This is a genomic window from Alicyclobacillus tolerans (assembly GCF_900142255.1).
GTDB lineage: Bacteria > Bacillota > Bacilli > Alicyclobacillales > Alicyclobacillaceae > Alicyclobacillus_I > Alicyclobacillus_I tolerans.
Genome location: NZ_FRAF01000012.1, coordinates 57672 through 106657, shown reverse-complemented (window position 1 = coordinate 106657; position 48986 = coordinate 57672). Strand labels below are relative to the sequence as shown.

At 42.9% G+C, this 48986-nt stretch carries 53 protein-coding genes, 2 rRNA genes and 1 riboswitch (1 of these 56 only partly in view); of the genes, 53 read left to right on the top strand and 2 right to left on the bottom strand.

Annotation, left to right across the window (positions count from 1 at the left end):
- The 4 genes from BUA75_RS08410 to BUA75_RS08395 form a co-directional block, all read left to right on the top strand.
- Nucleotides 1-173: ribosomal RNA gene (locus BUA75_RS08410) — 23S ribosomal RNA — on the top strand; the annotation flags it as partial.
- A 42-nt stretch (nucleotides 174-215) separates the two neighbouring features.
- Nucleotides 216-332: ribosomal RNA gene (rrf, locus tag BUA75_RS08405) — 5S ribosomal RNA — on the top strand.
- Between the two features lie 119 nt (nucleotides 333-451).
- Complete coding sequence (locus BUA75_RS08400; protein ID WP_072874148.1) at nucleotides 452-1084, top strand: MBL fold metallo-hydrolase; 633 nt, start codon at nucleotides 452-454, stop codon at nucleotides 1082-1084.
- Between the two features lie 22 nt (nucleotides 1085-1106).
- Nucleotides 1107-2087, top strand: coding sequence for an RluA family pseudouridine synthase (locus BUA75_RS08395; protein WP_083574209.1), 981 nt, complete (start codon nucleotides 1107-1109; stop codon nucleotides 2085-2087).
- On the opposite strand, the gene BUA75_RS08390 is transcribed toward BUA75_RS08395, so the two are convergent.
- Nucleotides 2084-2509, bottom strand: a complete 426-nt coding sequence (locus BUA75_RS08390) for an acyl-CoA thioesterase (protein WP_072874147.1) — start codon at nucleotides 2507-2509, stop codon at nucleotides 2084-2086. The two genes, BUA75_RS08395 and BUA75_RS08390, sit on opposite strands and share 4 nt — an antisense overlap.
- Before the next feature lie 180 nt (nucleotides 2510-2689).
- Here BUA75_RS08390 and BUA75_RS08385 point away from each other — a divergent pair, with 180 nt between their 5' ends.
- The 13 genes from BUA75_RS08385 (at nucleotide 2690) to BUA75_RS08330 (ending at nucleotide 13384) form a co-directional block, all read left to right on the top strand.
- Nucleotides 2690-3697, top strand: a complete 1008-nt coding sequence (locus tag BUA75_RS08385) for a M23 family metallopeptidase (RefSeq protein ID WP_083574208.1) — start codon at nucleotides 2690-2692, stop codon at nucleotides 3695-3697.
- A gap of 129 nt (nucleotides 3698-3826) precedes the next feature.
- Nucleotides 3827-4288: an acyl-CoA thioesterase gene (locus tag BUA75_RS08380; RefSeq protein WP_072874166.1), complete on the top strand. Its 462-nt coding sequence runs from the start codon at nucleotides 3827-3829 to the stop codon at nucleotides 4286-4288.
- Nucleotides 4269-5285 (top strand): asparaginase, encoded by a 1017-nt coding sequence (locus BUA75_RS08375; RefSeq protein WP_072874146.1) that lies wholly within the window; start codon nucleotides 4269-4271, stop codon nucleotides 5283-5285. The genes BUA75_RS08380 and BUA75_RS08375 overlap by 20 nt, the downstream gene beginning before the upstream one ends.
- A gap of 71 nt (nucleotides 5286-5356) precedes the next feature.
- Nucleotides 5357-6643 carry an O-antigen ligase family protein gene (locus BUA75_RS08370; protein ID WP_238413748.1) on the top strand — a complete coding sequence of 429 codons (1287 nt, stop codon included), beginning with the start codon at nucleotides 5357-5359 and terminating at the stop codon, nucleotides 6641-6643.
- Nucleotides 6621-8285: a hypothetical protein gene (locus tag BUA75_RS08365; protein ID WP_072874144.1), complete on the top strand. Its 1665-nt coding sequence runs from the start codon at nucleotides 6621-6623 to the stop codon at nucleotides 8283-8285. The genes BUA75_RS08370 and BUA75_RS08365 overlap by 23 nt, the downstream gene beginning before the upstream one ends.
- Nucleotides 8272-9024 carry a hypothetical protein gene (locus BUA75_RS08360; RefSeq protein ID WP_072874143.1) on the top strand — a complete coding sequence of 251 codons (753 nt, stop codon included), beginning with the start codon at nucleotides 8272-8274 and terminating at the stop codon, nucleotides 9022-9024. The genes BUA75_RS08365 and BUA75_RS08360 overlap by 14 nt, the downstream gene beginning before the upstream one ends.
- 61 nt (nucleotides 9025-9085) lie before the next feature.
- Nucleotides 9086-9219: riboswitch (cyclic di-AMP (ydaO/yuaA leader) on the top strand.
- A 93-nt stretch (nucleotides 9220-9312) separates the two neighbouring features.
- Nucleotides 9313-9477: a hypothetical protein gene (locus BUA75_RS15875; protein WP_165611979.1), complete on the top strand. Its 165-nt coding sequence runs from the start codon at nucleotides 9313-9315 to the stop codon at nucleotides 9475-9477.
- Nucleotides 9478-9657: 180 nt separating this feature from the next.
- The gene (gene rplS, locus BUA75_RS08355) at nucleotides 9658-9999 is read left to right on the top strand and encodes a 50S ribosomal protein L19 (protein ID WP_072874142.1); all 342 of its coding nucleotides are present in this window, start codon (nucleotides 9658-9660) and stop codon (nucleotides 9997-9999) included.
- 158 nt (nucleotides 10000-10157) lie between these two features.
- On the top strand, nucleotides 10158-11048 hold the full coding sequence (gene ylqF, locus BUA75_RS08350) for a ribosome biogenesis GTPase YlqF (protein WP_278247854.1): 891 nt from the start codon (nucleotides 10158-10160) through the stop codon (nucleotides 11046-11048).
- A 158-nt stretch (nucleotides 11049-11206) separates the two neighbouring features.
- Nucleotides 11207-11845, top strand: coding sequence for a ribonuclease HII (gene rnhB, locus BUA75_RS08345; protein WP_072874140.1), 639 nt, complete (start codon nucleotides 11207-11209; stop codon nucleotides 11843-11845).
- A gap of 6 nt (nucleotides 11846-11851) precedes the next feature.
- Nucleotides 11852-12769, top strand: coding sequence for a hypothetical protein (locus BUA75_RS08340; protein WP_072874139.1), 918 nt, complete (start codon nucleotides 11852-11854; stop codon nucleotides 12767-12769).
- Nucleotides 12766-13023: an EscU/YscU/HrcU family type III secretion system export apparatus switch protein gene (locus BUA75_RS08335; protein WP_072874138.1), complete on the top strand. Its 258-nt coding sequence runs from the start codon at nucleotides 12766-12768 to the stop codon at nucleotides 13021-13023. Before BUA75_RS08340 ends, BUA75_RS08335 begins: the two co-directional genes overlap by 4 nt.
- Nucleotides 13007-13384, top strand: a complete 378-nt coding sequence (locus BUA75_RS08330) for a YraN family protein (RefSeq protein ID WP_072874137.1) — start codon at nucleotides 13007-13009, stop codon at nucleotides 13382-13384. The genes BUA75_RS08335 and BUA75_RS08330 overlap by 17 nt, the downstream gene beginning before the upstream one ends.
- Before the next feature lie 51 nt (nucleotides 13385-13435).
- On the opposite strand, the gene BUA75_RS08325 is transcribed toward BUA75_RS08330, so the two are convergent.
- Entirely contained in the window at nucleotides 13436-14872 is a 1437-nt protein-coding gene (locus BUA75_RS08325; RefSeq protein WP_072874136.1) for a YifB family Mg chelatase-like AAA ATPase, read from the bottom strand.
- A gap of 197 nt (nucleotides 14873-15069) precedes the next feature.
- Between BUA75_RS08325 and BUA75_RS08320 the strand changes: the two genes are divergently transcribed.
- From BUA75_RS08320 to BUA75_RS08145, 36 genes are all read left to right on the top strand, one after another.
- The gene (locus BUA75_RS08320; protein ID WP_072874135.1) at nucleotides 15070-15453 is read left to right on the top strand and encodes a hypothetical protein; all 384 of its coding nucleotides are present in this window, start codon (nucleotides 15070-15072) and stop codon (nucleotides 15451-15453) included.
- Between the two features lie 240 nt (nucleotides 15454-15693).
- Nucleotides 15694-16848 carry an ADP-forming succinate--CoA ligase subunit beta gene (gene sucC / locus BUA75_RS08315; RefSeq protein ID WP_072874134.1) on the top strand — a complete coding sequence of 385 codons (1155 nt, stop codon included), beginning with the start codon at nucleotides 15694-15696 and terminating at the stop codon, nucleotides 16846-16848.
- A 12-nt stretch (nucleotides 16849-16860) separates the two neighbouring features.
- Nucleotides 16861-17766 (top strand): succinate--CoA ligase subunit alpha, encoded by a 906-nt coding sequence (sucD, locus tag BUA75_RS08310; protein WP_072874133.1) that lies wholly within the window; start codon nucleotides 16861-16863, stop codon nucleotides 17764-17766.
- A 121-nt stretch (nucleotides 17767-17887) separates the two neighbouring features.
- Nucleotides 17888-18955 carry a DNA-processing protein DprA gene (dprA, locus tag BUA75_RS08305; RefSeq protein ID WP_242650280.1) on the top strand — a complete coding sequence of 356 codons (1068 nt, stop codon included), beginning with the start codon at nucleotides 17888-17890 and terminating at the stop codon, nucleotides 18953-18955.
- 246 nt (nucleotides 18956-19201) lie between these two features.
- The gene (topA, locus tag BUA75_RS08300) at nucleotides 19202-21289 is read left to right on the top strand and encodes a type I DNA topoisomerase (protein ID WP_072874131.1); all 2088 of its coding nucleotides are present in this window, start codon (nucleotides 19202-19204) and stop codon (nucleotides 21287-21289) included.
- Between the two features lie 62 nt (nucleotides 21290-21351).
- Nucleotides 21352-22674, top strand: a complete 1323-nt coding sequence (gene trmFO / locus BUA75_RS08295; protein WP_072874130.1) for a methylenetetrahydrofolate--tRNA-(uracil(54)-C(5))-methyltransferase (FADH(2)-oxidizing) TrmFO — start codon at nucleotides 21352-21354, stop codon at nucleotides 22672-22674.
- A complete protein-coding gene (gene xerA / locus BUA75_RS08290; RefSeq protein ID WP_072874129.1) occupies nucleotides 22667-23590 on the top strand; it encodes a site-specific tyrosine recombinase/integron integrase in 924 nt (307 codons plus the stop codon). The genes trmFO and xerA overlap by 8 nt, the downstream gene beginning before the upstream one ends.
- 6 nt (nucleotides 23591-23596) lie before the next feature.
- Nucleotides 23597-24136: an ATP-dependent protease subunit HslV gene (gene hslV, locus BUA75_RS08285; protein WP_072874128.1), complete on the top strand. Its 540-nt coding sequence runs from the start codon at nucleotides 23597-23599 to the stop codon at nucleotides 24134-24136.
- On the top strand, nucleotides 24102-25547 hold the full coding sequence (gene hslU, locus BUA75_RS08280; RefSeq protein WP_083574206.1) for an ATP-dependent protease ATPase subunit HslU: 1446 nt from the start codon (nucleotides 24102-24104) through the stop codon (nucleotides 25545-25547). The genes hslV and hslU overlap by 35 nt, the downstream gene beginning before the upstream one ends.
- A 296-nt stretch (nucleotides 25548-25843) precedes the next feature.
- Nucleotides 25844-26239, top strand: a complete 396-nt coding sequence (flgB, locus tag BUA75_RS08275; protein ID WP_083574205.1) for a flagellar basal body rod protein FlgB — start codon at nucleotides 25844-25846, stop codon at nucleotides 26237-26239.
- 5 nt (nucleotides 26240-26244) lie between these two features.
- On the top strand, nucleotides 26245-26694 hold the full coding sequence (gene flgC / locus BUA75_RS08270) for a flagellar basal body rod protein FlgC (protein WP_129583569.1): 450 nt from the start codon (nucleotides 26245-26247) through the stop codon (nucleotides 26692-26694).
- 31 nt (nucleotides 26695-26725) lie between these two features.
- The gene (gene fliE / locus BUA75_RS08265; protein WP_072874127.1) at nucleotides 26726-27031 is read left to right on the top strand and encodes a flagellar hook-basal body complex protein FliE; all 306 of its coding nucleotides are present in this window, start codon (nucleotides 26726-26728) and stop codon (nucleotides 27029-27031) included.
- Between the two features lie 71 nt (nucleotides 27032-27102).
- Nucleotides 27103-28632, top strand: a complete 1530-nt coding sequence (gene fliF, locus BUA75_RS08260) for a flagellar basal-body MS-ring/collar protein FliF (protein ID WP_072874126.1) — start codon at nucleotides 27103-27105, stop codon at nucleotides 28630-28632.
- 21 nt (nucleotides 28633-28653) lie between these two features.
- Complete coding sequence (gene fliG, locus BUA75_RS08255; RefSeq protein WP_072874125.1) at nucleotides 28654-29664, top strand: flagellar motor switch protein FliG; 1011 nt, start codon at nucleotides 28654-28656, stop codon at nucleotides 29662-29664.
- The gene (locus BUA75_RS08250; RefSeq protein ID WP_072874124.1) at nucleotides 29657-30427 is read left to right on the top strand and encodes a FliH/SctL family protein; all 771 of its coding nucleotides are present in this window, start codon (nucleotides 29657-29659) and stop codon (nucleotides 30425-30427) included. Before fliG ends, BUA75_RS08250 begins: the two co-directional genes overlap by 8 nt.
- Nucleotides 30424-31743, top strand: a complete 1320-nt coding sequence (locus BUA75_RS08245; RefSeq protein ID WP_072874123.1) for a FliI/YscN family ATPase — start codon at nucleotides 30424-30426, stop codon at nucleotides 31741-31743. The genes BUA75_RS08250 and BUA75_RS08245 overlap by 4 nt, the downstream gene beginning before the upstream one ends.
- Nucleotides 31740-32183, top strand: a complete 444-nt coding sequence (locus BUA75_RS08240) for a flagellar FliJ family protein (protein ID WP_072874122.1) — start codon at nucleotides 31740-31742, stop codon at nucleotides 32181-32183. The genes BUA75_RS08245 and BUA75_RS08240 overlap by 4 nt, the downstream gene beginning before the upstream one ends.
- Complete coding sequence (locus BUA75_RS08235) at nucleotides 32176-32742, top strand: magnesium transporter MgtE N-terminal domain-containing protein (protein ID WP_072874121.1); 567 nt, start codon at nucleotides 32176-32178, stop codon at nucleotides 32740-32742. The genes BUA75_RS08240 and BUA75_RS08235 overlap by 8 nt, the downstream gene beginning before the upstream one ends.
- Nucleotides 32743-32817: 75 nt before the next feature.
- A complete protein-coding gene (locus tag BUA75_RS08230; protein ID WP_072874120.1) occupies nucleotides 32818-34263 on the top strand; it encodes a flagellar hook-length control protein FliK in 1446 nt (481 codons plus the stop codon).
- Nucleotides 34264-34275: 12 nt separating this feature from the next.
- On the top strand, nucleotides 34276-34668 hold the full coding sequence (locus BUA75_RS08225) for a flagellar hook assembly protein FlgD (protein WP_072874119.1): 393 nt from the start codon (nucleotides 34276-34278) through the stop codon (nucleotides 34666-34668).
- Nucleotides 34669-35121: a hypothetical protein gene (locus tag BUA75_RS15490; RefSeq protein WP_083574204.1), complete on the top strand. Its 453-nt coding sequence runs from the start codon at nucleotides 34669-34671 to the stop codon at nucleotides 35119-35121.
- A gap of 91 nt (nucleotides 35122-35212) precedes the next feature.
- Nucleotides 35213-36175: a flagellar hook-basal body complex protein gene (locus BUA75_RS08215; RefSeq protein ID WP_072874118.1), complete on the top strand. Its 963-nt coding sequence runs from the start codon at nucleotides 35213-35215 to the stop codon at nucleotides 36173-36175.
- 38 nt (nucleotides 36176-36213) lie between these two features.
- Nucleotides 36214-36444, top strand: coding sequence for a flagellar FlbD family protein (locus BUA75_RS08210; RefSeq protein ID WP_129583568.1), 231 nt, complete (start codon nucleotides 36214-36216; stop codon nucleotides 36442-36444).
- Nucleotides 36441-36872 carry a flagellar basal body-associated FliL family protein gene (locus BUA75_RS08205; protein ID WP_072874117.1) on the top strand — a complete coding sequence of 144 codons (432 nt, stop codon included), beginning with the start codon at nucleotides 36441-36443 and terminating at the stop codon, nucleotides 36870-36872. The genes BUA75_RS08210 and BUA75_RS08205 overlap by 4 nt, the downstream gene beginning before the upstream one ends.
- Nucleotides 36873-36897: 25 nt before the next feature.
- Nucleotides 36898-37914 carry a flagellar motor switch protein FliM gene (gene fliM, locus BUA75_RS08200; RefSeq protein ID WP_238413746.1) on the top strand — a complete coding sequence of 339 codons (1017 nt, stop codon included), beginning with the start codon at nucleotides 36898-36900 and terminating at the stop codon, nucleotides 37912-37914.
- The gene (gene fliY / locus BUA75_RS08195; protein WP_072874115.1) at nucleotides 37877-39013 is read left to right on the top strand and encodes a flagellar motor switch phosphatase FliY; all 1137 of its coding nucleotides are present in this window, start codon (nucleotides 37877-37879) and stop codon (nucleotides 39011-39013) included. The genes fliM and fliY overlap by 38 nt, the downstream gene beginning before the upstream one ends.
- Nucleotides 39014-39044: 31 nt before the next feature.
- Nucleotides 39045-39407 carry a response regulator gene (locus BUA75_RS08190; RefSeq protein ID WP_072874114.1) on the top strand — a complete coding sequence of 121 codons (363 nt, stop codon included), beginning with the start codon at nucleotides 39045-39047 and terminating at the stop codon, nucleotides 39405-39407.
- Complete coding sequence (locus tag BUA75_RS08185; protein WP_072874113.1) at nucleotides 39400-39897, top strand: FliO/MopB family protein; 498 nt, start codon at nucleotides 39400-39402, stop codon at nucleotides 39895-39897. The genes BUA75_RS08190 and BUA75_RS08185 overlap by 8 nt, the downstream gene beginning before the upstream one ends.
- On the top strand, nucleotides 39894-40679 hold the full coding sequence (gene fliP, locus BUA75_RS08180; RefSeq protein WP_072874112.1) for a flagellar type III secretion system pore protein FliP: 786 nt from the start codon (nucleotides 39894-39896) through the stop codon (nucleotides 40677-40679). Before BUA75_RS08185 ends, fliP begins: the two co-directional genes overlap by 4 nt.
- A gap of 52 nt (nucleotides 40680-40731) precedes the next feature.
- Nucleotides 40732-41001 (top strand): flagellar biosynthesis protein FliQ, encoded by a 270-nt coding sequence (fliQ, locus tag BUA75_RS08175; RefSeq protein WP_072874111.1) that lies wholly within the window; start codon nucleotides 40732-40734, stop codon nucleotides 40999-41001.
- A 4-nt stretch (nucleotides 41002-41005) separates the two neighbouring features.
- Nucleotides 41006-41779 (top strand): flagellar biosynthetic protein FliR, encoded by a 774-nt coding sequence (locus BUA75_RS08170; protein ID WP_083574203.1) that lies wholly within the window; start codon nucleotides 41006-41008, stop codon nucleotides 41777-41779.
- Nucleotides 41780-41874: 95 nt separating this feature from the next.
- Entirely contained in the window at nucleotides 41875-42990 is a 1116-nt protein-coding gene (gene flhB / locus BUA75_RS08165) for a flagellar biosynthesis protein FlhB (RefSeq protein WP_072874110.1), read from the top strand.
- 20 nt (nucleotides 42991-43010) lie between these two features.
- The gene (flhA, locus tag BUA75_RS08160) at nucleotides 43011-45020 is read left to right on the top strand and encodes a flagellar biosynthesis protein FlhA (protein WP_242650279.1); all 2010 of its coding nucleotides are present in this window, start codon (nucleotides 43011-43013) and stop codon (nucleotides 45018-45020) included.
- Nucleotides 45017-46285: a flagellar biosynthesis GTPase FlhF gene (gene flhF, locus BUA75_RS08155; RefSeq protein ID WP_072874108.1), complete on the top strand. Its 1269-nt coding sequence runs from the start codon at nucleotides 45017-45019 to the stop codon at nucleotides 46283-46285. The genes flhA and flhF overlap by 4 nt, the downstream gene beginning before the upstream one ends.
- Nucleotides 46282-47169, top strand: a complete 888-nt coding sequence (locus BUA75_RS08150) for a P-loop NTPase (RefSeq protein ID WP_072874107.1) — start codon at nucleotides 46282-46284, stop codon at nucleotides 47167-47169. The genes flhF and BUA75_RS08150 overlap by 4 nt, the downstream gene beginning before the upstream one ends.
- Nucleotides 47170-47214: 45 nt before the next feature.
- Nucleotides 47215-48986: the 5' portion of a chemotaxis protein CheA gene (locus tag BUA75_RS08145; RefSeq protein WP_072874106.1), read on the top strand. 271 nt of this gene lie beyond the right edge of the window; the window shows 1772 of its 2043 coding nt (coding positions 1-1772); it begins with the start codon at nucleotides 47215-47217; its stop codon lies off the right edge, out of view.

Sequence of the window (48986 nt, the reverse complement as noted above, 5' to 3'; positions counted from 1 at the left end):
TCGGGGAGGGATAAGCGCTGAAAGCATCTAAGCGCGAAGCCTGCCTCAAGATAACGTATCCCATTCCGTCAAGGAAGGAAGACCCCTTATAGACGATAAGGTAGATCGGTCTGGCGTGGAAGCGTCGTGAGGCGTGGAGCGGACGGATACGAATCGGTCGAGGCCTTCACCAAGGAAAATCCCTCTTGCTGAGACAGTTGGAAAGGAAAGAAGAGTCTGGTGACCATAGCGGAGGGGATACACGCGTACCCATCCCGAACACGACCGTGAAGACCTCCAGCGCCGAGCATACTTGGGGTGAAGACCCCTGGGAACCTAGGTCGTTGCCAGGCAACAGGAGTACAGGTGGCTGTTGGGAGAATGCTCTGTATAAACAGAGCTGAACTCCTGACAGTTTTTTTGTATGATACGAATTATAGTCCTATACATTTTTCTCTTTGTGGGTGATGAGATGGAAATTGCTCCTCATGTACATTTATTAACTTCTACTAAAGGTAGTTATGCTTATTTGGTTTTATCCGATGAACCTGTATTGATTGATACAAGTCTTTCATCCAAAAGAGATCAATTAAAAAAAGAATTGGCCAATTTAGGAATGACTCCAAAAGATATTGCGCATGTTCTGTTAACGCATATGGATGTTGATCATATTGGAAACGCAAAATGGCTTCAGGATCAATCATCAGCTATCATTTGGGCTCCCGAAATAGAGATTCCTTACATTCATGGACAAGCGAAGGCAAAGGGAGTAAGGGGTTTGATTCAAAGAACTATGAAAGTTGAGCGTCCACACATCACTCATTCTTACCATGCTGGGCAACAGTTAGGTGGCATTGAAATTATTCCATCTCCTGGTCATACCTTGGGACATGTTTCTTTACGATACAATGATATATTGTTTGCTGGGGACTTGGTGACAACGCGTCGTGGTCAATTAAAGCCATCTCCGGGGTTCTTAACTTGGGATAAACAAGCATTGCGTAAATCGATAAAAGAAGTCGGGAATTTGTCATTTAATTGGGTTTGTCCAGCTCATGGCGATCCGGTTCAAAGAGCTAACTTGTGGGAAACCTTAATGCTATAAAAGTTGGAAATGAGGATGTTATTTGATAGAACATGAAATTACCCAAATGCAAGCTGGTAAAAAGGTACACCGTGTGGTTCGGCAGATGCTTCCCGGTATTCCCTTATCAGGGATATATAAGATGATTCGTACAGGCCGCGTTAAACTCAATGGAAAAAAAGCGAAACCGGATCAAATTGTAGATACGGGTGATCGTTTAATTCTCTTTATTCATCGTGATGACTATGAGAATGTCAAAAAGTCGCCTCATAAATTTTCCGGCATCCGAACAGATATTGAAGTGTTAGAAGAAACTTCTGATTGGTTGGCTGTGCACAAACCAGCAGGTGTTTTAACACATGGTGCGGCGGGCGAGCACAAGCATACATTAGTCAATCAAGTTGCCGCATATCTCTATCAAAAAGGTGATGCAGATTCGGATACATACAGTCCGGCACCTCTTCACCGTTTGGATAGAAATACAAGCGGGATTGTTCTTTTTGCTAAAAATGGCTGGGCGGCTAAAGAAATTTCTCGCCAGATTCAAAATGGTCAGATTGAGAAGTATTATATAGCGTTAGTACACGGAGAGATTAAGCATCGCGGGTCTATTCAGTTGGCTATTTCACGTCGAGAAAACAATCGTACCGTTATATCTGATGCATCAGATGCTCGACCCGCTCGAACGGATTTTGAACCTATTGTAAGCAATGGTAAATCGACAGTTGTCTGCCTGCAACTCATTACTGGCAGGACACATCAAATACGCGCCCATATGAAACATATTGGACATGCTCTGGTTGACGATGTTAAATATCAGGGAGGCCGCGCCATTAGAGAATTGAATAATGAAAATGCGGATAAAGCACCCCATCAATGGCTGCACGCCTTTATGTTGCAAATGGCCGATGGACATATTGTGCGCGATCCGTTGCCTAAAGATTTTCGGAATAAATTACAGAAAATGGGATATTCATCTTTTGAAATTAACGAGATCGATAAATATAATCCTTTTTCTGATTAATTTATCACTAGCGCAGGTGATTCCAAAGCTATGTGTTTTCGGATTTCATCCGGTACGGCTATGGGTCTGCGCTCTTTGGCACTTACAGTTACTACTGTAGCCTTTGCTTCCGTGACCATTTCCCCATACTGGTTCAAAATCTTTTGTTCCATTTGCATACTGCTGCGACCGACGGCGCTTAACCAAGTATAGACGGTCATTGTATCGTTCTGCCTAGCTTCCCGACGATAGTCAACTTCCATACGAGCAAGAACTGTGATGAGGTTTTGTTTTTTTAATTCGTCGTATTTAAAACCGCGTTGTTCAAACCAATCTTCTCGTCCCCACTCCAAATACTCGAGAAACTTCGCATTATTCACATGCGCATTTACATCCAAATCTGTGGAACGAACGGGAAACTCAATTTTAGAAAAAGATTTCAATCTTCACTTCTCCTTAGTATCTGCTATTTACGTCCATGGATATTTTATCATGCGTTTTCCAGTCCACAAAAGAGCATATCCGCGTTGACTTGGGAAATGGTAAAGATGAGATGGTCGTGGAATGAATTCTAAACACTTCTGGAGTTTAAGAAGAGCAGGAAGGGAGGATATTTAAATCGCATGGGATTTCTAAATAAGCCCAAACTGCAAGTATTCTTGGCCACATTCTGTTCCTTCACGATTTTTGTTCCGTGGGGACAAACCACATCCATTGCTCAAGCAGCTACGAAAGCCGATATAAAATTACAGCCTATTTATGAACAGTACGGTAAGCGTTTTGATGTCCCTTGGGGGATTTTAGCAGGGATCGATCGATACGCTGAATTGTCCAAGACAAAGGCTGATCGCAATGAGCATCCGTTCTATGGATATGCTTTTGATGATGTAGCCTGGTCTGGTCTATCGAATCCAAATAGTCACGATATCGATCCGATGACCATTAGTTTATTCGGAGGTCTAGGTGTAGATGCCAATCGTGATCGGATTGCCAGTCAAATTGAAGCAGAAGATCGAATTGCTGCCCTTGCCTCTTGGATTGATTTGGAAAGCGGTGAGAGTGATTTGGATGAATGCGTGTGGGCATTGTTTCAAGATCCTGTGGCAATGGACAGAGTCTTTGCCTTCTCACGTATTTTTGAGACATTTGGTTTGCATCCAGAGGGTCACTGTTTTCCAGTAGATAAACGTTATAATTATACTGTCAAGCATACATTTGGTGCGGGAAGAAGTTTTGGCGGTAGAAGAATTCATGAAGGTGTCGATATTTTTGCCTCTTACGGTACACCCGTGCTGGCTTGCAGTTACGGATACGTAGAATTGATGGGTTGGAATCGTTTTGGCGGCTGGCGTGTAGGGATACGCGACGGAGATAACTACTACTATTATTACGCTCATTTATCTTCTTTTGCAAAAGGCGTGAAACAAGGCAGTTTAGTGCGTCCTGGTCAAGTGATTGGCTATGTTGGTTCAACAGGATACGGACCACCTGGTACGGCTGGAAAGTTTCCACCCCATTTGCATTTTGGAATATATCGAGAGATCGGACATCGTGAGTGGGCTTTTAGCCCTTCGTCCATGTTAGCTTCCTGGGAACGTCAAAAACAGACGGTCATGAGGGTAAAAAGTTGAAGCCAACGGCTCTTGGCACTACAATTGGGAAGGGACTTTTTGATGATGGATTTTGTCGAAAAGAGAACTTTCTTGAAGTGAGGGAGCCTAACAGTGAAAAGCAAGCCAGTATCTGCTTCAAGAACCGTTATGACGGACTTGGTGCTACCTCCAGATACCAATAATTATGGTACTATTTTCGGCGGGCGAGTGATGGCTTATGTGGATAAAATAGCAAGCATCGCCACAATGCGTCATGCCCGTATGCCAGTGGTTACAGCTTCTTCAGATAGCCTGGATTTTTTGGAACCTATTAAAGCTGGGGAAGCCATTCGATTGGAGGCGTTTGTGACATATACGCACAAAACTTCAATGGAAGTTTTTGTGCGTATAGAGTCCGAAAATTTGATGACTGGGCAAGTCAAACAAACCGGCGCTTCGTATTTGACGTTTGTTGCACTGGGGCCTGATGGAAGACCTGCTCCTGTACCTGGTGTGATTCCGGAAACGGAAGAGGAGAAATGGCATTATCAAACTGCGCCTGCTCGCTTTGAATATCGCAAGCAGCGTAAAATGGAAAGGTTGGCACAAAATGAGCGAACTTCTCGTTGAAGTCACACGTGGTGAAATTGTAGAAAGTGTACATCGCGGCGATTTAGTCGTGATAGATTTCAAGGGCAATTTGATTGCTTCAACTGGCGATCCTAATCGTGTTATGTTTGCTCGTTCTTCAGCCAAACCTTTGCAAGCATTGCCGCTTCTATTGACAGGAGCTGCTGACAGTTTTCAATTGTCCAGTGCTGAACTGGCTCTAGCCTGTGCTTCACATAGTGGTGAGCCAGAGCATACTGAACTTGTACAAAGTTTACTTGCTCGTCTGGGTCTTTCCGTCGATGATTTGCGTTGTGGTGTCCATGCTCCTTATCATCAAAAAACCTATGAGACGATGTTGAAAAATGGTCAAGTAGTCACCGCGTTGCATAACAATTGTTCTGGAAAGCACACCGGAATGCTTGCGCTAGCAAAATTTTTAAATGCTCCACTGGATACATATGACCAGCGCGATAACCCAGTTCAAGAGCATATTTTTCAAGTATTGCAAGCAGTTTGTGAAATAGAGTCTGACAAAGTGAAATGGGGAGTCGATGGATGCGGTGTACCAGTGTTTGCTATGCCCATTCATCGTTTTGCGCTGCTATATGCCAAGCTGGCAGAGAGTGTTAGACAGGAAAATCCGCAAGAAAAAATTGGCTGGGCTTTAAAACGTTTGGCAAGTGCTATGATGGATAATCCTAAACTTGTAGCTGGTAGCGAACGACTTTGTACAGATTTAATGATGTCAATGCCTGGCAGAGTAGTTGCAAAAGCCGGAGCAGAAGGCGTTTATTGTGTAGGATGGGTAGAAAAAGGAATAGGACTTTGTTTAAAGATTGACGATGGTAACAGCCGTGCGGTGGGACCAGTTGTAATTGAAGCGCTGAGTCAATTGCAGCTTTTAACCGCAGAAGAGAAAAATGCGTTAAACCGCTGGCATCGGCCGTCTCTCGTTAATCACAGCGGAACTTTGGTAGGAGAGATTCGTCCCGCTTTCGAACTTCAGATTCGCTGAACTTAATGGCTTTCGTGAAATAAGGGGCGGGGTTGTTCCTAATCAGTGAAACGGGAGTGAATTCTTTGTTAATGCAGGAGTCTGAGCGCGATCAATCACATCTTCCGCGCCATGCCAGGTTAGGTCTCAAGCATCACCGCGTTGCTAGATACGCCATGGTATTATACATGGCGTATCCCATTGTCGATTATGCATTGCGTCTACCGCATATCCATCCCATTGGTGTTATTTGGGATGTCGTAGTGCTACTCATATTAGCTGTTGTAGCATTGCGACGTTGGTTGGCAGGCGAAAAACCCAAATTATTTCTCTGGCAAAAATTTGCCGGCTGGTACATTCTATTCTGCTTCGCTATGATGTTTTCTAATATTGGACAACCTATTCTTGCTGTTCAAGGGTTGCGGGATGACATTTATTACATGCTCTATACTTTTTTAATGCCTTTTGTTGTCGATGAAGAAGATGTGCCAAAGTTACTTCATGTTCTTGCTTCTACCGCTGTTCTAATTGGAGCAAATGGAATTTATCAGTATGTCACCAAAGCTCCGGTCCCCCAAGCGTTTAATGACGTCAACGAACATGTTCGTACCCGTGTCTTTTCTGTATTACAGAGTCCGAATGAAATGGGCGCATTTACAGCTATGACTTCACCACTTTTAATCAGCTTAGCTATTCGTGAAACCAATCGCTGGAGAAAAATGTTTTATATTCTTGGCGCTGTCTTTTGTCTAGCTTCGTTACTCTTCAGCTATACACGAGGAGCTTGGTTAGCTTTTGCGTTGTCATTGTTGATTACCGCGCTCATTTTTGAGCGGAGATTGTTACTGATTCTTTTAGTCGTAGGTGTTGTGGCATTCTTTCTACCATCTATACATCATCGATTTGCTGATTTGTTCTCACCGGTCTATTTTCTTAAATCAGCTGAAGCAGGCCGCATTGCCCGTTGGTTAACGGCGTTTGATCATATGGCGGCAAATCCTCTTTTTGGCGCAGGCTTAGGCCATTACGGAGGACAAGTTGCTGCAACTTATCGAGGTGGAATCTACTCCGATAATTACTACGCAAAGACATTGGGCGAATCTGGATTGGTGGGGCTTGTTCTGTTTGCTGGTATGCAACTTTCCCTTCTTTATGAGCTGTATAAAAAAGTTGCCAAAGCAGCTTGGGGACGAGATAAGTTTTTAGCTATTGGAGGATTTGCAGGTATTTTAGCGGTTGTGATTCATAATTTCACAGAAAATGTATGGGAATACAATCCCATGACAGCTCTGTATTTTGCTTTTTCAACTCTCTTACTGATTTGGGGATATGGGCGGTTTGGCAAGGAGGTGCAAGATGGACAAAACATTGAAGCGTAGTCGTCGATGGCTTTGGATTGTCTATCTGCTTTGGGCGCTGTTTGTCAATGCTATGAATCTTTGGGTTGTTAAACCATTGGTTGAAGATTTTGCTTTGCTTGGCGTACTGGCTGTCATCGTGATTATTGTGCTCTGGCTGACAACTATTCGCATCCAATCGCGCAAAAAATGGATTACTTTCACGCTGTTTGCTCTTTTGCTTGGTCAAGGAATTTCAAGCGTATCCTTTTATCCTACAGGGTTGCGTGTGCTTTTTACTGTCATCATGCTTCTGGGATTGTGTATTTTGGCTATATGGTTTACGAAAGCAGGTTGGAAGACCGTACTGGTTTCTGCGGCTGCAATTTTGCTGGTGAATCTATGGCTTCCCTACAGTGAATGGCCGTTTTTGACACATTTTAAGATCGTAAAATATGGAAAAATGAGTTTGATTCCTGGAGATATTCCTGCATTGCCTTGGTCGACCATTTCAACTCCGCAAGGACCTGCACTTGTCACTTTCAATCGTGTATTACCTAGCAATGCAGAACTTAGTGATTTAGCTAGTCAAGCTACAAGTAAGCCTGACTCTCTGTATAATCTTTTACAGACCGCTCAACACGAGTATGAGTTAATGGAAATACTTTCGGATCACGGCAAAGCAGTAGTTAAACCGCTACCGTTGAGTGATTTAGCTCAAGTTTCACTTTGGAATTTGGTGGCGCCTACATTCCCCTTGTCAGTTTCACATTGGAAGATTGTCAATCAACATGCCATTATGTATTTGACGGCTCCAGTTTCACCTGCCAGCGCCGCAGCATTAGGTTTAGAACCAGCCAGTTATTCAGGCAATTTTCTGGCTTTGGCTGCACAAACCTGGGAGCAAGATCAAGAGCAATGGAATCAATTATTATCTGACGCCAATGTTACACCTGCAAATCCACCCTTGCAGATTCAAGGAGGACTTTTGACCGGAAGTTGGCAAGGTCATACAGTGCAAGTTCCAGTCAAAACGCAAATTATTCTTGGTGAAGGCTCATTTACTCGACCAGGTGCCAATCAGGTATTGCTCGAAGGAGCCAATTTACTGCAAATTGTCAGTTTAACTCAAAATAAAGTAGTAGCTAGCTTCCATGCTTCGTTGACACAATCACTACCGCATGATATTGTGATTGGTCCGCTTACCAAGGGTGGACCAGATGCTATTTTTGTCAACGCTCAAAGAGCCTATATTTTGTCGGTCAATAGTGCAGGACAGTTTCGTACAGTATATGAGGCTCCCCTTGGTTCCTCGTTGCGTTTTGAAGCTGTATTACCTTCTGTTGGAAATCGAGCACCTGAAATTATCACGGATGATCCAAGTGCGATGAGAGACGTGCCAACTCGATATTTCTCTTCTTATCTATATCGAGATCATCAACTTTATCGAAATTGGCGTGTATATCGAACCAACGTTGTCAATGTAGAGCCTGTTCATTGGCAACCAGGTAAGGTTGATTTAGCTCTTTCCATATACGGAACGGGTGAATATTTAATCATTCAACGTTCGTATACGCCAGTACTCCCAGTCTCTATTGGTATTTTTATAATCATTGGTCTCATTGGCTGGGGACTGCGCTTGAATGACAGAAGAAAGCGGGTGAAAGCAGATGAAGTCCAATAAGCTATGGATTGTAGCTGCATTGCTTGGTTGTTTTGGACTGGTTGGATGTTCGCCAAAACCTCTGACCACCTTAAATCAAGTGCCACCCATTTCTTTAGCGAAAACGGATGCTGAAGCATGGCCCATCATTCAGACGGCTATTCAAAAGGGGCTTCAACTTCATCAATATCAAATTAAGGCTAGTGTTAATTTAGTTGATAATTCTATAAATCCATCATTTACCGTCTATGGTTCAGTTGAAAAACCAAATGAAGTTTCGTTAGGTGTACATGAGGGAGATACGAATATTCAATTTTTTCAACAAGGGCAGTCCGCATTCTCGTTTGTCAATGGTCACTGGACACCTTCTGATCCTTTGCCAAGCCCCGATGTATTTCAAACGTATGCTAAAGTGCTAGAAGGTGTAGAGAAGATGGGAACGCCTGTGTATCTGCAGCCTCAACAATATGTGGTAGACGAGTATTGCTGGGTGTTCACCATGATTGTCCCTGGTGTGGATGTGGAAAAATTAGCCACATGGGATGCGGGAGAAGTGTTTCCAGCCAGTTCGCATGTTTTAATGACGGTCATGGTCGGAAAACACAGTGGTCAAATTCGTGAAGTAGAAACGAGTTCGGTGGGTTCTATATCGGAAGTGGGACCTATACAAATTTCTACAGACACCATTCTGTTTAACCTGAATAAAAAATACGCCAAGGTAAACATTCCTTTGTCACTTGTAAAACAATTCAAAGATTAGAGTTTATATCATTTCAGATATGCTCATCAGTTGGCAAAACAAGCAAAGAGGCATATAATAAAGTATGCCGTCGCTGAATTCCTAAGAGAAGCGGAGAACCCAATCACAGGGGTGAATCATCAGTCTTTCACTGATGTAGGGAATGCCTGCTCCCGAACCCGTCAGCTAACTCCGTAAGCGTTGCGGGCAGTTTTACAATGGTGGCGAGTAATCGTCAATTGTAACTTTTAAGAAATGCTTCTTTTTAGGAATGCCGCGATGGACTTTTCCATCGGGGAGTTGGTAAGCATGAACAAACATGCAGAGCTCCCACAGTGGGAGCGAGATATGGAGATTTTGCATCATTTGAGGAAGATGCGTTCCTCGCAGCAAGAACGGAATTCAGTCTCTAAAATGCTGGACGAAGACAAAAAGCTAAAAGTAAAGTTTTCTACTCGCACGTCTCCATCTTAATACATGCATTTTGAACAGGTAGTCGTACGACTACCTGTTCTATTGTACCATTTTATATTAGGTGAAATTTTTAAAAAATTGACCTTGATGAATTTATATGGTATATTATCGCGCGTGATCTCGACGGTCCGCTGCTTGCAAACAAGCATGAACGTCGAAGGTAAGGGAGGAAAATCCTAGATGAATTTACTTCAAGAAGTAGCGCGGGAACAATTACGTACAGATATTCCTAGTTTCCGCCCGGGAGACACGTTGCGTGTGCACGTGAAAGTTCGTGAAGGTCAGCGTGAGCGTATTCAGGTTTTTGAAGGCGTGGTCATTCGGCGTCGTGGTTCAGCCATCAGTGCTACCTATACTGTGCGCAAAATATCTTATGGTGTTGGTGTAGAAAGAACATTTCCATTACACTCTCCAAAGGTAGAAAAGATTGAAGTTATGCGTCGCGGTAAAGTTCGTCGAGCGAAGTTGTACTATTTGCGTGGATTGTCTGGCAAGGCTGCACGCATTAAAGAAATTCGCTAGTTTAAGCCGTACGCTGATTTGCGTTAGTAAAAGTAAATGCGTTAGGAAAGGGCCGGGTGGCCCTTTCTTAGTTTTCGTATTTCAGTATAGTTTCATCTGTGGTAGTTTATCGGATCTGATTTCAACAGAAAATTATATGTGATGGAAGTGAAAAGATATTGCAAACGATTCAGTGGTTTCCTGGACATATGGCCAAAGCACGTCGGGAAATTCAAGCTTCCATAAAAATGGTTGATGCAATTATTGAGTTAGTCGATGCGAGATTGCCAATGGCCAGTTCCAACCCTTTGCTGAAAGATTTAATTGGAGCACGGCCACGCTTGCTTGTGATGACTCGCAAGGATCTGGCAGATGAAAGCCAAACGAAGCAATGGTTACAGAAATTTGAACATCAAGGTATTTCAGCTATAGCTGTCGATGCGCAAACGGGTAGTCAAGTACAGCGGATTATTCCTGCTTTAGAAATAGCAGCTAAGGCTAAACGCGAACGGGAAGCGCGTCGGGGCATGCGACCACGTCCTCTGCGTACTATGGTGGTGGGTATACCCAATGTGGGCAAATCATCGTTAATCAATAGATTGGCTAAACGTTCTGCTGTAAAAACAGGTGATCGTCCGGGAATTACAAAAGCCCAGCAGTGGGTACGTATAGGTAGCATTGAATTGCTGGATACCCCTGGAGTGCTTTGGCCCAAAATAGATTCCCCTGAAGATGGGTATCTCTTGGCTATGAGTGGGGCTATAAAACCAGAAATTTTAGATCATGTAGATTTGGCGTTACATGCACTACAATTCTTAATTCGATATTACCCGCATCTGGTTGAAGAACGATGGCAAATTGAAGCGCATTCCTATGCTTCATATTCTCTCGATGAACCTGAAGGAGCGGAAGCGTTTTTAGATTTGTTTGAAAAAATGACCCGTATGAAAGGCATGTTAATGTCTGGTGCGCGTCCGGATTTAGAACGTATGGCAGAGTCTCTACTTCGTGAGCTGCAGACGGGTAAACTGGGCAGAGTGTCTTTTGAATGGGTACACGGGCAAGAATAGAGTGCTGAGTAGAATGAATCAGCCATTAACGGATAGATTATTATTGATGATCTCGATAGAATAAGCAGTGTCTTTTCAATGTTAAACGGTTGCTAAGTTGATATGGCAAAATTGCTTTTTATTGAAAGAATAAAGTTTGAAAATCAAAGGTGGTGTACATGCTGGTTCGTTCGTGGCAAGTGGAACGTTGGCTTGTAGGTTCAAAACAAGTTTTACTTGCAGGAGTAGACGAAGTAGGTAGGGGGTGTTTAGCGGGGCCTGTTGTTGCAGCAGCTGTTATTTTTTCTCCAGATGTTCCAATAGCAGAACTTCAGAGTATCACAGATTCGAAAAAGTTGACCGCCAAAAAAAGAGAGGTTTTACTGGAGAAAATTCAGGAAATTGCTCTCGATATTTCAGTAGGGGCGGCTAGTGTACAAGAAATTGACCATTTGAATATACGTCAAGCTAGTTTATTAGCTATGCAACGGGCTGTTCAAGGGTTAAAATGGACACCAGACTGGGTATTGGTAGATGGAAATGATAGTTTACAAAACAGAGTGAACTCACTAACTCTGTCCGTTATTAAAGGGGATATACGATGCTTATCCATTGGTGCCGCTTCTATTGTGGCGAAGGAATGGAGAGATCGTTACATGAAAAATCTTTCAAAGGAATACCCTTTCTATGATTGGGAAAATAATGTGGGTTACGGCACTTCTCAACATCTTGATTCTATGAATATTTATGGTATTACGCCCCATCATCGTCAATCTTTTTCTCCTGTTCAAATGATAATGAGAAATCGCGAAGGATGACTTTCTGTGAATAAAATATCTCATCCCACATCACCGTCTTCCAATATTTCATCAACTCAACCATCTGCCAAAATTTCTACTGAAAGTCGTACGATAGCTGAAAGAACAAAAAATCCAGCAACCTTGCATCAAGCGACTTCAATTCAAGCTCTTAATGAACCTGAATCGAATACGTTGCATGATTGGCCGGCACAATTTTGGAAAAGCCGAGAGATTCAGCAAGCCGAATGGGGCTGGAGAAAAGTTATCCTTGACTGGATGGCAGGGAGTATAGCCTCAGCGGAAAATGCGAGTGACCAAAAAAGTGGTAGTCTGGAACAAATTATTCATCCCATGATTGAACGTTATTGGTCTATGGTAGAGCAATTGGTGAGTCAAAATGATATGGAAAAATTAGTGCGAACAGGTATAATGGACAAACCGCAAATCAGAGAGAACCGTTTTTCGTTTATTCGTACAAGAGATGGACTAGCCCAGTTTATTTCCTTTGCCAAACTGAATTTGGACGATATGAAATCTCCATGGGTACTCCCTATTCGTAAAGAAATCTTGTTGAATCGTTTTTCATCTGCAGTGGTGGTTAATCCATTTGAACGGAATGGCGCAGGTCTCCTTTCCTATTCTACGCATTCTAGCCAACGAGCAAGAGTTTTCCCATGGCGTGCGAAACGACAGACAAAGTTAGCAGTGGGTGGAAAGATTATGCATCATATGGTGCTTAACCTTGTCTATGAGCGACAGCCGGTGGTGATGCATATTACAAGCTTACAACCTCTTTTATTTGTTCATATCGAAACTGGACATGAAAAATTTTTGAAGAAAATTCAATCGCTAGGCGCGGTGGTTAAAAATATTTTACAACCGTTGGGATGGGAACTGAAACAATGGTCTTATCACTTTGAAAAACCGGGTGATGCAGAGTGAAAGTCAAAAAGGCAGTGGCGTTAAGATACCGCCAACAAGTTGATGCTGCTCCGCGCGTGCTGGCTAAAGGCGTTGAACAAGTCGCTCAAGCAATAATAGACTCCGCACATCAAAACCATGTGCCGATTTGGGAAGATGAAAAATTAGTTCATTCATTATTGAAATTAGAGATTGATGATGTTATTCCTGAGGAATTATATGAGCCAGTGGCTCATATTTTGGCCTATTTATTTGCCAATGAGCGGGAATCGTGAATTAGGACAGAAAGGCGAGCGTTTGGCTAGGGAATATGTCAAACGAACCTTGGGATGGCATATTTTATCTCATAATTGGAGATGTTCTTTCGGTGAATTGGATATCATAGCACAAAAATCCAATAAAATCATTGCCATAGAAGTGAAAACCAGAAGTGCATCGTTAACTATGGGTTATAGCAATGAAGCGGCTACTACCCAGAAAATTAAAAGAATGTTCAAGCTGTTGCAATATTATTTGGTGCACGAGCAACCTATGTTCAACTCTATTGAGTTTCCTGAAATCCAGTTGGATTGGATTGATATTGTCATGTATCGAGAAGAAGTTATATCTTTTTCACATTTTACCTATGAAAATTGATTCTTGTAGTATGTGCTGTCATAGACTGGTCAACATTTAAGTTTCTTTGCTTCACCTTATGGAAGTATTGCGATAGGAAATAGCTTCTTCAAGAATGGAGTGATGTATACTTGAACTTTGCTCAAGTAATGCGATTATATGGGCTACTTTTTGAACACTGAGAACGGCTCGATAAGAAAAACGCAGTTGCTCGGCCCATTTGTCTAAAAGGTTCTTGGTAGTTTTCTCCCAGGGTATTTGTATGTTTTTATCAAGTAATTCCCTGGCTTTAACAATTCGTTTTTGAATGGTTTTGGAGGTTTCTATAGTATACGCATCATTTTCTTTATATGTTTGACGTCCTACACTGATACACAGATCGAATCTGTCTAAAAGCGGACCACGTACCGCTTTCCAATATTTCTCTCGTTGTTGAGAAGTACAAGAACATTCTCCAAATCCATACTCTCCGCACGGACAAGGATTAGTAGTTGCAATCAGTGTAAATTGGGCTGGTAGCAATTTAACTCCATTTCCTCTGGCTAAACGAATGGTCCCTTCAACTAGAGGCTCGCGAAGAGCTTGCAAGGTTGTTGAGGGAAATTCAAGCAATTCATCTAGAATCAGAATCCCATGGTGTGCAAAAGTGGCTTCTCCAGGATAAATGGGTTTGCCTCCACCAATCATAGCAGCCACAGAACATGAATGGTGGGGCTGAACTACAGGTGCCATAAGTGAATTGTTAATCTCGCGTGAATAGGCTCTGTGAATTGATATGACTTCCTGAGCTTGTGACATAGACAATGAAGGGAAAATAGAGACTGCTTGCTGTGCTAATGTTGTTTTACCGCTGCCCGGTGGCCCGATCAGCAAGGTATGCATTCTGCCGGAAGCAGTAATCTCCAAGCCTCTTTTCGCCCAATCCAATCCGTGAATGTGTGAAAAATCATTATTTGATGAAAAAGATTGAATTGGAGCAAGTAAATCCGGACTAGAGAGTTGGATTTTTTCTTGAAACCATGCTAATATTTGCCGCAAGTTGTCGGCGGATAGCCAAATTTTTGGATTTGGTAACCACTCTGCATCATGCTGATGTTTAGAAACAACAACATGATGCCACTCATCAATGCAAAAAGCTTGTGTCAACCTCAATGCGGCAGGTACAGGTCGAAGTTCACCTGTTAAAGCTAGTTCAGCAATCCAGGCGGTTTTTTGAGGGAAATGGTCAACATGTCCTGCTGCTTGCAAAATAGCCAAAGCAATGGCCAGATCTAAACCTGCCCCGCGTTTACGAATTCCAGCAGGACTGAGGTTGACAGTAATTCTTTTGTTGGGAAATTCAATTCCGGAGTTTTTAATAGCAGAACGGATTCTGGCTTTAGACTCACTCACAGTTGAGTCTGGTAGCCCAACAATTTGAAAGGAAGGTAATCCTCTGGATACATCTGCTTCTACTTCTACCGGTAAACTATCAATTCCATCTAAAACTGCACTATACGTTTTTCCCATCAATTTGGGTTAACCTCCACAACCAATATATGGACTTTGTGAATTCTGTCTACACTCTGTGTATATTTCATATATCAAAAGTGCAATGGTTTGCCATCATGTAACGGATAGTTTCAAATTATCCAGAATAACTATTGCAAGAAAGACACCGGAGAGATACCATCAGAGCAACAATATTGGTGCAGCGAGGTGAGCTTATGCAAGAGCCCAACAAGAAAACGGCTAAATCGAGGCAAGCAGAGGGTCAACGCAGCCAAGTGGTGGATTTGCGAACATTTCGTCAAAAGCGACGTCTTACCTCTTGGCGAGAATCGTATTTAAAATTACCTTTTGTCCTTACGCTTCTTGCATATCTCTGTTGCGCCATTTCTGCTATATGTTCTATCGCAACTTTTTTTGTCCTACCTCATGCTGAACGCTGGGTCATATTAGCTATTTTTTTCGCCAGTATTGGTTTTATTCCAGCATTCTGGCTTTCTTTTATTCATACTGCCCGTTCATCATCCCGTTCTTTTGCTGTACTTGCCCTTTGTATGTTACTCGGCTATATTGTTTCGCTTGTTCAGGCGCATCAGTTGTAAGATTGGTTAACTGGATAACTACTCATGGAACAAGATGGCTCGGTCAGAAAAGTTTTGTTCTTGAAAAATACCATGTAAGCTGCCTTTAGTGCAGCTTTTTTCATTGGATTCACAGACATCGTGATCGGAAAGTTGTAATTCCTTTTTTGCTGTTCTATGCTAGAGGTTGGACGTGTGCTGAACAAACACTGACATCAGTTCAGCGCGCGCTTTGTTTGAATGTTAAGGAGGCCGTGGAGAGTGAACATTCACGAGTATCAAGCGAAAGCTGTGCTCGCCAAGTACGGCGTTGCTGTTCCACAGGGTAGTGTCGCATTTACAGTGGAAGAAGCAGTAGAGGCCGCCAAAGCGCTTGGTGGGAAAGCAGTCGTAAAAGCTCAGATTCATGCGGGAGGACGCGGTAAAGCAGGGGGCGTCAAACTGGCCAAATCTTTAGATGAGGTCAAGGCTCATGCTTCAGAGTTGTTGGGGAAGGTACTCGTTACCCATCAGACGGGACCAACTGGCAAGGTGGTCAAAAGATTATTGATTGAGCAATTGACCGATATCAAAAAAGAGTACTACATAGGCGTGGTTCTCGATCGTGCAAGTGGACGCGTTGTCATGATGGCTTCGGCAGAAGGCGGTATGGAAATTGAGGAAGTGGCCGCTAAGACACCGGAAAAAATCTTTAGAGAAACGGTCGATCCGGCAACAGGACTCAATCCCTATCAAGCAAGAAATTTGGCATTTTCTATTGGTATTCCTAACGAGTTGGTTAATAAAGCCGTCAAATTTATGACCGCTCTTTATCACGCATTTGTGGATAAAGATTGTTCAATTGCAGAAATCAATCCCTTGGTTGAAACAGGGGATGGGCAGATTATGGCGCTAGATGCAAAGTTGAATTTTGATGATAATGCCTTGTATCGCCATCCTGAGATTCAGGAACTGCGCGATTTAGATGAGGAAGATCCCAAAGAGACGGAAGCTTCTAAATTTGGACTTTCCTATATTGCTTTAGATGGCAATATTGGTTGCATGGTAAATGGCGCTGGGTTGGCCATGGCTACTATGGATACCATTAAATACTATGGTGGGGAACCTGCCAATTTCTTGGATGTTGGCGGCGGAGCAAGTGAAGAAAAGGTAACAGAAGCATTTAAAATTATTTTATCCGACAGTAAGGTCAAAGGGATTTTGGTCAATATCTTTGGCGGGATTATGAAATGTGACATTATTGCCAATGGTGTGGTAGCAGCAGCTAGACAAATTGGTCTTGATAAACCGTTGGTTGTGCGTTTGGAAGGGACAAATGTAGAGTTGGGTAAGAAAATTTTGAACGAATCCGGGCTGAATATTGTTGCTGCCGATTCGTTGGCCGATGCAGCTCAGAAGATGGTTGCTCTGGTTTAAGGAGGAAACCGAATGAGTATTTTAGTGAATAAAAATACACGCGTTATTACGCAAGGCATTACCGGCTCGCAAGGTTTATTTCATACTAAACAGGCTATTGAATATGGTACTCAAATGGTAGGCGGTGTGACTCCAGGAAAAGGTGGAAGCACTGTTGAAGGAATCCCTGTGTTTAATACGGTCATTGAAGCTGTGCGTGAAACGGGCGCTAATGCTTCTGTAATTTATGTACCGCCTGCGTTTGCGGCTGACGCTATTATGGAAGCGGTTGATGCTGAGCTAGACTTGGTGATTTGTATTACCGAGGGGATTCCTGTACTGGATATGGTTAAAGTTAAACGCTTTATGGAAGGGCGTCATACTCGTTTAATTGGTCCTAATTGTCCTGGTGTTATCACTCCTGGAGAATGCAAAATTGGTATTATGCCAGGATATATTCACACACCTGGAAAAGTAGGCGTTGTTTCTCGCAGTGGAACACTTACCTATGAAGCAGTGTATCAATTGACAGTGCGTGATATTGGACAATCTACTGCAGTGGGTATTGGTGGCGATCCAGTAAACGGAACGAATTTTATTGATGTCTTGAAAATGTTTGAGGCCGATCCCGATACGGAAGCTGTGATTATGATTGGTGAAATTGGTGGTACAGCTGAAGAGCAGGCCGCTGAATTTGTTCGTGATCACATGACCAAACCTGTAGTAGGCTTTATTGCAGGTGCAACTGCACCTCCTGGACGCCGTATGGGGCATGCTGGTGCAATTATTTCTGGAGGCAGTGGTACAGCGGAATCAAAAATTAAAACTATGGAATCATGTGGAATTCGTGTTGCTCCTACACCGTCGGAGATGGGTTCTACGCTCTACTCGGTATTGGAAGAGAAGGGATTGTTGGAGCGCTGTAAAATAAAACGTTAATGAACTATATCGATATTTTTTGAGAATTCTACTTTAAGGAGTAGAATTCTCTTTTTTATTATCGACAAAAAATATTAGCAGGGACAAGATAAAACCTTGAGGAGGGGATAGAGAATTGGATGTGAGTCAAATGTATCTAGGACTTGCCTGTGCTCCTTTCTTAATGCCAAGTACAACTCGTCATTGGCTGGAGCAAGTTCCGGATGTCACCTATCTATGGCGAGCAGATATACAAGAACTTCAATCTCTCATACCTCGATATTCATACAAATTGGAAAAATGGTGTCTCTGGAGAAGGAGCATAGAAATCGAAAAGATTGAGGAAAAGCTACAGAAACAAAATATTGGTTTTATTTGTAAAGTTAGCAGGGATTATCCTATGCGTCTCCTCAATCTCTCCTCGCCTCCTATATGGCTATTCTATCAAGGAAACAAAAAACTTTTAAATCAAAAAAATGTTGGTGTGGTTGGCACACGCAGAGCATCTCCATATGGACTAGAAGCGTGTCGATGGATTTCTGGTGTGCTTTCTTTCGCACATATTACTGTTGTTTCTGGGATGGCATTAGGAATAGATGGTGAAGCTCATCAAGCGGCTTTGCAAGGTCCGGGCAAAACTATTGCTGTACTGGCTTCGGGTTTAAATATCTCCTATCCCGTAACGCATTCCAGTCTTCAAAAAAAGATAAGTGAAGAGGGGCTTTGTGTCTCCGAATACGCACCCAATGTAAGGGTGAAGAAATATCAATTTATTGAACGCAATAGGATATTAGCAGCTCTCTCGGAAAGCCTGATTGTAGTGCAAGCAGGACATCATTCTGGAGCGTTGACAACTGCTGAATTAGCACTCAATCTTGGCAGAGAAGTTTATGCGGTTCCGGGACCCATTACGAGTGTGCATTGTCAAGGAAGTAACCAATTATTATATGATGGAGCTAAACCACTGATTCATCCTGAAGAATTTTTGCTCGAAATGGGCATAGAAAAGAACAAGAGCAGTCTTCATTCGTTACCAGAAAATTGGAAAATCCTTCTTCAACAACTAGAGGAACCGCTTGGCATAGATGAACTGATGAGGATTCTCCGTTGGCCAAAAGAGAGTATTTATGCCATACTGCTCGAAACGGAATTGTCTGGGTGGGTGGAACGTCTCCCTGGAGGAAGATTCATTCGGAAAAATATTCAGTAAATCAATGGATGACGTGATTTGGTGAATCAGTTCAGTAGAATGCGTTTGCAAACAATTTTCCTCGGATGATAATATGGGTGAACCAAGACGCTCAAGAATTTTCAATAAAATAGGTTACTATCCATCTATCTAGTAAAATACATTTTCGTGTTTTGTCTTAGATTTATAAAAGATGCTACTTTAGTCATTTTTGCAGATACTTGTTTGGATAAAGTATTGTAGTTGGCCCACGAAGGAGGAAACGGTTTGGCGGATTATTTGGTCATTGTTGAATCGCCAGCCAAAGCGAAAACAATTGGGAAGTATCTTGGCAAAAAATATACAGTGAAAGCTTCAATGGGACATGTTCGAGATTTGCCGAAAAGTCAACTTGGTGTTGACGTAGAACATCATTTTGAACCGCATTATATTACTATTCGTGGAAAGGGAGATGTCATTAAGAGTTTAAGGGATGCCGGAAAAAAAGCAAAAAAAATCTTTCTGGCTGCCGACCCGGATCGAGAAGGTGAAGCGATTGCCTGGCATCTTCAAAACATTCTGGATATCCCAGAAGATACTCCTTGTCGGGTTGTTTTTCATGAAATTACCAAAGATGCTATCAAGGCCGCTTTTCAGGAACCAAGAAAATTGAATAAAGATTTAATTCATGCGCAGCAAACTCGCCGGATACTTGATAGATTGGTAGGATATCGACTGAGTCCACTTCTGTGGAGAAAAGTAAAAAAAGGATTGTCTGCAGGAAGAGTACAGTCGGTTGCTGTTCGACTCATTGTGGATAGAGAGCGCGAGATTCGCGCTTTTCAACCTGAAGAGTATTGGACGGTTGATGCCAATCTAACGGTAGGTCGACAAAAATTTATTGCTCGTTTTTATGGTTACGGGAATGAAAAAACCGTTTTGCAAAATGAAGCAGAAGTTAAGAAATTGCTTGAACATGTTAAAGATCTACCTTTGGTGGTTTCACGCATTAAAAAAACAGATCGAAAGCGCAATCCAAGTGCACCCTTTATTACCTCGTCCTTACAGCAAGAAGCAGCTCGCAAACTCGGTTTTCGGGCTTATAGAACTATGGCTATTGCCCAACAACTTTATGAAGGTTTAGATGTTGGAGATGAAGGTACAGTTGGTTTAATTACTTACATGAGAACTGACTCAACCAGAGTTGCTGAATCTGCGCAGAATGAGGCTGCTCATTGGATTGAGCAGCGCTACGGAAAAGATTATGTTCCTTCTGAGAGAAGGCAGTATACATCCAAAGGCGTTACACAGGATGCGCATGAAGCGATAAGACCTACGTCTGTTTTACGTGATCCAGAGTCTCTTAAGCCTTATCTTTCTAAAGAACAGTGGAAGCTTTATAAATTAATTTGGGAGCGATTTGTAGCCAGTCAGATGGCTTCTGCTCAACTTGAGACTACTTCTGTAGATCTTTTGGCTGGAGAAGCTGTTTTTAGGGCAACTGGTTCGGTTGTAAGATTTCCTGGTTTTATGGCTTTATATACTGAAGGGCAAGATGATGTATCTGAAGATGAAATCAAGATGTTACCAGCCTTAAAAGAAAATCAATCTTTTGATAAACCGGATTATGTTCCGGAACAGCATTTTACTCAACCACCCCCGCGATATTCTGAGTCAAGCTTAGTCAAGGCTATGGAGGAATTAGGAATTGGTAGACCGAGCACATATGCTCCAACTATGGATACCATTTTAAAACGTGGTTATGTTGTTTTGGAAAATAAACGGTTTGTACCTACGGAATTAGGAGAAATTGTGGTTGATTTATTGATGAAGAATTTTCAACAATTAATTGACGTGGATTTTACTGCTCAATTAGAGTCTGAACTGGACTTGGTTGAGGAAGGTAAAGCGGAATGGGTCAATCTACTGGAAAATTTCTATAAAGAATTTGAGAAAGAACTTTCTGAAGCAGAGGCTTCTCTTGAACATGTACAAATTCAAGATGAAGTTTCAGATGTGCAGTGTGATAAATGTGGACGAATGATGGTGTATAAAACGGGGAGATACGGTAAGTTTTTAGCTTGCCCTGGTTTCCCTGAATGTCGTAACACCAAAGCGCTGGTGAAAGAAGTTGGGGTTAATTGTCCAAAGTGTGGCAAACCGCTTGTAGAAAGGCGAGGTAAGAAAAAAGTTTTTTATGGGTGCACAGGATATCCTGATTGTGATTATGTTCTTTGGAATAAACCAACGGGTCAGGATTGTCCTGTCTGTGGATATCCAATGATTGAAAAAACATCGAAGGGTAAGACGTGGATAACTTGTAGTAATGAGTCTGCGCATCCTTCTGTGGAGATTGTTGGCTCTGTTCCTAAATGATTGTAGACTATAGCGAATTAATATAACAGAAATAACCTATCTATGTGGATAATGAGAGGAAGATGAAGGTGCCTCGGGTTACTGTGATCGGAGCGGGGCTGGCTGGCTCAGAGGCCGCTTGGCAATTAGCTAAAGCCGGAATAGAAGTGGATTTGTATGAGATGCGGCCGACACAAAGTACTCCTGCCCATCATACTCCGTACTTTGCTGAACTTGTTTGTACCAATTCTCTGCGCTCGAATCTCTTGACAAATGCAGTGGGACTACTTAAAGAAGAAATGCGAAGGCTAGACTCAATCATTATTCGTATAGCTGATCTTACAGCGGTTCCAGCGGGGGGCGCGCTGGCGGTCGATCGTGAACAATTTTCTGCAGATATTACCAAAACTTTAGAAAATCATCCGCTTATTCGAATTTATAGGGAAGAAGTAAAGGCATTACCACAAAATCAACTTTGTATCGTTGCCACTGGGCCTTTGACATCTCAAGCCATGTCGGAGCAGATTGCCCGTTTAATGGGAGAAGATTATTTGTATTTTTTTGATGCTGCTGCGCCAATATTAACGCGAGAATCAGTCAATATGGATAAAGTGTTTGCGCAATCTCGTTATGACAAAGGAGATGCAGATTATTTAAACTGTCCTTTTACAGAACAGGAATTTGATGATTTCTATGACGCCCTTGTTCATGCTGAGACAGCACCTCTTAAAGAGTTTGAAGAAGAGAAGTATTTTGAAGGGTGTATGCCTATAGAAGTTATGGCGAAAAGAGGAAAACAGACACTTCTGTTTGGCTCTATGAAACCTGTGGGTTTGACTGATCCGCGGACAGGCAAGCGTCCCTTTGCTGTTGTGCAGCTTAGACAGGACAATGCAGCTGCTACTTTGTTAAATATGGTAGGTTTTCAGACACATCTTAAATGGGGAGAACAAACCAGGGTATTTCGAATGATTCCTGGTCTCGAGAATGCGGAAATTGTTCGTTTTGGTGTGATGCATCGCAATACATATATCAATAGTCCTAAATTACTCAATCCTACTTATCAAGCCAAGATGAATCCCTATTTGTTTTTTGCGGGCCAAATGACAGGAGTAGAAGGATATGTGGAATCAGCTGCGGCTGGACTGGTAGCTGGAATTAATGCGGGTCGACTAGCCCGAAATTTAAATCCTCTCGTTTTCCCCCAAACTACAGCTATTGGGAGTCTGGCTCACTATATCACCCAAACGGATTCTAAATATTTTCAACCGATGAATGCTACCTTTGGGCTGCTCCCTCCTCTCGATGAAAAAATTGTTGATAAAAAAAAGCGAGCCGAAAAATTGTCAGAGAGAGCTTTATATGACTTGCAGAAATTTTTGCATGGAGTGGGACATTATGTCTAAACTGAAAAATGATAGCAGGTTGTCTCTAGCAATAGATGAATTTCTAACTCAATTAGAATTTCAAATGCGTTTATCCAATCATACATTGCGTGCATATGCTGGAGATTTAGTCCATCTTCTTGATTTTTTTCAGCAGAGAATTGAAAAATGGTCGGATATCGACAGTTTGGATATTCGGACATTTCTTGCTGCTCAACGAAAGGATGGTATGAGCAAAACTACGTTGGCTCGTCGAATTTCTTGCTATAGAAAATTTTTTCAATTCCTCGTTGATCGTTCTATGATCAAGCACAATCCAATGGATGGAGTTTCCGCACCTCGTTTGGAAAAAAAACTTCCTCAGTATTATTATCAAGAAGAAATGAATGAGTTACTCGATTCTATTCATGGGGATACTCTGGCAGATTTACGAGATCGGGCTTTGTTGGAATTCCTGTATGCTACTGGTGTACGAGTATCTGAATGCATGAATTTAAATATTGGCCATATTTCTTTGAATGAGGGATTGGCACTTGTCAGAGGTAAAGGCAGGAAAGAACGGTATGTCTTGTTTGGCTCTCAAACTGTGTCTGCTTTAAAAAAATACCTTCAAAAACGAAGTGAAAATTTGACATCTAGTGACCCGTTATTTGTCAATTTGCGAGACGGGACTCGACTGACAGATCGCAGTATCAGGAGAATTTTAAAAAAGAGAGTCGAACAAATGAAATATGGTATGAAGCCCTTAAGTCCCCATAAGATTCGCCATTCTTTTGCTACTCATTTACTGGACGGGGGGGCAGACTTACGGGTAGTTCAAGAATTATTAGGTCATGAAAGTTTGTCCAGTACTCAAATCTATACGCATACCTCACGTGAACGGCTTTCAAAAGTTTATCAAGAAACGCATCCCCGTGCTTTATCTAAAGGAGAATGATAATTGATGAATATGCATGCAACAACGATATTTGCCATATTAAAAGATGGCCAAGGTGCCATGGCTGGAGATGGCCAAGTCACTCTGGGGAATAGTATGGTCATGAAACAAGGGGCTCGCAAAGTTCGTCGTCTTTACCATGGTTCCGTTGTAGCTGGTTTTGCTGGTTCGGTTGCAGACGCATTTACTTTATTTGAGAAATTTGAAGCGCGATTGGAAGAGTTTCATGGTAATTTAGCCCGTTCTGTAGTGGAACTGGCCAAAGAGTGGCGTTCCGATAAAGTTTTAAAAAATTTAGAAGCGATGTTATTGACTATGAATAAAGACGCTCTCTTTATTGTTTCAGGAAACGGCGAAGTGATTGAGCCTGATGATGGTATTTGTGCCATTGGTTCAGGGGGAGCTTATGCGCTGGCAGCTGGACGTGCGTTGGCTCGTAATACTTCCATGAAACCAGCGGAAATCGCCAGAAACGCATTACAAATTGCTTCCGAAATATGTGTATTTACAAATGATCATATTATCGTGGAATCAGTTGGAGAGTGAGAAAATTAATAAAGCTCATACAGGAGGAATTGGATTGGACAAGGATTTGACCCCAAAGCAGATTGTTGAAGAACTTGATAAATATATTGTCGGTCAAAAGGCGGCGAAGCGAGCTGTTGCTGTTGCATTGCGTAATCGTTATCGAAGAGGTCGTCTCAATGTGGAATGGCAGGAAGAAATCACACCCAAAAATATTCTAATGATTGGACCAACAGGCGTAGGTAAGACAGAAATCGCGAGACGCTTAAGTCGATTGGTTGGCGCGCCTTTTATTAAGGTTGAAGCGACAAAATTCACGGAAGTAGGATATGTTGGACGAGATGTTGAAGCGATGATTCGCGATCTCGTTGAAACAGCTATACGCATGGTCAAATCTGAACAAATGCAACGTGTGCAAGATGAAGCGCGCAAAGCTGCTGACGAACGGATTTTGGAGGCGCTTGTTCCCGATCCGGAGTCTAAAAAATCAGGTGTCAATCCATTCGAGATGCTGTTTGCTGGTGGTCAACAGCATAACCATCAACCTTCTGAATCGGTTCGTAATGAGAGAAAAAGGATGAAACAACAACTGGATATGGGGATATTGGAAGAACGCCTGATTGAAATAGATGTTGAAGAACAAACTCAGGCTCCGATTGGTTTTATGCCGGGAATTGGAGCGGAAGGGCTTGGCAACTTACAGGAAGCCTTAGGAAATCTACTACCTAAAAATCGTAAGAGAAGAAAAATGACCGTACGGGAAGCTCGAGAAGTTCTTGCTCAAGAAGAAGCCCAAAGGTTAATCGATATGGATTCAGTAACATCGGAAGCCATTTTTCGTGCAGAAAATCGAGGCATTATTTTTATAGACGAATTAGATAAGATTGCTGGCAAAGATTCTCGTGGTCCGGATGTATCAAGGGAAGGAGTGCAGAGAGATATACTTCCAATAGTTGAAGGTTCTACTGTAGCCACTAAATATGGGGCAGTCAAAACAGATCATATTTTATTTATTGGCGCAGGAGCATTTCACATGGCTAAACCGTCTGATTTAATTCCGGAATTACAGGGACGCTTTCCCATTCGTGTTGAATTAGAACCATTGACCGCTGCAGAATTCGTGAGAATTTTAAAAGAACCTAAACATTCGCTGCTTAGACAGTACGCCGCTCTTCTGGAAACTGAAGGGGTTCATGTTGAATTTACAGAAGAAGCGATTCTGCGTATTGCTGAGATGGCGGAAAAAGTCAATCAGGAAACTGAAAATATTGGAGCCCGACGTTTGCATACTTTACTTGAAAGAGTACTAGAGGATTTGTCTTTTGAAGCTCCTGAGGTTCATCTGGGACAAGTGACAATTACACCTGAATATGTGGATGAAAAATTGAAAAATATTGTTGTTAATCGTGATCTGAGTCAATATATTCTATAAGCCTTTAGCGTAAACGATGATTTTTTCAATCCAAGTGAAATCTGATTCATAGATACTCAGTAAATATAAGCAAGTTTCTCGAGTTGTTTTTGCGTCCCGGATTTGGGGCGCTTTATTTTTTTTCCATTCTCGATGTTGGATTCAAAACTGGAGTGAAAAACTCTTATCCACTTGTTTTGAGATAATGGATTTTTGTGCAGGAATTTGTCGGTTATTGACGAATAAAGTAGCGTTCACTGAAGAAATAAAGCTTGATATTTACTGTGTGATGTGAGAAAAGGTTTGGAGGAGTTTATGTGCTTGATGGAATAGCAATGGACGCTTTGGATAAAGCGCTGCAGATTGCCGATTTACGCCAACAGGTGTATGCCAATAATATTGCTAATGTGAATACTCCGGGTTATAAAACCGAGCATGTGACTTTCTCGAATGTTCTAAATCAATCCTCGCAACTCATGCAGCAAAAATATATTCCAATCTCTTCAGACACTGCGAATCTCAATGTTTCGTCTTTTTTACAAAGTAATCCAGTTATTACAACCTCGAATACTAGTATTGAAAATAATGGTAACAATGTGAGTCTGGATAGTCAGATGGCCAAAATGGCAGCAAATGCAATTCGTTATAATGCGTTAGTTCAAGATATGCAAATGAGATTTCAAAGATTGCAAACTGCAATCAATGGAGGCTGATGAAGATGGCGGGATGGATGGGGAGTTTATCCATCAGTGCTTCTGGGCTGACCGCGCAACGTTTGGTCATGGATGTTGTCTCTAATAATATCGCGAATGCAGATACTACTCGTACTCCTCAAGGTGGCCCCTATCGTAAAGAGATTGCTATATTGCAACCCATTGCTGCTTCGGGTAGTTTTGCTGACGCTTTGCAACAAGCTGGTGTTCAAAATGTATCGAACGCTACGGACGGTGTTCAAGTATCTGCGATTGTACAGGCACCTGGTCCGTTTAAGCTCGTTTACGATCCTTCTTCTCCAGATGCGGTAAATGGCTATGTGGAAATGCCTAATGTAAATATAAGCACTGAAATGGTAGACTTGATGTCCGCCAGTCGTGCCTATGAAGCAAATGCTACAGCGTTTGATGCTACAAAAAGTATGATGATGTCTGCTATTAATCTTGGTAAATAGTTAGATTTTATAGAGAAAGCAGGGGTAAGTGATGACGGTAAATCCTGTATTTGGCCTTTCTCAAATCATCCCTTCTTTACAAACATCGTCCAAATCTTCAGCTCACCATACTTCAGGTGAAAATTTCCTGCAATATCTTCAGAATGCATTGGGACAAGTGAATCAACTGTCTCAGAATGCCGACCAAGCAGCAATCGATTATGCTGAAGGTGGCAATATTTCTATTGATCAAGTTATGGTTGCTGAACAAAAGGCGTCGATTGCCTTGGATGCGCTGGTTCAGGTCAATAATCGTGTGGTTAATGCTTACAACACAGTCATGAATATGCAAGTGTAGTGAGATTGCCGCAGTATTCCTCTACCTCATGTGGGCAAGGGTCAGCTAGATAAAGGACAAGGTGGGCAAACTTGGGCGAGACAATCAAGAGTTACGCATTGAGGATCCGAAGTCGATGGTCTTCGTTTACTCCTAATCAAAAGAGAAACATACTGATTGCGATAGTTGCTTTTTTGGTAGCGCTCATAGCAATCCTTTGGATTGCTTTGCGTCCAAACTACGTTACGATAATGTCTGGTCTTGACAATCAATCTTTGGGGGAAGTCCAAACACAATTAGAAAATTTAAAAATTCCTTCCGAGATTGAGGGTTCGTCCGTATTGGTTCCGCAAAACGATGCCAATACAGCTCGGATTCAGCTCGCAATGGCGGGATTGCCAAAATCGGGTTACATAGGATACAGTTCGGTTTCATCTTCGTTTGGAATGACGCAGGATCAGTTCAACTTACAAGTATTAAATGCGCTTCAAGAAAATCTGAGCAATACTATTGAAAGTATCAATGGGGTAGAGAGTGCTCAAGTCTACATTGTTATGCCTCAGCAGCAAATTTTCATCTCGCAGCCGGAGGGTACAGCTAAAGCTTCCGTTTTCCTTCAGTTAGGGACAGGAGTTCAATTGTCACCTGCACAAGTGGCTGGGATACAGCAATTGGTCGCTGATTCAGTCAAGGGATTAAGTGTCAATAATGTTACGGTGGTTGATCAAAACGGAATTACGCTATCCTCTTCTGATTCGGCTAATGGAGCATTGGGTCTTTCCACTACGACATCTTCTGAAATCGCTATTCGTCAACAGCTTGATCAAAGTATGACTCAACAATTGCAAGCAGGATTGGATCAAATAGTGGGTACTGGCAACGCGGTGGTTATGGTTCATGCGAATATCTCTTTTAATCAGGTAACTACTAAATCACATATTCTACAGCCTGCCCCAGGCCAAACTACAGGTCTGCCAACCAGTACTCAGACAATACGCAGTTCTTCGACAAATGGCAGTGCAGCAGGTGGACCGGCTGGACAAGCGAGCACAAATCCAGGGTTGTCTACTTATGCGGCAAACGGTTCGACTGGCAATAGCACTTCCACTAGTTCACAGTCCACAACGAATTATGCAAACAGTTATGTCAATACAACAAAGGTTGCCGATCCGGTCCAAATCAATGGATACTCGGTGGCTGTGTTTCTCAATGGGACTAGTCAGTCGATTCCATCATCCACTTTAAATCAAATTAAAAATTTTGTTGCAAACGCAGTTGGACAAGCTGCGCCTGGTAATCGAAATTCTATCTCAGTTGCGGTTATGCCATTCAATAAGCAGCAGCCAGTGCAATTTCCGCAGAAAAACAACAGTTTACTCTATGCTGGTCTTGGTTTGCTGGCATTAATTGTTCTTGGTGGGGGCTTTTTCTTATACAGGCGCAATCAAAGATCAAAACTTAAGATGGATGAACAACTTGTTTTTGCTAATGATGCGGTTGAAGAACTGGGAAATTTGCCTTTACGTGATGAAGAAAAAATGAAAGAACAGTTAGCAACTTTGGCAAGTAAAAAGCCTGAAGAATTCGCTAGTTTGCTTCGCTCTTGGTTAATGGATTCCTGATGAGGAAGGGGGTGCTTTTCTGTGCAAAAGGCTCGAAAAATTTCTGGACGACAGAAAGCAGCGATTCTGCTGATTTCGTTAGGGCATGAAGTGGCAGCCAAAATTTATCAGCAGTTGACTCCTGAAGAGGTTGAACAACTGACCTTTGAAATTGCCAACTTGAGTAAAGTGGATTTGGAACAACGGGAGTCTGTTCTGAAAGAGTTTCGGGATATAGCCATGGCTAAAGAATATATCACAACAGGTGGTATTTCGTTTGCTCGAGAAGCATTAGAAAAAGCTCTGGGTGCGGAGCAAGCAGAGAGTATTTTGCAAAAATTGACGGCAAGCCTGCAAGTACGTCCCTTTCATTTTGCCCGAAAAGCTGATCCAAACCAATTGTTGAGTTTTTTGCAAGATGAGCACCCGCAAACTATGGCTTTAGTGCTTACTTATTTAGAACCGGCTCAGGCATCCCTTATTATCTCGGCTTTACCGCACAATTTACAAGCAGACGTTGCTCGCAGAATAGCTCTGATGTCCGGCACTTCTCCTGATGTGATTGCAAATGTCGAGGAAGTTTTAGAAGAAAAATTATCGACTATGGCCTCGTTTGACAGTACGCAAACTGGTGGTGTGGATGCGGTAGTTAAAATTTTGAATGGTGTAGATCGCAGTACAGAAAAAGCGATTTTGGAGACTCTTGAATTGGAAAATCCAGAATTGGCTGATGAAATCAAACGTAAAATGTTTGTTTTCGAAGATATTGTGCTTTTGGATGGACGTTCCATTCAGCGCGTTATTCGCGATGTCGATCCAAAAGATTTACAACTTGCACTCAAAGTTTCCAGTGAAGAAGTTCAGAATATTGTATTTGAAAATATGTCAAAGAGGATGGTCGAGACCTTTAAGGAAGATATGGAATTTATGGGGCCTGTCCGTTTGCGGGATGTGGAAGATGCCCAGCAACGTATTGTAGGTGTCATTCGTCGACTTGAGGAATCTGGAGAAATCATTGTGGCTCGGGGCGGGGGTGACGATATCATTGTCTAATGTTATGAAGCACACCCTTAAAAATATTCATATCAGTGGCTCAACTGCAATTCCAGCGCCAGAATTGCGATCGACAGAATCAGTCAGTGAATTGGTTGCTCATCATACTTGTGAACCACATCAGTTTGGACTAGCTGAATTTTGGGAAGCTGAGCGAAGAAAAGTAGAAGCTTTGCTCATTGAGGCGGAACGTTCCGCTCAACGGCTTTTGGAAAAAGCGAAATTGGATGCTGCCAGTATTACTGAGTCAGCTCGTCAGGCTGGTTATGAGAGTGGTTATGAAGAGGGGAAATGGCAGGCTTATCAAGAATTTGAGGTTCAGTATCAAAAATATATGGATGAATTCATTCAGTTGATGATGGAATGTAGTCAGTTGCCTGCGAAGATTGCTGGTCATGTCGTTGAACCTTTATCGACTGCAGTAATGGAATCTTTGCGTCGCCTCTTGGATAGAGAATTGCATTTGCAACCTGCAGAAATTGAAGAGGAAATAAAATCAGCACTCCGTGTCGTTCTTGATGCTGGAAAAATTGAAATTCATCTTCATCCAGATGATTATCGGCGTCTACCTGAGTGGTTTTTAGATCGCGTTCATCAACAAGGTCTACAACAAGAAATAATCGTGATTACAGACGAAACGGTGACTCAAGGTGGTTTTGAGATACGCAGTAATGTGGGGCGTGTGGATGCAACGGTTGAGACAAAAATAGAGCTATTACACCCTTTGTTCAAGGAATTCATTGAACGGAGTGTCTTGCCATGAGTCAGCCGTTGGATAAATTTCTTCAACAATTATCTGAGACACGGTTGTTTCGCTTGACTGGTCGAGTAACGAAAGTTGTAGGTATGACCATTGAGTCTATCGGTCCTCGTGCTATGGTGGGTGATGTTTGTCGAATTGTATCTGAACTGGGAACAGAGTGCCTGGCTGAAGTTGTCGGTTTTCGCGATGAGCGCCTTGTCTTAATGCCGTTGGGTGAAATTCGCGCAGTAGCTCCTGGAGCGGATGTCATTGTCTCCGGGAGTTCACTTGTGGTTCCCTCAGGCATGCAATTGTTAGGACGCGTGTTGAATGGTTTGGGTCAAGTGATGGATGATGGACCCAGTCTGGATGATCAAGAGGGAGAAGCTAAGCTGGAGACTTCTTCTCCTCATCCGTTGCAGAGATTGATGATTGATAAACCGTTTATTACAGGCATACGTGCAATCGATTCGCTGTTGACGGTAGGACGTGGGCAGAGAATGGGGATTTTTGCTGGGAGCGGCGTTGGCAAATCAACACTTCTTTCCATGATTGCAAGACATGCAGAAGCGGATGTGAGTGTCATTGCCCTCATTGGTGAACGGGGAAGAGAAGTTCGGGAGTTTTTAGAGCACGATCTCGGTTCGCAAGGCTTGTCGCGAAGTGTTGTAGTAGTGGCCACATCAGATCAACCTGCGCTTGTCCGATTAAAAGCGGCGCATGTGGCTACAGCGATTGCAGAGTCTTTTCGTGATGAAGGTTTGCACGTCAATCTCATGTTAGATTCGATTACTCGCTTTGCCATGGCTTTACGTGAAGTGGGGCTGGCCGCTGGAGAACCACCAACCAGTCGAGGCTATACTCCCTCTGTTTTTGCAGCTTTGCCAAAGCTTCTCGAACGTGCTGGAGCCGGTCATCGTGGTACCATCACCGCTTTCTACACTGTTCTTGTGGACGGAGATGATTTAAATGATCCGATATCCGATGCTGTCCGCGGCATTCTAGATGGCCATGTGGTTCTTTCAAGAAAAATTGCTCATTCGGGACATTTTCCGGCAATTGATGTATTAGCTAGTATTAGCAGGCTTTTTCCGACTCTTGCTAGTTCAGAACAGTTGGAAGCGACACGTGTTTTGAGAGGTTGGCTACAGCGTTATCGAGATGTGGAAGATTTAGTCCGTATAGGAGCTTACCAACCAGGATCCGATCCTGATGCTGACATGGCTATTCGAAAAATGCCTGAGATTGTAAAGTTTCTACGCCAGGACAAAGAAGAAAAAGAAGACTATTCCACAACAATGCGCAGATTAGCTGAGTTGGTGGGGGTAACGACATGAATGATTTTCATAGATTTTCCAAACGTTTTGGAAAGATTCAAGGCAAATTGCAAGAACAGGCAGAAAGAGAGTATGCGTATGCGCTTTCTCAAATCGTATCTGTCACCGAGCAAATTGCGTCTTTGAAAGATGAATTGACGATGGCGATGCACAATCGGGCCGATATTTCTTTGCTTCAAGACTGGCCCTTATGGGAACAGCGTGTTCGATATTTACAACAGCAACTCATGAGGTATCAGGAATGGCTTTCTGAATTGGAAGGTCAAGCCAATCTAAAACGTACTCAACTCCATAAAGCTCATCAACAATCTGAGAAATGGAAATCTATTGTGGGTAAGTTGGACGAGGAGTGGCAGGCTGAAGTTGCAGCGAGCGTGCAGCGTGAAGCAGATGAAGTTGCAATGATTCGCTTTGGAAGGAGTCAAACTGCCGGTGGCTAAGGATATGACTGCGGGGTCCAATTCCATAGTGAAGCGCATTTTAATTTGGGGATTGCTCTTGATACTGACTGTGCTCATTGCAGTTGGATTAATTGGTGGAGCACTGTCTTTCGTGGGATTTCCAGTGATGAAAACCGCTCAGCGGCTATTTCAAGGGAAGCCACAAACATCTCATTCAACTGCTGCGCAACAGGAAGTTGTATCTTTGCAAAGTCAACTGTCTGTAGCGCGATCGACCGATAACCGGCTGCAAGCTTCGGTGGACTCGGATATTCAACAAATACATGTGCTGCAGCAGGAAATTGATAAATTACAAAGTCAGTTGAAATCACAAATTTCTGCCAATGCAACCGCTAAAGCAGAAAGTAATATCCTTATTCAAATGGATCCCCAAAGTGCTGCGGCAGTCTTGGAAAAAATGACTCCCGAAGAAGCAGCCAGGACGATTGCGCAAATGCCTGCAAGTGATTCGGGAGCGATTTTAGCCGATGTTCCCCCAAACTTGGCAAGTGAACTGTTGAGTATGGCAGCAAGTTTTGCACCGCAGAATCAATCTTAATTGAAGTGAGGACAATGAAATCTTTCGGGTAACAAACTTTGTTTTCAAAGACATTGAAAGGAGGTGATTACGAACATGATGCTGAGTCATATGAATGCTTTATTCCAACAGGGTACTTCTGAAAGCCAACTTTCTGCAGAGAAGATAAAATCGAACGAATCTTCCCAATCCCATAGACTTTCGCAAATCTCTTTTCACCATTTGCTGGGTAACGGGATGGAAAAGTTAGATGCGAACAATAGTTTATCCCGAAAGGCTAAGGGACATTTACGACAGAAAGGCAATGCCAATGATCTGCATGGGCAGTCAACCAGAGCAGCAAAGCATGCAAGTTCTTCTGTTCAACAAGAACCTGTTTCTGCGTCTGTGCCTTTTTCAGTTCCGGTGCAAACCCAGAGGATGTTGAACAAAAATTCGTTTCATCCAGCGCATGGGGGCGTTACAGAGCAAATACATGCAAATGGAAAAAAGCCAAAAGATTTTTTTGCAATGAGTGAAGAACCCTTAACATTACCTTCAAGTCTAGTAAAGAAAGTTAAACACTTGTCTGTTCGATCCGACAAATTGCTTACTGCTCAAAAGTTTTCAAGTGTTGCGGTTTCTAGAACCTCTTATCTTGCGGATGGGAAGATTTCTGTTGAAGGATCCAATAAGGATAAAAAAACAGCGGTACCGGAATCCTTATGGAACCAGACTGTCAATGCTGACGAAAGCAGTTCAGCCCAAAAACCCCTAATCAAAAGAGGGATATTGCAACAATCATCGATGGAGGCTGAATCTGCTAAAGCTATTGTTACAAATTTGTCTCGAACGGATGTTCGTCTTACGTTAAGTCGTTCCATCCGCCATCGACAGAGGCTATTGAAAGTGAATCAGTCTACCGGGTTGTCCAATTCAGCAAAGAATGTTTCCCGTAATCGTGGAAAATCGAGCATTTCTACTCTATCATTCAAAAAATTGCTTGTGAAAACCGCATCTCCTAGTTCGCAACAAAATCTATGGATTGAACCAACTAGTGCACAAATCACGAAAATGTCTTTGGATCCATTTTCGGGCAGTACATCTGGGCAACTGCAGTTTCATTTGCAGCATCCTGATGCCGTGCAGATGATGAATCAGTTTATCGTGCTTGGTAAACAAAAAAATCTTCAGCAATTGACCGTTCAGGTTCATCCGGAAGGGTTGGGGAGTATCTCCATTCAAGTTCAAAAAACGGATGCGGGCATCCAAATACAAATGTTGGCCTCACAGTCCGCTACTTTGCAATGGCTCCAATCCAAAATTTCCGAACTACAAACGAGCTTGCAAGGAAGCGGAATTCAACTGAGTGGTTTAGCAGTGGGATTGCAAAATGGCCAGTCCTTTACGGGTGGGCAGCAATCTTCAGGTCGACCCTTTAGCCGTTCTAGCAAAAGTGTGCCATCTGCAGAACTGGCTGTATCGAGTACTGCAACCCGATGGTCCATCGAGCAGCGGGGTAGTCATGAGGCTCAAATTTCTCGTATTGATATCAAAGTTTAAGGAGGGAATATCATGTCAGTCAATGGATCGAGCATACTGAGCAATCAGGAGTTGAGTCAAAATTCATTCATGCAACTGATGGTTCAACAAATGAAATATCAAGATCCACTGAACCCTATGTCGAATACCCAATTTCTATCTCAACTTGCCCAATTTACAGCGCTTCAGCAAATGACTGCTGTAGCTCAATCCACAAGTAGTACTCAGACAGAAGTACAAAATTTAGTGACGGATATCAGTATGCTATTGGCTCATCAATTACTTGGTACCACTGTCCAAATCAAAAACGGCAGTCAAACAGTGACTGGTCAGGTGAGCGGAGTACAGATGGGACAAAACGGTCCTGAAGTGCTGATTAATCAACAGGCGTACCCGTTGTCTGATGTTGAGGAGATGAACTCTTAAATGAAAGGCGAGCCGTTGCCGTATTCCTTAGTCGGCCGGTTGCAGTCTGGTGCCAATGCGAAGTTGTACAATACTTCTTCAACGGCCAATCAAACTTCCCAAGTTCCATCTGTCTCACCTTTTGCGGATTTTTTACAGAAGGCTGAATCGGTTCAAAACAAGCAGAGCGAATCGGTGGCCAATTTGAAAATCAGTGGTCATGCTGCAATGAGATTGCGCGAAAGGGGTATAGAGCTTTCTAAAAAGGATTGGGAGCAGATTGGGCAAGGGGTCGATCGCGTTGCAGCCAAAGGTGGTAAGGAAGCTTTATTGATGTATGGGAAAAATGGTTTCCTAGTGCACGTGCCAAGTCGTACGGTTATTACTTCCTGGTCTGAACTATCCAATGAAGTGATTACCAAAATCGACAGTGTGGTCATGGTTCCGCAGTTGGACCCGCAAGGGAGACTGTGAAACGGGGAGCGACTGAACCGTTTCAATGAAAAGCAAAGAGATCTCGAAAAATATTAGGATAAAATTCTGTGGACAACGAGGAGGATAAACCATGTTACGCTCATTAGGTTCTGCTGTGTCTGGAATGGATGCGTTTCAGACTGACCTTGATGTAGTTGGCAACAATATTGCGAATGTCAATACCATTGGTTATAAATCGGCACGTGCGGTATTTGCTGACATGCTGAGTCAAACTTTGTCAGGTGCGACTGCGCCAACGTATACAGGTGCTACCTCTACTAGCACCAATTTATCGGGCGGTGTAAACGCACAGCAAGTTGGACTGGGGACACAAATTGAAGCCATTCAAAATGAATGGACGCAAGGAGCGGATCAAACGACGGGCAATCCTTTGGATGTGGCCATCAATGGTGCAGGATTGTTTGCTGTAACACCCGATCCGAATAGCAGCATAGCTCTTACCAACAATCAGTTATCTGGTTCTAATTCCTCTGTCTACTATACGCGTGCAGGAGATTTTTCACTGGACGCCAACAGCAATTTAGTTTTGCCTAATGGCAATGTGGTGTTGGGTTACGAGGTAACCAGTTCCAGCAATTCTTCCCCCAATACAGGTAATCTAGTACCCATTAATATTAATACATTAGTAACCCAGGCTGGAGGCAATCCCAATTCAAGCTCGACCACTGGTTCTTGGACCCTTGCCTCTAATCCAAACGTCACCATTGGTTCAAACGGATCCATTACGGTCACTGACACAAGTGGAAATACTCACGTAATTGGCTACTTGGCGCTTGCTACATTTCCCAATTACGGTGGATTACAAAAAATTGGCGATTCAGAGTGGAGTGTAACAGGCAATTCAGGGCAGGCCACTTTTGGCCAGCCGAGTTCTACTAGTGGTACTTTACAGTCTGGTGCTGTTGAGCAGTCTAACGTGGATTTAACTCAAGAATTTGCGGAAATGATTGTCGCCCAGAATGGTTATGCTGCAAATTCACAAGTCATTTCTACGGACAAGCAGATTCTTCAGACGCTGATGAATAACGTCTGATATCTTTTCGCTGCGGCCACCTTCTGGGTGGCCGCCCAATGGAGGCGGTAGAGTTGATTGCCTTAAAGAGAATTAATGGTTCAGATCTATGGTTGAATCCTATTCTGATTGAATCAATTGAGAAAACGCCCGATACCATTATTACTCTGACAAATGGCCACAAATACGTCATTCATGAGAGCCCAGAAGAAGTGACTCAGCGTGTTGCCGCTTTCTTGCAACAGGTAGGTATGCTGGGCATGGTGGCAAGGAGAGGAGAGAGCGTTTGAAAAAGCCGCTGATTTGGATGGTCATCATTTTGTTAATTATTGCTATATTATGTGTGCTTGGCGTAGGGGCTTATCTGTTTTTGCTGCACCCACGCACTCCTGCCGCCAAACCTGCTTTGACTCCTCAACAGGAAGCCCAGTTGCAGGTTTCATTTCCACAAATGACAACAAATTTAGGGTCAAGTGGACTGATTCAATTCACCATGACTTTACAGGCGGATTCAAGCAGCACCAAGAATGAAATCAATGTCATGATGCCAGAAATTGAGAACTCCGTGAATGGGTTAATGCGTCAGTTTACCGCTAGTGAACTACAGCAGGTCTCGGGATTTAATCAATTGCGTACAGCCATTCAAAAGACCGTTAATGCAGAGTTACCGCATGGCGATGTGACAAAAGTCTATTTATCGCAAATTGTCGTTCAATAGAGAGGGGGAGAGTCGGTTGTCGGAGGTGCTCTCTCAATCTGAGATTGACGCATTGCTATCAGCGCTTACGAAAGGCGAAGTCAAAGCAGAAGACATTCGTGAAGAGGCAGCTTCTACTCGTGTACGAACGTATGATTTTCGGCGTGCTATGCGTTTTTCGAAAGATCACATTCGCATTATCTCGCGCATTCATGAACATTTTGCCAGGTTGATGACCACATATTTATCCGGACAGTTGCGAAGTGTGGTGCAGATTCAAGTGGAGTCGGTCGATCAAGTTCCCTATGAGGAATTTATTCGCTCGATCCCGATATTAACAGTGATAGAACTGTTGGCGTTTCATCCGTTGCCAGGAAAAATTGTGATGGAAATCAACCCGCAAATTGTCTTTGCCATCATCGATAGGATGATGGGCGGTGTTGTGCAAGGGCCTTACAAAGAACGAGAATTAACAGAGATTGAGCAAGCTCTGATGCGACCATTTCTTGAACAGACTGAGCAGTTTTTTCGCGAATCCTGGCACAATGTGGTTGATTTACAACCTGAGTTTCTTTCTGTGGAAAGTAATCCGCAATTTTTGCAACTTTCTACACCTAACGAAACGGTGCTTGTGATTACTTTAAGTGCCCGAGTGGGACCGGTCACAGGACTCATCAATCTTTGTGTTCCGCATGTGACGATAGAGCCTATTATGCATAATCTTTCCACCCAGTTTTTCATGGATGGTTTACGCGACAGGGAATCGAGTTCAGCCGAACAAATGAAACTCGCCAACCATATGCAAGGTATGGAAGTTTCTATGGCTGTCGCTCTGGGTCAGGCTGAATTGACAGTGCGTGATGTCTTGGAGTTACAGGTGGGGGATATGATTCCCCTCAATCATCCAATTTCTGCGCCTGTCACGGTTTACGTAGACGAAGTGCCCACATTTACAGCTAGAATTGGCAAAATGCGCGGAAAAATGGCCATCCGCATACTGAGAGAATGGAAGGAGGAGGCGGATCATGAGCGATCAACAAGCACTCTCCCAGGAAGAAATTGATGCACTCTTTCGAGGAGGAAATCAAACATCCGAGAAAAATCAGGCATTGACCAATGAAGAGGCGGATGCCCTTGGGGAAATTGGCAATATTTCTTTTGGCTCAGCTGCCACAGCATTGTCAACCTTGTTGCAACAACGGGTGGAGATTACTACTCCTAGTGTCTCTATTATAAATGCTCAAGAACTGCCTAATCAGTTTCCCAAACCATATGTGCTAGTTACTGTAGAATATACAGTGGGATTAAAAGGTTCGAACGCACTGGCCATTGAACTGGATGATGCCAAAACGATAGCCGATTTGATGCTTGGTGGAGATGGAACGAATATTTCAGGTGAATTAAATGAACTCCACCTAAGTGCCGTGGGTGAGGCCATGAATCAAATGATGGGCGGCGCCTCTACTTCTATGTCACAGATTTTTGGCAGTCGTATTGATATCTCGCCACCGAATGTCAGAGTAGTCGATTTGACAAGTGATGACAGTATCGACCTTGGCTTTAAAGGGTGGTTGGTCAACGTAGAGTTTGCCTTGAAAGTCGGGGAGCTGATTGATTCGCGCATCATGCAGTTAATGCCTCTCCAATTTGCAGATGAATTGCTGAATAAACTAGGATTTCATGCATCTGATTCATCAACTGAAAATATGAGCCCGGAAATTACCGACACGGTTTCTTCACAACCTTCAGCAAATCTGACTGCAGGGATACAAGAAGAAATCCCAAATGCAGCAAAAAAAGAGGTTGCAGCTTCGGCAGAAGCGTTAAAAAATCGTCCGTCAACCACCGTTCAACGTCCGGAATTTGTGGATTTTGGCGGATTGGAAGTAACTTCTCATGGACAACCGCGAAATTTAGAACTGTTGTTTGATGTTCCACTCAATATCACAGTAGAACTCGGCAGAACGAAGCGCATGATACGCGAAGTTCTCGATTTGGCACCTGGTTCAATCTTTGAATTGGACAAACTGGCTGGCGAACCTGTCGATATTCTTGTAAATAATAAAAAAATCGCGACAGGAGAAGTTGTGGTCATTGACGAAAACTTTGGCGTCCGGGTTACGGATATCATTAGCCCCTCTGAACGAGTGAGGAATTTATAAAATTAGATAAAATGTGGAGGTCAATAATAACATGGCAAACCGGATTTTGATTGTCGACGACGCAGCATTTATGCGAATGATGATTAAGGACATTCTTACTAAGAACAATTTTGAAGTAGTCGGAGAAGCGGCGGACGGCAACCAAGCAGTAGAAAAATACCAAGAATTAACTCCGGATTTGGTTACCTTAGACATTACCATGCCTGAAATGGATGGCATAGAAGCTTTAAAGAAAATTCGCTCCATTGATCCGAACGCTCGAGTGATTATGTGTTCGGCTATGGGACAACAGGCTATGGTCATCGATGCTATTCAAGCCGGAGCAAAAGACTTTATTGTGAAACCGTTTCAGGCCGATCGCGTTGTGGAAGCGGTGCGAAAAGCACTTGCGTAGAAAAATTACAGTCATGGCGGGAAGTTTTTTTCTAGCTTTCGTTAATCAGATGGGCATGTTGCCTGTGGTAGCATATGCAGCTAGCAAGAATTCTAGCCCGCCTTTGCCCAATGCCGGTCCCCCTTTAATGACTTATTTTCAATTTGTACTCTCGTTTGTGATTATTATTGCATTGATTATCGTTGTTATTCGTTTTTTAGCCAGACGGACGTCAGTGGCTGAACGCGGAACGATTAAGGTACTTGCAGCCCGCCAATTAGCTCAAAATCGCTCTATACAGGTAGTTGAAATCTCTGGAAAACGCTATGTGCTTGGGGTTGGAGAAAATATTACACTGCTCGATCAGATTTCCGAACCGTGGGATGAATCGGAAGCTACTCTCCAACCTTCGAGACAGTCGTTTGCCGCTTCGTTGTCGAGTGCTGTCGAAAACGCTCGTCAACGTTATGCGGAATCCAAGGGAAAGGACAGCAAAGAGAGAAAATCATGAAAAAAAGACATTGGCAAATCACTTTGTTGCTGCTTTCCGTCTGTATCTGTTTTTTTGCTTATCATCCCAATTTATATGCAGCAACCGTTTCCAATCAGACCAACAGTTTTTTGCCGGGTCTTCATTTGTCGTTGGGAACATCTAATTCGCGCCAATCAGTAGACAGTACGGTTCAAATTGTTTTGTTACTGACCGTTCTGTCGGTTGCGCCGGCAATTTTGCTGTTAATGACTTCTTTTACTCGGATGATTGTGGTACTTTCTTTTGTTCGAAGTGCGCTGGCTTTGCAACAATCTCCACCCAATCAGGTTCTGATTGGCTTAGCGCTTTTTCTTACTTTTTTTGTTATGGAACCAACATTTCAGCAAGCCAATCAGCATGCATTACAGCCTTTTCTAGCAGGTAAGTTGTCAGAAAGCGCTGCTTTGCGTCAGGCGGAAATACCGTTTAAGCAATTTATGGCTAAACAGACGAGACCTGATGACTTACAATTATTTCTGCAATTTAGGCACATGCAGACTCCTAAAAATGTCAATCAAATTCCAATGTCGGCACTTGTACCTGCTTATACCATCAGTGAATTGAAAACAGCTTTTCAGATCGGATTTATGATTTATCTACCATTTCTAGTTATCGATCTGGTCGTTTCTACGACATTAATGTCTATGGGAATGATGATGTTACCACCTGTTATCATTTCCTTGCCATTTAAAATTTTGCTGTTTGTCATGGTAGATGGTTGGCACTTGGTTGTGCAATCACTTCTGTCTGGTTATAGCTAATTGGAATTGTTGTATGGAGTGCCGATGAAACGAGAGTAGGAGTTGAATAAGATTGAATGCAGAATTTATTGTCGGTTTAGGTTCCCAGGTCATGTGGTTGATTATTAAGTTGGTAGGTCCGATTCTTGGTTTAGGACTGGCTGCTGGGTTAATCGTCTCTGTATTTCAAGCTACTACGCAAATCCAGGAACCAAGCCTAACCTATATTCCAAAAATTGCTGCTGTCATCGTAGCTTTGCTCATCTTTGGGCCATGGATGATTACCAGCATGTTAGATTTTACGCAATCGATTCTCGGTCATCTTATGCAGTACGTGCAGTGATCATATGTTGAACTTAGCTGTCCTGCAATACCCGTTATTTTTTCTTATTATGGCTAGAATGGCAGGTTTTATTGGAGCGTCACCTTTATTTTCCATGACTGCTGTGCCGAGAACAGTAAAAATTGGTCTAGTAGTTTTTTTAGCTCTTTGGGTTTTACCTACTGTTCAAGCCAAAGTACCTTCTCCTTTTCAACAAACAGGTTTATATGTTGGTTTGCTGGTTCTGGAATTGGTTACAGGATTGTTTATGGGATTTATAGCAACCTCTATTTTTTCAATTTTAAATTTAGCGGGTCAAATCATTGATGTACAAATTGGCTTTGCATCTGCAGAATTGTTTAATCCAGAAAGCTCATTTGTGACAGGACTTTCAGGTACATTTTTCAATATGATTTTTACTCTGTTTTTTTTAGGTGCTGATGGATTGGATGGGCTGGCTTTAACTGGAATGGATAGTTATAAGCTCATTCCTTTAGGGCAATTTCATTTGCCGCAAACTTTCGGTTTAGCTTTTGAGCAATTGATGGACCTGATTACGGCAGATGCTGTTCAAGTGGCTGCTCCCGTGTTGGTTGCTTTACTGCTGACCAACGTCACGTTTGCGTTGCTCTCCAAAGCGGTTCCTCAAATGAATGTATATTTCAGTGGGTTACCGATTCAATTATTTATTGGTTTATCTGTTTTTGCTGCATCAGTTCCAGCGTTTGTGTCTATATTTCATGTTCTATTTACCTTTCTATTCGGTCAAGTCACTGCTTTTATGCAATTAACAGGATGATATATGGTTTTCTAATATTTAACGTTTTATAAAAGTTCTAAAATCAAATCCGAAAATAAGTTATTTCATGTATTGGAGAGATAGGTCACAGAGCCATGTTAATTCTTAAACTGCAAAGATTTGCAGAGAGCGACTCAGGAAACAAGACTGAAAAGGCAACACCACGCAGACGACAGGAAGCAAGAAGAGAAGGAAATGTGCCGAAAAGTGTCGAATTAACTTCGTCGATTATGCTTTTGGGCGCTTTGGCAGCCCTGCGAATTTTAGGACCAAAGGTTTGGGGGGTCTGGCAAATTCTTGCTCACAAAGACCTTACCTATGCAGGCTCCATCTCATTGACTGCACAAAATGTTCCTGGTTTGTTTGGTGGTCAATTTCTTGCATTGGCGGGTAGTTTATTACCCTTGCTACTTGTATTTTGGTTTGCGGCTGCTTTTACTGGTTTTGTACAGGTTGGCCCGTTATTCCTTCCCAAGTTATTGTTACCTAAATGGGAGAGAATCCAACCTATCGCTGGACTACGTCGTCTCTTTTCACCGCAGACAGCTATGGAAGGATTAAAGTCGATTCTCAAGCTGGCGATTGTGGTTGCCGCAGCCTATATGTCGCTGCATCAAGTGACACAAAGTATAGGTCAATTATCTTTTCTCTCCGTCAATTCGCTCATCGCTTGGCTTGGCAGTATTGTTTTTCGGTTATCCATAACAGTTGCCGTATTGATGATTCTTTTATCTGCATTGGATTTTTATTTTCAAAAGAGTCAGTATGAAAAAAAATTACGCATGACCAAACATGAAGTTCGTGAAGAATTTCGCCAAACTGAAGGAGATCCACAGATTAAATCCAATATTCGTAGGCGGGCTAGGGCTTTGGCCATGCGTCGAATGATGCAGGATATACCGAAAGCAGATGTAGTGATTACAAACCCGACTCATTATGCGGTAGCTATCTGGTATCGACCAGACCAATTGGAAGCGCCACAAGTTCTGGCGAAAGGGCAGGATTATACTGCCCAAAAAATTCGTGAACTAGCGGAACAACATCATGTGGCAATTGTAGAAAATCCACCACTAGCAAGAACGCTATACCGCGATGTGGAAATTGGCCAAGTGATTCCTGCGGAGCTTTATCAGGCAGTCGCAGAAGTTTTAGCTTATGTTTACGCTATGAAACAACAAAAAGTCTTTACAGGCAATGGGGTGAATTCGTGAAACGTTCAGATTTAGGAATCATGGCAGCTTTGCTCTGGATAATTGTCATGATGATTATACCCATGAGTCGGCCTGTACTTGACGTACTGTTGTTAGTCAATATTTTCGTCTCCATGACCATTCTTCTCGTGGCCATCAATACGAAAGAACCACTTGATTTTTCTGTCTTCCCTTCAATTTTACTCATTATGACGCTCTACCGACTCTCTCTGAATATTTCCACCACACGATTAATTCTTGGGCAGGGTAATGCTGGAGCTGTCATTAATACATTTGGGTCTTTTGTAATAGGCAGTAACCCAGTTGTGGGGTTTATCGTATTTATTATCATTATTATTGTGCAATTTATTGTTATTACTCGCGGCGCTGAACGTGTTGCTGAAGTAGCGGCGCGCTTTACCTTGGATGCAATGCCTGGAAAACAAATCGCTATCGACGCGGACTTAAACGCTGGCCTGATAGACGAAGCCACTGCGCGCAAGCGACGTGCAGATATTGAACGGGAAGCGGATTTTTACGGAGCCATGGATGGAGCCTCTAAATTTGTGAAAGGCGATGCCATTGCTTCTATGTTAATAGTAGCGGTCAATATTGTTGGTGGTTTTATTATCGGTATGGTCATTCACAAAGATTCATTCTCAACAGCGCTCCACCAGTATACTTTACTTTCAGTTGGGGACGGTCTGGTCAGTCAAATTCCAGCCTTGTTGCTTTCGACAGCCACTGGATTAATGGTGACTAGAGCTGCTACTGAAGCAAATTTGGGAGCGGATATTTTTGGCCAGGTTTTTCAATTCCCGCGTGCCCTCTATATGGTTGGATCAGCTATTTTATTGCTGGGTGTATTTACTCCAATTGGGGTCATCCCCGTGATTCCTATTTCTGCACTCGCTTTTTTGACTGGTTGGCGTGTACAGGTAAATGCGGCAAGATCGGCAAAAAAAGAGCAAGAACAATTGCTCAAGAGCCGTACAGAAGACAACAAAAAACCAGAGAATGCTTTGTCTCTGCTCCATGTTGAGCCTATTGAACTGGAGTTTGGCTACGGTCTTGTGCCGTTGGTGGACGCTAAACAGGGCGGCGACATGTTAGAAAGAGTTATCATGATTCGAAAGCAATTGGCACTTGAACTTGGGTTGGTCATTCCTGCTATCCGTTTGCGCGACAATATGCAATTAAAACCTACGGAATATGTCATTCTCTTAAAAGGGTTGGAGATTGCTCGAGGAGAAGTTTTGCTTGGGCATTGGCTAGCGATATCTCCTGGAGTTGAAGATCCAACTATTATTGGGATTTCTACCAAAGAACCTACTTTTGGTTTGCCTGCTTTATGGGTCAATTCGGAAATGAAAATACAGGCAGAGATGTCTGGATATACAGTGGTTGATCCGTCCTCCGTTATGGCAACTCATTTGACAGAAACATTGCGTGCACATGCCCATGAGTTGTTGACGAGACAGGAAACTAAGAAATTGTTGGATCACTTAAAGACGGAAGCTCCTGCGGTTGTTGATGATGTGTTGAATAACAATTTAACACTTGGTCAAGTGCAAAAAGTATTGAGCAATTTGCTACATGAAAAAGTATCCATTCGTGACTTATCGACTATTTTAGAAGTTCTTGCGGATGTTGGTCGCCAGTCCAAAGATACCGATATGTTGACCGAACAGGTTAGACAGGCATTGAGCAGGCAAATTTGTCATCAATTCAGAGTGCCAGGCCAACCATTAACAGTACTTACTTTTTCTCCGAGTGTGGAAGAAAAGATCCAAGAATCATTGATTCATCAAGAGGAAAGTGTGTTTGTTGCACTCGATCCTGCACTGTCGCAAAAAATTTACAAAAGACTGCGGGAAGAATCGAATCGTCTCTCTGCGCAAGGCAAATCACCTATACTCTTGGTTCATCCTACATTGCGTTTAGCTGTTAGACGCTGGTTGGTAAGATTTTTACCGGAGTTGACGGTGTTATCTTACAGTGAGTTGGATCCGACGCTTGAAGTTGAGAGTGGCGGGGTGGTTAATCTATGATGGTTAAACGCTATGTGGTTCGTGACATGCCCGAAGCTTTATTGCGTATACGCTCTGATTTGGGGAAAGATGCTGTCATTTTAAGCAGCAAACGTATTCATGTTCGCAAATGGCTGATATGGCGGAGTAAGCGTATTGAAGTAATGGCTGCGGTAGCAGGTGATTTACCTGTTAAAATTCCAGCCTATCATCCATCTGCTCTTGGACAAGCTGCTGCCAAACCAGAGAATGTTTCAGAAAAAGCCGAGGAACAGAAACGCATTTTGCGAGGGGAAACATCCAATATGTCCTCAACAATGTCTATGCAGTCAATAGGGGACGTTCAGGTTCATTCTGCAAATTCTATTAAAGGTATAACATCGGCTCAAGAGGATACAAGGCAAGTTTTGTTGCCTATCCTCGACGAAATGAAAAAGTTAACCTATCGTTTACAACAATTGTCTTCCCAAAATACTGTCTTTGTAGGCGGAATGAATCAAGAGCATTTTCAATTGCAGCAACTTTTGGTCCAACAAGGTATTTCGGTTGACACTGTTCGAGAATGGATGCAGGAGTCCGGTGTTCTATCTATGCCTAAAGTTGGGGATTACCAACTTTTGCTTCAATCTTTTCGTAATTGGTTTATTCAACAGTTTCAGACTTTCGCTGTACCATCCCCTATTCAATCCACATCGCGAATTGTTGCTTTTGTCGGTCCTACTGGAGTGGGCAAGACGACTACAATTGCCAAATTGGCAGCCCTGCATGTACTTTCAGGTGAACGAAAAGTTGGATTAATTACTTGTGATACTTATCGCATTGCAGCTATTGAGCAATTGCGAACCTATGCGCAAATTCTTGGCATTCCCTTGGAAGTGGCCGAATCAGACGCTGTTTCTTTAAACAAAGCTGTTGATTCACTCTCTCATTGTGATTTATTACTGATGGACACGGCAGGAAGAAATTACTTTAACCAACGTTCGACGCAAGACGTTCAGACGTTACTTTCTATAGCGCCAATTGATGAGATTGTTCTTGTGCTTTCGCTAACTTCCAAAGCTGAAGATTTAAATAGATTGTTAGAGGCGTTTTCTACCATTCCTTTTCATAAATTTTTATTTACTAAATTAGATGAAACTTCTTCTTATGGTGTGGCGGCAGAATTGATTTGGAAGGCTAAAAAGCCGCTTTCCTATATTACGACTGGACAGAATGTACCTGATGATATCTCACCGAGCACAAAAGATTTTGTTTTAAAATCTGTTTTCGGGGAGGGGCATCCATGAGCGATCAAGCCGAAAGCCTGCGCAGCAAAATGAGAGAAAGAAGCATGGATAATGGGGGACTGCCTGCCAAAACACGTGTCATTGCTGTTGCCAGTGGTAAGGGAGGAGTGGGTAAATCCAATTTCTGTGTCAATTTTGCGCTGGCATTAAAAGCAAAAGGGAAGACGCCGCTCATCGTGGATGCTGATGTAGGGTTTTCCAACATTGAACTTTTGCTCAATACCAGACCCTTTCACACAGTTCTTGATTTAGCGAAAGACGTACAACTCTTTGATGTCATCTCTACTAGTCCTCATGGCCTTTCTTTTTTATCTGGAGGTAGCGGCTTGCACTCCGATATGTTGGACGATGCGGCTATGGTCAGAGTTAAGGAACAATTAGCGAATTTATCCAACCATTTTGACACAGTGATTATTGATCTTGGTGCGGGCATCAATCATCAATCAGCTCAGTGGATTGCCGGATCGGACGAATTGATTTTACTGGCGACGCCAGAACCTACGGCAATTTCTGATGCCTATGCTTTTCTTAAGCTGCTGTATGAGGAAAGACCTCTTGACGAATTGCCGGCTGTTCGTTTGGTGATTAATCGCGCATTGAAATTGACTGACGCACGAGAGGCATCTGAAAGATTGTCTGCCGCGGCATTGAAATTTTTGGAGTGGAAATTGGAAACGCTTGGATTTATTTTGGAGGATGATTTTGTTTCGCAAGCAGTGATGCGTCAAGTGCCAGTATTGATATCGTTTCCCAACAGTACGGCCTCGCGCTGTATGGAGCAGATAGCGGCTAATTTTCTGCGCCTTAATGAGCCGAATCGAGGCGGGTGGAGAGGTTTTCTGCATCGGTTTTGGCCTGGAAAGTCGTTTTTTTCAACTGGATAAAGCCAGCCTAAACATAAGGATAAAAACAGAAATTGGCGGGAGGGTATGCCAGCTTTGCAAAACGCTGAGTATTTACAAGCCTTTATAGAAGAAACAAGCGATAATCTGCAACTTCTGAATGATCTCTGTCTACGTCTTGAATCTGAGGGCTCGTCGGATGAATTGTTTGCGGCCATGTTTCGTGCTGCGCATACACTCAAAGGAATGAGCGCAAGCATGGGATTTCAAAAAATGGCCACTTTGACTCATCGCCTTGAAGATGTACTTGGCGTGTTTCGAGAAAATCCAGGACGGTTGACCACAGATAGTCCCGATATTCTATTGTCGGGGATTGATCAGCTTTCTCTTCAGTTAGAACGAATTATTGACAGTGGGATAGATGAAACGGGTTCAGACGATGCTATTATTCATTCGTTGCAGGAACTCTATCAACGTCTAACAAACGCAGTAGTGTCTCCTCATCCAGAGGTTGCGGCGACAGTGGATACCACAGAAGGACATTTCACCGATATTGCTTTGCACATTGCATCTCAAGCTGCAGAAGCGGGACTCTTGGCTGGAGTTCTGACTGTGAATATTGCTCCAGACTGTCAGATGAAATCAGTCCGCGCATTGGTTGTCATGCGAGAATTGGAGCAGTGGTCAGATATTCTTGAATGTTCACCAAGTGCAGAACATTTACAGGATGGCCGGTATTCTGAAAACATTGCCTTTCTTGCTGTTTTAAGAGAAATTTCTGCTGAAGAGGCTATGCGCAATCTCTCTAATATTTCTGAAGTGGTTAATGTAACTTTTGTACCGCTTATAGAATATCTTTCGACACATCGGACAGATCCAACTACAACTTCTGCGGCAGCCCATTCACCAACCCCGAGTCTTACAGCAGATCAGGTGGATTCGCAGAAAGAATCTGCCAAGCAACCTGCTGCACCCATGAAGGTAGAGAGGACATTGCGTGTACCCATCGAGAGAATCGATCATCTACTCGATCGTCTCAGTGAGATGGTGATTGCTCGCTCTCAACTAGCCAGTGCTACTGAGGCTGGACAGACGGCTGTCATTCGAGAAATGGTCGATAGACTTGGCCGTATCTCTGGCGATATACAATCTGGACTCATGTCCTTACGCATGGTTTCGGTAGATACGTTATTTCAACGTTTTCCTCGTTTAGTTAGAGATCTCTCCAAGTCATTACAAAAAGAAATTCATTTTCTTATGGAAGGGGGAGAAACAGAACTCGATCGGACTGTTGTCGATGAGATGGGTGAAGCTTTGGTACATATTATTCGCAATGCGGCCGATCACGGTATTGAGTCAGCGGATATACGTCGCCAGGCGGGCAAGCCAGAGGCAGGGACATTAAAAATTTCTGCTTTCTCTTCCGGACAAAACGTCTACATAGAAGTTGCTGATGATGGCGGAGGTATTGATTCGGAAGCAGTATTAAACAAAGCCATTGCGCGCGGATTAGTCGATGAGAAATCTGCACTTATGCTTAAGCCTGAACAAATTTATGATTTTCTTTTTGCCTCCGGATTTTCTACTGCTGAAAAAATCACCGATATTTCCGGACGTGGTGTTGGACTTGATGCGGTACGTAATAAAGTGCAATCGTTGGGCGGTAAAATCTCAATTCTCTCGGAAAAGGGGAAGGGGACTACTTTTCGTATTCAGTTGCCTCTGACCTTGGCTGTTTTACCTGCCTTGCTGTTTATGGTGAGTAACGAATCTTTTGCTGTCCCTCTTGGCAGTGTGGAAGAAGTATTGCAAGTCTACGAAACAGATTTAGAAGCCATTGGTGGAGAACGTTTTTTGCG

Bases quoted from the DNA above. Each gene is read 5' to 3' on its own strand.
- BUA75_RS08400 (WP_072874148.1), top strand. From the start codon at position 452: ATGGAAATTGCTCCTCATGTACATTTATTAACTTCTACTAAAGGTAGT.
- BUA75_RS08385 (WP_083574208.1), top strand. From the start codon at position 2,690: ATGGGATTTCTAAATAAGCCCAAACTGCAAGTATTCTTGGCCACATTC.
- BUA75_RS08380 (WP_072874166.1), top strand. From the start codon at position 3,827: ATGACGGACTTGGTGCTACCTCCAGATACCAATAATTATGGTACTATT.
- BUA75_RS08375 (WP_072874146.1), top strand. From the start codon at position 4,269: ATGAGCGAACTTCTCGTTGAAGTCACACGTGGTGAAATTGTAGAAAGT.
- BUA75_RS08370 (WP_238413748.1), top strand. From the start codon at position 5,357: ATGCAGGAGTCTGAGCGCGATCAATCACATCTTCCGCGCCATGCCAGG.
- BUA75_RS08365 (WP_072874144.1), top strand. From the start codon at position 6,621: ATGGACAAAACATTGAAGCGTAGTCGTCGATGGCTTTGGATTGTCTAT.
- BUA75_RS08360 (WP_072874143.1), top strand. From the start codon at position 8,272: ATGAAGTCCAATAAGCTATGGATTGTAGCTGCATTGCTTGGTTGTTTT.
- BUA75_RS15875 (WP_165611979.1), top strand. From the start codon at position 9,313: ATGAACAAACATGCAGAGCTCCCACAGTGGGAGCGAGATATGGAGATT.
- rplS (WP_072874142.1), top strand. From the start codon at position 9,658: ATGAATTTACTTCAAGAAGTAGCGCGGGAACAATTACGTACAGATATT.
- rnhB (WP_072874140.1), top strand. From the start codon at position 11,207: ATGCTGGTTCGTTCGTGGCAAGTGGAACGTTGGCTTGTAGGTTCAAAA.
- BUA75_RS08330 (WP_072874137.1), top strand. From the start codon at position 13,007: ATGAGCGGGAATCGTGAATTAGGACAGAAAGGCGAGCGTTTGGCTAGG.
- BUA75_RS08325 (WP_072874136.1), bottom strand. From the start codon at position 14,872: ATGGGAAAAACGTATAGTGCAGTTTTAGATGGAATTGATAGTTTACCG.
- BUA75_RS08320 (WP_072874135.1), top strand. From the start codon at position 15,070: ATGCAAGAGCCCAACAAGAAAACGGCTAAATCGAGGCAAGCAGAGGGT.
- sucD (WP_072874133.1), top strand. From the start codon at position 16,861: ATGAGTATTTTAGTGAATAAAAATACACGCGTTATTACGCAAGGCATT.
- trmFO (WP_072874130.1), top strand. From the start codon at position 21,352: ATGAAGGTGCCTCGGGTTACTGTGATCGGAGCGGGGCTGGCTGGCTCA.
- xerA (WP_072874129.1), top strand. From the start codon at position 22,667: ATGTCTAAACTGAAAAATGATAGCAGGTTGTCTCTAGCAATAGATGAA.
- hslV (WP_072874128.1), top strand. From the start codon at position 23,597: ATGAATATGCATGCAACAACGATATTTGCCATATTAAAAGATGGCCAA.
- hslU (WP_083574206.1), top strand. From the start codon at position 24,102: ATGATCATATTATCGTGGAATCAGTTGGAGAGTGAGAAAATTAATAAA.
- flgC (WP_129583569.1), top strand. From the start codon at position 26,245: ATGGCGGGATGGATGGGGAGTTTATCCATCAGTGCTTCTGGGCTGACC.
- fliE (WP_072874127.1), top strand. From the start codon at position 26,726: ATGACGGTAAATCCTGTATTTGGCCTTTCTCAAATCATCCCTTCTTTA.
- BUA75_RS08245 (WP_072874123.1), top strand. From the start codon at position 30,424: ATGAGTCAGCCGTTGGATAAATTTCTTCAACAATTATCTGAGACACGG.
- BUA75_RS08240 (WP_072874122.1), top strand. From the start codon at position 31,740: ATGAATGATTTTCATAGATTTTCCAAACGTTTTGGAAAGATTCAAGGC.
- BUA75_RS08230 (WP_072874120.1), top strand. From the start codon at position 32,818: ATGATGCTGAGTCATATGAATGCTTTATTCCAACAGGGTACTTCTGAA.
- BUA75_RS08225 (WP_072874119.1), top strand. From the start codon at position 34,276: ATGTCAGTCAATGGATCGAGCATACTGAGCAATCAGGAGTTGAGTCAA.
- BUA75_RS15490 (WP_083574204.1), top strand. From the start codon at position 34,669: ATGAAAGGCGAGCCGTTGCCGTATTCCTTAGTCGGCCGGTTGCAGTCT.
- BUA75_RS08215 (WP_072874118.1), top strand. From the start codon at position 35,213: ATGTTACGCTCATTAGGTTCTGCTGTGTCTGGAATGGATGCGTTTCAG.
- BUA75_RS08210 (WP_129583568.1), top strand. From the start codon at position 36,214: ATGGAGGCGGTAGAGTTGATTGCCTTAAAGAGAATTAATGGTTCAGAT.
- fliY (WP_072874115.1), top strand. From the start codon at position 37,877: ATGAGCGATCAACAAGCACTCTCCCAGGAAGAAATTGATGCACTCTTT.
- BUA75_RS08190 (WP_072874114.1), top strand. From the start codon at position 39,045: ATGGCAAACCGGATTTTGATTGTCGACGACGCAGCATTTATGCGAATG.
- fliP (WP_072874112.1), top strand. From the start codon at position 39,894: ATGAAAAAAAGACATTGGCAAATCACTTTGTTGCTGCTTTCCGTCTGT.
- BUA75_RS08170 (WP_083574203.1), top strand. From the start codon at position 41,006: ATGTTGAACTTAGCTGTCCTGCAATACCCGTTATTTTTTCTTATTATG.
- flhB (WP_072874110.1), top strand. From the start codon at position 41,875: ATGTTAATTCTTAAACTGCAAAGATTTGCAGAGAGCGACTCAGGAAAC.
- flhA (WP_242650279.1), top strand. From the start codon at position 43,011: ATGGCAGCTTTGCTCTGGATAATTGTCATGATGATTATACCCATGAGT.
- flhF (WP_072874108.1), top strand. From the start codon at position 45,017: ATGATGGTTAAACGCTATGTGGTTCGTGACATGCCCGAAGCTTTATTG.
- BUA75_RS08150 (WP_072874107.1), top strand. From the start codon at position 46,282: ATGAGCGATCAAGCCGAAAGCCTGCGCAGCAAAATGAGAGAAAGAAGC.